A 56,729-nucleotide genomic window follows, 5' to 3' on the forward strand; every position below is an offset into this window, starting at 1 on the left:
TCGGGGGCGTCGGACTGCAGGTCATGTGCACGCCGGGCACCATCGCCGGCCTCCGCATCGGCACCGAGGTCCAGCTGGCCACCTCCATGGTCGTGCGCGAGGACTCGCTGACCGTCTTCGGCTTCGCCGACACCGACGAGCGCGACATGTTCGAGCTGCTGCAGACCGCCAGCGGCGTCGGTCCCAAGGTCGCCCAGGCCATGCTCGCCGTCCTCGACCCCGACCGCATCCGACAGGCCGTCGGACAGTCCGACTTCGCCACCCTCACCAGCGTGCCCGGCATCGGCCGCAAGGGAGCAGAACGCATCTGCATCGAGCTGCGCGACCGCATCGGCGTCACCACCACGGTGGCGGCAGGTGCCTCCGCCGGCGCCTGGCGCGCCCAGGTGCACGAGGCGATGGTCGGCCTGGGCATCTCAGCCCGCGACGCCGACGCCGCCGTCGACCAGGTGGCCGCCGGCATCGAGGCCGGCACCGAGCCCGACACCTCCACCGCCCTGCGTGACGCCCTGCGCACCCTGTCCAAGGCGCGCTCGTGAACGACGACCACGAGTACGACGGGGAGTTCGACGCCATCGTCGCGGCGGCAGCGCCCGAGGAGCGCGAGTACGAGGCGGCGCTGCGCCCCCGGTCGCTCGACGAGCTGATCGGTCAGGAGCGCGTTCGCGAGCAGCTCTCGCTCATGCTCGAGGCCGCCGTCGGTCGAGGGCGCACGCCCGACCACGTGCTGCTGTCCGGTCCGCCCGGGCTCGGCAAGACCACGATCGCCATGATCATCGCCCACCAGCTGAGCGCGCCGTTGCGCATCTCCAGCGGCCCGGCCATCCAGAACGCCGGCGACCTCGCCGCGATCCTCTCGGGCATCAACGAGGGCGACGTCCTGTTCATCGACGAGATCCACCGCATGTCGCGTCCCGCCGAAGAGCTCCTCTACATGGCGATGGAGGACTTCCGGGTCGACGTCATCGTCGGCAAGGGGCCCGGCGCCACCGCCATCCCGCTGGAGATCCCGCCCTTCACGGTGGTGGGTGCCACCACCCGTGCCGGCCTGCTGCCCGGACCGCTGCGCGACCGGTTCGGGTTCACCGCCCAGCTCGACTTCTACGGCACCGACGAGCTGCACCGCATCGTGGGCCGCTCGGCCGGGCTGCTCGGCCTGGCGCTCACCGACGAGGGCGGACTCGAGATCGCCTCGCGCTCGCGCGGAACTCCACGCATCGCCAACCGCCTCCTGCGCCGTGTCCGCGACTTCGCCGAGGTACGAGCCGGGGGAGTGGTCGACGCCGAGGTCGCTCGAGCCGCGCTCTCGCTGTACGAGGTCGACGACCTCGGGCTGGACCGGCTCGACCGGGCGGTGCTCGTGGCGCTGTGCAGCAGCTTCGGCGGCGGACCGGTGGGCGTCGCCACGTTGGCCGTGGCCGTCGGCGAGGAGCGAGAGACCGTCGAGGAGATCGCCGAGCCGTTCCTCGTGCGACTCGGGTTCCTCGCCCGCACCCCCCGAGGCCGCGTGGCCACGGCGGCCGCCTGGCAGCACCTGGGGCTGACGCCGCCACCCGGCACCGGTCAGCTGTCCTTCGGCGACGAACCCGATCCAGCCTGACAACTGGTCACGACACGCGGGGCGTTGCGCGGAGCGCTTTCCGCACCCGGCATGATGGGCAAGTTGCCGGGCTACACTGTGCGCGGCCTGTCGCTCCCGCGACCCGACGACCCACGATCCTGGAGTTTGCACCGTGTCCGAATGGGTTCAATTCCTGCCCTTGTTGCTGCTCGCGATCCTGTTCTGGATCCTCGTGCTGCGTCCGGCCAGACGTCGCCAGCGCGAGTTCGCGGGCCTGCAGAACCAGCTGGCCCCCGGCATGCGGGTCATGCTGGCCAGCGGCATCCACGGCGAGCTCGTCACGGTCGACGACGACACCATCGACCTGCGCATCGCGCCTGAGGTGGTCATCACGGTGGCCCGCCCCGCCGTCGGTCGGATCATCGAGCCGATCGACTCCGACATCTCCTCCGAAGAAAGCAGCTGATGGCCCAGAAGAGCAAGTCCGCACGCAACTCCCGCAGCGGACTCCCGCGCCCCGGGCGGACCTTGACGATCTTCATGATCCTCGTCGCCGCGCTGTACGCGCTGGTCGCCGGCATCGGCATGTCCAGCAACGACAAGAACGCCGACCCCACGTGGCAGCCGCGCCTCGGCCTCGACCTGCAGGGAGGCACCCGCATCACCCTGCAGGCCGTGGCCTCCTCCGGCGGCGTCACCGCCGCCAAGCTGGACCAGGCGCGCGACATCATCGACCAGCGCGTCAACGCGACGGGTGTGTCGGAGGCCGAGGTCACCACCCAGGGCGGCGACCAGATCATCATCGAGATCCCCGGCCAGCAGAAGGGCGACATCGTCGACCAGGTGGGTCGCACCGCTCAGCTCCGCTTTCGGCTGGTCTGGGCCGACCAGCTGACCGGTGCCGCCGCCGCGCCCGACGCCAAGGCGGTCACTGACGCCCAGGCCGTCATCGACAAGATCGACTGGACCAAGCTGACGCTCGACCAGATGATCCAGGCCGAGCTCGCCGGCGTGCAGACCCTGCCGTCCGACTACCAGGAGGGCATCACGGCGCTGCAGACCGAAGCCACCAACTTCGTCTGCGATCCCAACGGAAACGCGGTCGAGGACGCCACTGATCGCCCGGTCGTCACCTGCGACCCGGCCACCGGTGAGGTGTTCGTGCTCAGCCCGACCGTGATCGAGGGCTCACAGGTCAAGAGCGCCGACCAGGGCTACAACCCCCAGCAGGCGCAGTGGGTCGTGCAGATCGCGTTGAAGGGCGAAGGGTCCGACGTCTTCGACAAGGTCACCGACGCGCTCACGCCGCAGCAGCGCCGATTCGCCATCGTCCTCGACGGCGAGGTCCTGAGCGCGCCCACGAGCAACGCGCACATCACCAACGGCGAGTCGCAGATCAGCGGCAGCTTCACCTCCGAGACCTCCAAGGCCCTGGCCGATCAGCTCAAGTTCGGCGCACTCCCGCTGACGTTCAAGGTCAACGGCGTCTCCGAGGAGGGTCCGTCGCTGGCCGGCAGCCAGCTCAAGGCCGGTCTCATCGCAGGTCTGATCGGCCTGCTGGTCGTGGTGATCTACAGCCTGCTGTACTACCGCGGCCTCGGTCTGGTCATCGTCGGCTCGCTGCTCATCGCCGGTGCCATCACCTACGTCATGGTGCTGCTGCTGGGCAAGAGCGTCGGGTTCACCCTGACGCTTCCGGGCATCGCGGGGTTGATCGTGGCCATCGGCATCACGGCGGACTCGTTCATCGTGTTCTTCGAACGCATCCGTGACGAGGTGCGCGACGGCAAGTCGTTGCGCCTGGCGGTCGAGGCCGGCTGGGTCCGCGCGCGCACCACGATCCTGGCCGCCGACGCCGTCTCGATCATGGCGGCGGTCATCTTGTTCGTGTTCGCCATCGGCGTCGTGCGCGGTTTCGCGTTCGCGCTCGGCCTCACCACCTTCATCGACGTGTTCGTGGTGTTCTTGTTCACCAAGCCGCTGGTCACGTTGCTCGCACGCACGAAGTTCTTCGGCCAAGGGCACAAGCTCTCGGGCCTGGACCCGGCCCACCTGGGCATCACGGGTCGCAAGGTGTCCCAGATCGGGCGCAGCACGGGAGGGGATTCCTGATGGGTCGCATCAGCACGTTCGGTCAGCACCTGTACGAGGGCAAGATCTCGTTCGACTTCGTCGGACGTCGCAAGCTCTGGTACTCGATCTCGGCAGGCATCGTGATCCTGGCGGCCGTCGCGTTCGGTGTGCGCGGATTCAACCTCGGCATCGAGTTCAAGGGCGGTGTCGAGTTCACCGCACAGGTCCAGAAGAACGATGCTGCCACCGTCGACGCGCTCGCCACCGCGGTGAAGGATGCCGGCGTCCCGGAGGCCGGCGATCCGATCGCGGCCACCTCGGGCGCCTCGTCGGTGCGCATCCAGACCAAGCCGCTCACGCAGGACCAGGCCTCCACCATCCAGGACGCACTGCGCAAGGCCGGGGCCACCGAGGTGAGTCAGAACCTGATCGGGCCCAGCTGGGGCGCGCAGGTCGCCAAGAAGGCGTTGACCGGCCTGATCGTGTTCCTGGTGATCGTCGTGCTGTTCATCTGGGCCTACTTCCGCGAGTGGCGCATGTCGGTCGCGGCCATCGTCGCCCTTGCGCACGACCTGCTGATCACGGCGGGCGTCTACGCCTGGTCGGGGTTCGAGGTCACCCCCGCCACGGTCACCGGCCTGCTGACGATCCTCGGCTACTCGCTGTACGACACCGTCGTGGTGTTCGACAAGGTCCGCGAGAACACCAAGGGCATCCCCGAGTCCACGACCAACACGTACTCCGAGCAGGCCAACCTCGCCGTCAACCAGACGCTCGTGCGATCGATCAACACCTCCGTCACCGCGCTGCTTCCGGTGTTCGCGCTGCTGATCGTGGGTGCCGCCGTGCTCGGCACCGGACCCCTGAAGGACCTCGCCCTGGCGCTGTTCGTCGGCATGGCCGCAGGCACCTACTCCTCGATCTGCATCGCCACCCCGTTGGCCGCGCAGCTCAAGGAGAGCGACCCGATGATCATCGCCCACACCAAGAAGGTCCTCGCTCGTCGCGAGAAGCGTGAGACGGCGCCGGAGCCGGAGCCGGCGGCAGCCGGTCGCCCCGTGGCACCGTCCGGCTCGTCCAAGCGCAGTCAGCCGTCTCGTCAGCCACGTTCTCGCCGCTCCAAGGGCAGTTCCTGACCGAGCGACGACCATGGCATGCTGTGTGCCACGAAGCGCAGCAGGACGAGCCCTGCCGCCGCGAACGGAGGATTCACGATGAAGGCATCTCTTGCCCTGGCGGGCGCCATCTTGATCGGCACGTCGCTGTCGGCCTGCGGCGGCGGTGGCAGCGGCTCCGGCGGCGCCTACTGCACGGACCTGAAGTCAGCCTCCAAGACGTTCGACAACCTCAACAGCGGTGATGTCGGCGGACTCGAGGACGCGTTCACCACCTTCCACAAGCTCGCCGGCGAGGCTCCCGACGAGGTGAAGGCGGACTGGAAGGTCCTCGACGACGGCATCACCAGCGTCGAGAAGACCCTGAGCGACGCCGGCATCAAGTTCTCCGACTTCGCCAAGATCCAGGCGGGCGAGCTGCCCCCCGGCGTCGATCCGACCAAGCTGCAGGACGTCGCAGGCTCCTTCACCAAGCTGAGCGACGAGAAGTTCACCGCCGCGGGCAATGCGATCCAGAAGCACGCCAAGGACTCGTGCGACGTCGTTCTCAAGTGAGTGAAACCGGCGCCATCGGTGACCTGATCGACGCACGCACCCGCGTGGTGCCCGACTTCCCCGAGCCGGGGGTGATGTTCCGTGACATCACGCCGATGTTCGCGGACGTGGCCGCTTTCGAGCGGCTCGTCGAGGCACTGACTGACGCCGCCTCCGACCTGGGTCCGATCGACGTCGTGGCCGGCGTCGAGGCGCGCGGTTTCATCGTCGGTCCGCCGGTGGCCATGCGGCTGGGGGTCGGATTCGTGCCGGTCCGCAAGCAGGGCAAGCTGCCCGCCGAGGTGCACGCCGCCGAGTACTCGCTGGAGTACGGGACGGCGACGCTGGAGGTGCACGTCGACTCGATCGAGCCTGGACAACGGGTGCTGCTGGTCGACGACGTGCTCGCCACCGGTGGCACGCTGGCAGCGGTCGACCAGCTGGTGTCTCGATGTGGTGGCGTCACGGTGGGGGCCGTCCTGCCCATCGAGATCACCGAGCTCGGCGGGCGTGAACGCCTGGCCCCGATGCCCGTCTCGTGCCTGCGCTCGTACTGAGACGTTCCGCTGCGACCGATCCGACCGGGAGGTGATGGATGAGTCAGAACACGATGCGCATCACCGCGCTGGTGCTGGTGGGGCTGCTGGTGATCGGCACGGCTGCGACCCTGATCGGCCAGCTGGCCTGACCGCGACGGCTACGATGGAGGTCGAACCGAGGAGGGTGCGTGGCTGATCGCGTCGAGGCCCCGCCGGGGGAGTCCGCCAAGGCAGACTCTGCGCCGGCGTCGGCTCGCGTGCGCAACCGCATCGCGCGGCTCGGATCTCGACCCGACTCGGCCGACGCCGTGCTGGATCCGCTGATCAAGATCCACCGCGCCAACCACCCCAAGGCCGACGTCACCGCCATCCGCAAGGCGTACGACATCGCCGACCGCATGCATGCGGGCCAGACCCGCAAGAGCGGCGATCCGTACATCACGCACCCGCTGGCGGTGACCACGATCCTGGCCGAGCTCGGCATGACCGGGCCGACCCTGTGTGCTGCGCTGCTGCACGACACCGTCGAGGACACGCCGTACACGCTCGAGCAGCTCAAGGCGGACTTCGGCGAGGAGGTCGTGCGCCTCGTCGACGGTGTCACCAAGCTCGACAAGGTCAAGTACGGCGAGACGGCGCAGTCCGAGACGATCCGCAAGATGGTCGTGGCGATGAGCCGCGACATCCGGGTGCTCGTCATCAAGCTGGCCGACCGGCTGCACAACATGCGCACGCTGCGCTACCTGCGGCAGGACAAGCAGGAGCGCATCGCCCGCGAGACCATCGAGATCTTCGCGCCGTTGGCCCACCGCCTGGGCATGAACACGATCAAGTGGGAGCTCGAGGACCTCGCGTTCGCCACGCTGCACCCCAAGGTCTACGACGAGATCGTGCGGCTCGTCGCCGATCGTGCGCCGTCGCGCGAGGAGTTCCTCGAGCGTGTCGTGGGCGACGTCGAGTCCGATCTGCGGCACGCCAAGGTCAAGGCCACCGTCACCGGGCGGCCCAAGCACTACTACTCGATCTACCAGAAGATGCTGGTGGGCGGCCGCGACTTCACCGACATCTTCGACCTCGTGGGCGTCCGCATCCTGGTCGACTCGCTGGCCGACTGCTACGGCGTGCTCGGCGTGCTGCACGCCCGCTGGAACCCGATCCCGGGGCGTTTCAAGGACTACATCAGCGTCCCGAAGTTCAACATGTACCAGTCGCTGCACACCACGGTGATCGGCCCGCAGGGCAAGCCCGTCGAGCTGCAGATCCGCACCCGGGCGATGCACCGGCGTGCCGAGTACGGCGTGGCCGCGCACTGGAAGTACAAGGAGGACCAGGCCGGGTCCGCCGACGGCAGGAAGAACGGCGCCAAGGCCGACGTGGGGCACGACCCCGCCGACATGGTCTGGCTGCGCGAGCTGCTGGACTGGCAGTCAGAAACCTCCGACTCCGCCGACTTCCTCGACACCCTCCGGTTCGAGATGAACAGCGGGGGCGTCTACGCCTACACGCCGCGCGGCGACCTGATCCAGCTGCCGGAGAAGTCCACGCCGGTCGACTTCGCGTACGCGGTGCACACCGAGGTGGGCCATGCCTGCATCGGCGCGCGCGTCAACGGCCGACTCGTGTCGCTGGAGTCGCAGCTCGTCACCGGCGACGTCGTCGAGATCTTCACCTCCAAGACCGCCGACGCGGGCCCGAGCCGCGGCTGGCTGGACTTCGTGGCCAGTCCCCGCGCGCGCAACAAGATCCGCCAGTGGTTCACCAAGGAGCGGCGCGAGGAGGCCATCGAGCTCGGCAAGGACCTCATCGCCAAGCAGATGCGCAAGGAGGGTCTCCCGCTGCACCGCCTGTTCAAGCGCGAGACGCTCGAGACCGTGGCGCACGAGCTGCAGCTGGCCGACGTCTCGGCGCTGTACGCGGCAGTCGGCGAGAACAACGTCGGCCCGCAGAACGTCGTCGAGCGGGTCATCGACCTTGCCGGCGGTCGCGAGGGTGCCGCGGACGACCTCGCCGAGGCCACGTCACTCGTGCGCGACGGCCGCAAGAGTCGCGAGCGCCCGGTCACCGATGCCGGTGTGCTGGTCGACGGTGTCGACGGAGACGTCATGGTCAAGCTGGCGCGGTGCTGCACGCCGGTGCCGGGCGACGCGATCGAGGGCTTCGTCACGCGCACGGCCGGTGTCTCGGTGCACCGGTCCGACTGCGTCAACCTGGCGGCACTGCGATCGCAGACCGAACGGCTCGTGGGTGTCCGGTGGGCGCCCACCGGCAAGAGCACGTTCCTGGTCGCGGTCCAGGTCGAGGCGCTCGATCGTCCGCGGCTGCTGTCGGACATCACGCGGGTGATGTCGGACCAGCACGTCAACATCTTGTCGGCGTCGCTGTCGCTGGGCCGCGACCGCGTGGCCAAGACCAAGTTCACCTTCGAGATGGCCGACGCCAAGCACCTGGGCCACGTCCTCAGCGCCGTCCGCACCGTCGAGGGCGTGTTCGACGTCTACCGCCTCACCCAATGACCGAATTTTGCGGGGTCAAGCACCGTTTCGAGCAGTCGACATGGTGCTTGACCCCGCAAAATTCGGTGCTTCGGGTCAGCTGAAGTCGGCCTGGGCCTTCTTGGCCATGTCGAGGAAGGCCTGCTTGGACTCCAGGTCGGCGGTGAGGTCCTTGGCCTTCTTGGCGTCGCCGGCGGCCTCGGCCTTCGTCAGCTTCTCCTGGACCTCGTCGATGGCGCGCTGCAGCTTGCCGATCATGTCGTCGGCGCGCGCCGACTTCTCCGGGTCGGTGCTGTTCCACTTGCGCTCGCCGGCCTCACGAACGGCGGTCTCGATCTTGCGGATGCGCCCCTCGAGCTCGTTGATGCGATCGCGCGGCACCTTGCCGGCGGCCTCCCAGCGATCGGCGATGTCGTGCCACGCCTGGCGGGCTGCGTCGGGGTCGGTGATCGGCAGCAGCTTCTCGGCCTCGGCGAGGATCTCGACCTTCTTGTCCGCGTTGACGGCGTACTCGGCGTCGATCGCGGCGTTGGCCTCATCGCGGGCGGAGAAGAACACGTCCTGCGCGGCCCGGAACCGCTTCCAGAGCTTGTCCTCGACGTTGCGGGGTGCCGAACCGGCCTTCTTCCACTGCGCCATCAGATCGCGATACTTGCCGGCGGTGGGTCCCCACTCGGTCGAGGACGACAGCGCCTCGGCCTCCACGATCAGCTTCTCCTTGATCTTCTTGGCGCCCTCGCGCGCCTCGGCGACCTCGCCGAAGTGCGCCTTGCGGCGCCGCGTGTGCGTGGTGCGCGCGGAGCTGAAGCGGTGCCACAGGGCGTCGTCGGCGGACTTGCTGAGCCGGGGCAGCGCCTTCCACTCGTCCAACAGCTCGCGCAGGCGGTCGGCGCCGTTCTTCCAGTCGGTGGACTCGGCGAGCTTCTCGGCCTCGGCGACGATGCGGTTCTTGCTCGTCTCGGCCTCCGCGGTCTTGGCCGCGCGCTCGGCCTTGCGGTCCTCGCGCGCCTTGTCGATGGCGGGGGTGAGCGCGTCGAGCCGGGCTCCGAGCGCAGCGAGGTCGCCGAGCGCGTGGGCGTCGGTGATCTGCGCACGGACCTTGTCGACGGCCTTGCCGGCGTCGTCGGGACTGACCGATCCACCCTCGAGGCGCTTCTCCAGCAGGGTGACCTCGGTGGCGAGCCCGTCGTAGCGTCGGACGTACAGCGCCAAGCCCTCCTCGGGTGTGCCGGCCTGCCACTGGCCGATCTGTCGCTCGCCGTCGTCGGTGCGGACGAAGACGTTGCCGTCCTCGTCGATCCGACCCCACTCGTGTGTCGCCGCGTCAGCCATGGGCCACAGTCTAGGAGGCACACGCCGTCGAGGAGCCCGCCCGGCCTCGCGTACCCTGTCGGACGTGCTTCTCACGTCGTTCCCGGCCGGTCCGCTGCAGGCGAACTGCTATGTCGTGGCCCGTGGTCCCGGCACCGGCTGTCTGGTGGTCGATCCCGGCATGGACGCCATGGCCGGGCTGCGTCAGGTGGTGTCCGAGCAGAACCTCACGCCCCGGGCCATCCTCATCACGCACGGGCACTTCGACCACATGTGGAACGCCCAGGACGCCGCGGCCGAGTACGACTGCCCGGTGTGGATCCACCCGGCCGACCGCCACCTGCTCAGCGATCCGATGGCCGCGATCTCCGGTGAGTCGGCCGCGATGTTGCGCCAGCAGCTCGGCATGACCAGCGTCCCGGACTTCACCGAGCCTGCCGACGTGCGTGACGCCGCCGACGGCACCGAGATCGAGGTCGACGGACTGACCGTCCTGGTCGACCACGTGCCGGGCCACACTCCGGGCACCGTCTTCTACCGGATCGACTACGACGGACCGGAGGACGTCTCGCAGATCATGTTCAGCGGGGACTTCCTGTTCGCCGGGTCGATCGGACGCACCGACCTCACGGGCGGATCGCACGACCAGATGCAGCAGAGCCTGCGCGACCGCGTGCTCCCGCTCGCCGACGACGTCGTCGTGCTACCCGGACACGGTCCGCAGACGTCCGTGGGTCGCGAGCGCGTCACCAACCCGTTCCTGTCCGAGCTGACGGGCAGCTGAGATGGCCAAGCTGAGCGGATTCCCCGAGTTCCTCCCGGCCGAGCGCAACGTCGAGCTCGCCGTCCTGGACCACCTGCGACAGGTCTTCGAGCTGCACGGCTTCGCGTCGGTCGAGACCCGCGCCGTCGAGCCGGTCGAGCAGCTGCTGCGCAAGGGCGAGATCGACAAGGAGGTCTACACCGTCCGTCGCATCCACGCGACTGAAGCAGACAGCAAGGCCGCCGACGCTCTGGCGCTGCACTTCGACCTCACGGTGCCCTTCGCCCGGTACGTCGTCGAGAACGCCGGCCACCTGGAGTTCCCGTTCCGCCGCTACCAGATCCAGAAGGTCTGGCGCGGCGAGCGGCCCCAGCAGGGCCGGTTCCGCGAGTTCACCCAGGCCGACATCGACATCGTCGGTCGTGGCGAGCTGGCCTTCCACTTCGACGTCGAGATCGCCCAGGTGATGGCCGAGGCACTCGGCGGCCTCCCCGTGCCCGCGCTGACCCTGCAGGTCAGCAACCGCAAGGTCCTCGAGGGCTTCTACCTGGGGCTCGGCATCGCCGAGCCCACCACCGTGATGCCCATCGTCGACAAGCTCGACAAGCTGCCGGCCGAGAAGGTGCTCGAGCTGCTGCAGTCCGACGCCGGACTCACGGCCGACCAGGCCGCCCAGTGCCTCGCGCTGGCCGAGATCACCAGCACCGACGACTCCTTCGTCGCCGCGGTGCGCGCGCTGGGCGTGGAGCACCCGCTGCTCGACGACGGACTCGCCGAGCTGGCGCAGGTCGTCACCGGGGCCGCCGGCACCGACGGCGTCACCGTGACCGCAGACCTGCGCATCGCCCGCGGTCTGGACTACTACACCGGCACGGTGTTCGAGACCCGCATGGCCGGTCACGAGCACCTCGGCTCGATCTGCTCGGGTGGCCGCTACGACCAGCTGGCCACCGACGGCAAGAACACGTATCCCGGAGTCGGCATCTCACTGGGAGTCTCGCGCCTGCTCGTGCCGTTGATCGCCGGCGGGCTGACCGCTGATCGCGCGGTCCCCAGCGCCGTGCTGGTCGCCCTGTCCGACGAGGAGTCACGGAGCGAGAGCACCGCCATCGCCCAGACGCTGCGGTCGCGAGGCATTCCCACCGAGGTGGCGTCCGCCCCGCAGAAGTTCGGCAAGCAGATTCGCTACGCCGAGCGCCGCGGCATACCGTTCGTGTGGTTCCCGGCGGCTGACGACCAGGGTCACCAGGTCAAGGACATCCGCAGCGGCGACCAGGCCGACGCCGACCTCGACACCTGGTCTCCGCCCGCAGAGGACCTCAAGCCCCGCATCGCCACCACCACCAAGGAGCAGCACTCGTGATCCGCACGCATGACGCCGGAACCCTGACCGCCGCCAACGTCGGCGACCAGGTCACCCTCGCCGGCTGGGTGGCGCGACGCCGCGATCACGGCGGCGTGGCGTTCATCGACCTGCGCGAGGCCTCGGGCGTCGTGCAGGTGGTGGTGCGTGAGGAGGTCGCCCACCAGCTGCGGTCGGAGTTCTGCCTCAAGGTCGTCGGCACGGTCAGCGCCCGACCCGACGGCAACCAGAACCCCGCGATCCCCACCGGCGAGATCGAGGTCATCGCCGACGACGTCGAGATCCTCAGCACCGCGGCACCCCTGCCGTTCCCGATCGACGACCACGCGTCGTCGAGCGCCGGGGAGGTCGGCGAGGAAGCTCGTCTGAAGTACCGCTACCTGGATCTGCGTCGTGCCGGACCCGCCGCCGCCCTGCGCCTGCGCAGCAAGGTCAACGCCGCCGCTCGTCGCGTGCTGGAGTCGCAGGACTTCGTCGAGATCGAGACGCCCACCCTCACCCGCTCGACGCCCGAGGGTGCCCGCGACTTCCTGGTGCCGGCGCGACTGCGTCCCGGCAGCTGGTACGCCCTGCCGCAGAGCCCGCAGCTGTTCAAGCAGCTGCTGATGGTCGGTGGCATGGAGCGGTACTACCAGATCGCACGCTGCTATCGCGACGAGGACTTCCGGGCCGATCGTCAGCCCGAGTTCACCCAGCTCGACATCGAGATGAGCTTCGTGGAGCAGGCCGACGTCCTGGCCCTCATGGAGCAGATCATCACCGAGATGTGGGCGCTGATCGGTCACGAGGTCACCACGCCGATCCCGCACATGACGTACGCCGACGCCATGCGTCGGTTCGGCTCGGACAAGCCCGACCTGCGCATGGGCAACGAGCTGGTCGAGTGCACCGAGTACTTCGCCGACACCGACTTCCGGGTGTTCCAGGCCGAGTACGTCGGGGCGGTCGTCATGCCCGGTGGCGGTTCGCAGCCGCGCCGGCAGTTCGACGCCTGGCAGGAGTGGGCCAAGCAGCGCGGTGCCAAGGGCCTCGCCTACGTGACGATCTCCGAGGACGGCGAGCTCGGGGGACCGGTCGCCAAGAACCTGTCGGAGACCGAGCGCGCCGGGTTGGCCGCGCACGTGGGCGCCCAGCCTGGCGACTGCGTGTTCTTCGGCGCCGGCACCACCAAGTCCACCCGGGCACTCCTGGGCGCGGCGCGCCTGGAGATCGGCGCCCGCTGTGGCCTGATCGACGAGTCGGCCTGGGAGTTCGTGTGGGTCGTCGACGCGCCCCTGTTCGAGCCGTCCAGCGAGGCCGTGGCGTCCGGTGACGTCGCGGTGGGAGCCGGGGCATGGACCGCCGTGCACCACGCCTTCACCTCGCCGCAGGACGTCGACGGGTTCGACGCCGATCCCGGCACCGCGCTCGCGTGGGCCTACGACATCGTCTGCAACGGCGTCGAGCTCGGCGGTGGGTCCATCCGTATCCACCGCGGGGACGTGCAGAAGCGGGTCTTCAAGATCATGGGCATCGAGGAGGAGGAGGCCGACGAGAAGTTCGGCTTCCTGCTCGACGCCTTCACCTTCGGCGCCCCGCCCCACGGCGGCATCGCCGTCGGCATGGACCGCATCTGCGCCATGCTCGCCGGCGCCGACTCGATCCGCGAGGTCATCGCGTTCCCCAAGTCCGGAGGCGGCTACGACCCCCTCACCGCAGCCCCGGCGCCCATCACCGCCGAGCAGCGCAAGGACGCCGGCGTCGATGCTCGACCGAAGGCACCCGAGGCTCCGGAGCAGTCCGACAGCTGAAGCGCGGGCCGAGGCCGTCGCGGTTTACCAGCAGGCCCCGGTTCGTTGTCACACCTGTGGGCAAATTTCCCCACAGGAGTGATGGTTCTCCGGGGCCTGCTGGTAAACCGCACCCCCGGCACGACGACTAGGGTCGAGGCATGAGTTCTGACGGGTTGTTCGACATCCCGGACGCTCCGTTGCCGTCCTCGTCGGGCGGGGGATCGCTCGCGGGGAACGCGCATGCCTCGGCGCCCTTGGCGGTGCGCATGCGACCGCGTGCCCTGGACGAGCTCGTGGGCCAGCAGCACCTGCTCGCGCCCGGGTCGCCGCTGCGTCAGATGATCGACGGCGACCAGCCACTCACCATCTTGCTCTGGGGCCCGCCGGGCACGGGCAAGACCACGATCGCCAGCCTGCTCAGCGCCCACACGAACCGCCGATTCGTGGAGGTGTCGGCGGTCAGCGCCGGCGTCAAGGAGGTGCGCGACGTCATCGCCGGAGCCCGACGCGCGCTGTCCAACGGGGTCGAGACGGTGCTGTTCGTCGACGAGGTCCACCGGTTCAGCAAGTCGCAGCAGGACGCGTTGCTGCCCGGCGTCGAGAACCGTTGGGTGTCGTTGGTGGCCGCCACCACCGAGAACCCGCACTTCAGCGTGATCTCGCCGCTGCTCAGCCGTTCGCTGCTGTTGACGCTGCAGAGCCTGACCGACGACGACATCGGTGTGCTGGTCGACCGTGCCCTGATCGACGAACGGGGTCTGAACGGCGCCGTGACGCTCGACGACGAGGCCCGCGCCCACCTGGTCCGGCTCGCCGGCGGCGACGGACGGCGCGCGCTCACCTACCTCGAGGCCGCCGCCGGAGCCACGGCTGCCCAGGGCAAGCAGGTCATCGACGTCGAGGACGCCGCGCTCGCCGTCGACAAGGCGGCGGTCCGCTACGACCGCGACGGCGACCAGCACTACGACGTCATCAGCGCCTTCATCAAGTCGATCCGCGGATCCGACGTCGACGCAGCCCTGCACTACCTGGCACGCATGATCGAGGCGGGGGAGGACCCGCGGTTCATCGCTCGGCGGCTGATGATCCACGCCAGCGAGGACATCGGCATGGCCGACCCCTCCGCGCTGCCACTCGCCACCGCCACCGCGCAGGCCGTCGCCATGATCGGCTTCCCGGAAGCCCGCATCCCGCTGGCCCAGGCGGTGATCCACCTCGCCGCGGCCCCCAAGAGCAATGCCGTGGTCGTCGCCATCGACCGCGCACAGGCCGACGTGCGCGCCGGCAAGGTGGGCGCCGTGCCCCCCGCTCTGCGCGACGCGCACTACGCAGGAGCCAAGAAGCTGGGGCACGGCCACGACTACCGCTATCCGCACGACGACCCGCAGGGAGTCGTCGGCCAGCAGTACGCACCCGACGACGTCGACGGGGCGGTCTACTACGAACCCACCCAGCACGGGTTCGAGGCCCGCCTGAGCGAGCGGCTGGCCTCGATCCGCGCGATCCTGCGCAAGCGCTCGCGCTAGGCTCGACGTCATGTCGTTCGAGGTCGCGCTGCTGGTCGCGACGGCCGTGCTAGCCGTCGTGGCGGTGACGGCTGCCGTCGTGGCCGTGCGCGCCGTGCGGCGTCTGCCCGCCACCACCCCGGTGCCGACCGACCGCGCCGCCGAGCTCGCTGAGCCTGCTCACGTGCCGCTGCCGGAGCCTGTTGTCACCACGACACCGGTCCGCATGGTGCAGGGGCGGGTCGTCGCCACCCCGACCGAGGAGCAGGTGGTCGCCACCGCTCTGGGACGCCCCGGCGTGCGGCTGTCGATCTACGCGGCCGGGCTCGCTCACGCGCTGCGGCCCGAGAGCCGCGACCGCATCGTCGCCCTGATGCGCCGCGAGTACCGCCATCGACGCCGGGTGCGCCAGCGTGCCGCGCGTCGAGCCGCCCGCGCCGTGCCGCGCGAGGCCCTGCACCGCGACGCCACCTGGCTGGGCGCAGCTGACGCGCCCACGCCTCGTTCGTTGCCGCGGGCGGTGGGCGAGTGACGTCGCGACTCGTCTGGCTCGCCGCCGGAGCCGTCGCCGGCGCCTACGCCACCGTCAAGGGCCGCCGCGCGGCGTACCGACTGTCCGTCCCCGGCCTCGTCGACCAGGCCGCCGCCCTCGGCACCGGGTGGCGTGAGTTCAGCGGCGAGCTGGCCGACGGCATGGCGGCGCGCGAGCAGGACCTGAAGAACCAGCTGGGCTCGGCTACCCCGGGTGCCCGCCCCCTCCCCATCGAGCTCGACCACCCGAAGGACCACCGAACCCCATGAAGACCGCAGAGATCCGCCGCCGATTCCTCGAGCACTTCGAGAAGGCGGGCCACACGGTCGTGCCGTCGGCCCCGCTGCTGTTCGACGACCCCAACCTGCTGTTCGTCAACGCCGGCATGGTCCCGTTCAAGCCGTACTTCCTCGGCCAGGAGACGCCGCCGTGGGACACCGCCACCAGCGTGCAGAAGTGCGTGCGCACCCTCGACATCGAGGAGGTCGGCAAGACGACCCGCCACGGCACGTTCTTCCAGATGAACGGCAACTTCTCGTTCGGGCAGTACTTCAAGGAGGGCGCCATCGAGCACGCCTGGTCCCTGATCACCGGCAGCGTGGACGACGGTGGGCTGGGCATCGACCCGGCCACGGTCTGGGTCACGGTGCTGGAGTCGGACCAAGAGTCTCGCGAGCTGTGGAAGAAGGTCGCCGGACTGCCCGACGAGCGCATCCAGGACCGCGGTCTGCTCGACAACTACTGGCACATGGGCGTCGCCGGCCCCGGCGGCCCCTGCAGCGAGATCTACGTCGATCGCGGGCCCGAGTTCGGCCCGGACGGCGGGCCGGTGGTCGACGAGGACCGCTTCCTGGAGATCTGGAACCTGGTGTTCATGCAGGAGGAGATCACCAACGTCCGCGCCAAGGACCAGTTCGACGTCGTCAAGCCGCTGCCGCAGCCCAACATCGACACCGGCATGGGCCTCGAGCGCGTCGCCTACCTGCTGCAGGGCAAGGCCAACCTCTACGAGATCGACGAGGTGTTCCCCGTCATCGAGAAGGCCGCACAGCTGACCGGCCGCACCTACGGAGCCGACCACGAGGACGACGTCCGGTTCCGGGTCGTCGCCGACCACGTGCGCAGCGGGTTGATGCTGATGGGCGACGGCGTCACACCGGGCAACGAGGCGCGCGGCTACGTGCTGCGGCGTCTCCTGCGCCGGGCTGTCCGATCGATGCGCCTGCTGGGCTACGAGGACCGCGCGCTGCCCGAGCTGCTGCCGGTCAGCCTCGAGCAGATGAAGGCGTCCTATCCCGAGCTGGAGGCCGACTTCGCCCGCATCGCGCAGATCGCCTACGCCGAGGAGGACGCGTTCCGCCAGACCCTCGGCAAGGGCACGCAGATCTTCGAGACCGCTGCCACGAGCATCAAGGGCTCCGGTGGCACCTCGCTCAGCGGTGACCAGGCGTTCGCCCTGCACGACACGTACGGCTTCCCGATCGACCTCACGCTCGAGATGGCATCGGAGCAGGGGCTGTCCGTCGACGAGGACGGCTTCCGCGCCCTGATGGCCGAGCAACGCTCACGCGCCAAGGCCGACGCCAGGTCCAAGAAGGGCAGCCACGCCGACACCACCGTCTACCGCGGCGTGCTCGACGCCGGCGGTCCCACCGACTGGCAGGCGTACACGACGCTCACCACCGAGTCGCGCGTCCTGGCGCTGATCCAGGAGGGTCAGGGCGTCAGCGCACTCACGGCCGGGTCCGTCGGCGAGGTCGTGCTCGACCGCACGCCGTTCTACGCAGAGTCCGGCGGTCAGCACGCCGACGCGGGCCACCTGGTGTGGTCCACCTCCTCGGGCGGTGGATCGGCCGAGGTCCTCGACGTCCAGCGGCCCGTCAAGGGCCTGGTGGTGCACCAGGTGCGGGTCACCGAGGGTGAGCTGACCGTCGACGCGGCGCTGGAGGCCCGGGTCGACCCCGACTGGCGCCTCGGTGCCCGGCAGGCGCACTCGGGCACCCACGTGGTGCACGCGGCCCTGCGCGAGGTCCTCGGCCCCACGGCCCTGCAGTCCGGCTCGTTCAACCGTCCCGGGTACCTCCGTCTCGACTTCGGCTGGAACGGCGCGCTGTCGCCGGACCAGATGCACGGCGTCGAGGAGGCGTCCAACCGGGCCCTGCGCGAGGACCTCGCCGTCACGGCGCAGGTCATGTCCCTTCCCGAGGCCCGCGACTTCGGCGCCCTGGCACTGTTCGGCGAGACCTACGGCGAGGACGTGCGCGTCGTCGAGATCGGCGGTCCGTGGTCGCGCGAGCTCTGCGGTGGAACCCACGTGGAGCGGTCGTCGCAGATCGGCACCGTCGTCCTGACCTCCGACGGTTCGGTCGGTGCGGGCAACCGGCGCATCGAGGCGCTGGTCGGGCTGGAGGGCTTTGAGTACCTGGCCCGCGAGCGCGACGTGGTGCGTCAGCTCACCGAGATGCTCAAGGCGCAGCCGGGCGACGTGCCGGCGCGCGTGCAGGACCTCGTCGACCGGCTGAAGGCCGTCGAGAAGGAGTCCGAGAAGCTCAGGGCCGCTCAGCTGTCCGGCGCTGCCGGCGACATCGCGGCATCCGCCCGCGACATCGGTGGCATCGCGTACGTCGGGCATCACGCCGTCGGTGCCGGCGGGGGAGACGTCCGCGCACTGGCGCTCGACATCCGTGGCCGCCTGGCCGACCGGCCCGCCGTCGTGGTGGTGATCGGGGACGCCGGTGACAAGCCGGCCGCCGTCGTGGCGCTGAACCCGGCGGCCCAGGACCGTGGGCTGAGTGCCAACGACCTGATCGGCGTGCTCGGCCCGGTCATCGGCGGGCGCGGCGGAGGCAAGGCCGACGTCGCCCAGGGCGGCGGCACCGACGTGTCGGCCATCCCGGCCGCCCTCGACGCCGTCGCCGCGGCGCTCTGATCGTGCGGCGAGGGCGCAGGATCGGGATCGACCTCGGCGACGTCCGCATCGGCGTGGCCGTGTGCGATCCCGACGGCATCCTCGCCACCCCGTCCGAGACCGTCGCGGCCGGCAAGGGCGCTCTGGAGCGCATCGCGGCGATCGTCGAGGAGGTGCAGGCCATCGAGTGCGTCGTCGGCATGCCGGTGGGGCTCTCGGGGCGTGAGGGTCCTGCGGCGCTGAAGGTACGAGGCGTCTGCGACCGTCTGTCACCTCTGATCGCGCCCGTGCCCATCCGGCTGGTCGACGAACGGATGTCTACCATGACTGCAGATGGTCTCCTGCGTCAGCAGGGACGATCCGGCGTCGACCGTCGACAGGTCATCGACCAGGCCGCGGCCACGGTGATCCTCCAGACGGCCCTTGACGCAGAGCGGACCCGTGGGTCCGCACCGGGTGAGACGTACCGGACAACCACACCACAAGTGCCCCAGCCCCACAGCGATGACGGAGTTTCCGATGAGTGACGGTCTCGACCTGATGACCGGCGGTGATTCCGGCGACGGTGGGCGAGGCGAGTCGAGTGGCCGAGGCCGCCGCCGCGCCGAGAAGCCGCCGAGCTCGGGCTGGGGGCGCCGGGTGCTCATCGTCGTGGCGGTGATCGCCCTGCTGTTCGGTGGGTACGCCGCCTTCGGCAAGGCCAAGAGCTTCCTCAGCGGACCCGAGGACTACACCGGTCAGGGCACCGGCAGCGTGACCGTCGAGATCCCCGAGGGTGCCACCGGCCAGCAGATCGCCAACATCCTCAAGAAGGAGGGCGTGGTCAAGAGCGCCGAGGCGTTCTACCAGCTCAGCCTCACCGATTCTCGCTTCCAGGCCATCCAGGCCGGGTTCTACAAGCTCCGGCTGAAGATGTCGTCTGACTGGGCGATGCGCGAGCTGGCCGACCGAGGCAACCGGGTGGAGGGCAAGGTCACGATCCCCGAGGGCGCACGGGTCGACCAGGTGATCGACATCGTCAGCTCGAACTCGGAGATCCCGAAGGCCGACCTCGAGGCCGCGCTCAAGGACCCCAAGGACCTCGGCCTGCCCGCGGTCGCCAACGGCAACCCCGAGGGCTACCTGTTCCCCGCCACCTACACCGTCGAGCCGGGCGAGACCGCTGTCGAGCTGCTCAAGCAGATGGTCGCCAAGACTGTGTCGGTGGCCAAGGACCTCGACATCGGCACCCGGGCGAAGGCGCTCGGGTACACCGGTGAGGAGATCCTGACCGTCGCGAGCATCCTGGAGTACGAGGCCAAGAAGGACGACGACTACGCCAAGGTCGCGCGGGTGCTCTACAACCGGCTCGACCAGGGCATGCCGCTGCAGCTGGACTCCACCGTGTCCTACGTCAGCGGCCGCAAGGGCGACGTGTTCACCACCGAGGCGGAGCGCAACGCCGAGTCGGCGTACAACACGTACCAGAACGCCGGTCTGCCTCCCGGTCCGATCGGATCGCCGGGCGAGAAGACCATCGAGGCCGCACTGAACCCGGCGAAGGGCAACTGGTTGTTCTTCGTCGCGGTCAACCTGGAGACCGGTGAGACCGTCTTCTCCGACACCTTCGCCGAGCACAACAAGGCCGTCGCGCAGCTGCAGGCGTACTGCAAGACCGCTCCGGAGGGAATCTGCGGATGAGGTGTGCCGTCGTCGGTTCACCCGTCGCGCACTCGCTCTCGCCGGTCATGCACCGGGCGGCCTACACCGTCCTGGGGCTGGACTGGACCTACGAGCCGCTCGAGGTGGCGGCCGGAGAGCTGGCCGAGCTGCTCGGGGCGCTCGGTGACGACGTCCGCGGACTGTCGGTCACCGCGCCGCTGAAGCGCGAGGCTGCGGAAGCGGCGCACGAGCGGTCCGAGATCGTCGAGCTCCTGGGCATCGCCAACACGCTCGTGCGCGAGGACGACCGACTCCTCGCCGACAACACCGATGTTCCGGGTGCGGTCTCCGCACTGGCCGAGCGCGGCGTCACCGCCCTCGACTCGGCGCGCATCCTCGGTGCCGGCGCCACGGCGGCGTCGATGGCCCACGCGCTGTCGGGTCTGGGGCTGAGACACCTCGACCTGGTCGTGCGCGATCCTGATCGTGCGCTCGACGCGGCCACCATCGCACGCGGCAGTGGCGTCGAGGTCACGGTGTCCCGGCTCGCCGACGCTCCGGCGGGACCGGTGGACCTGCTGGTCTCGACCATCCCGGTCGACGCGGTGTCGCGGCTCGCCGGTGGATGGGTCGAGGGCGCTGCCGCCGTGTTCGACGTCGTCTACGATCCGTGGCCCACGGCGCTGGCCCAGGCCGCCCAGAGCGCCGGAGCCACGATCGTGTCCGGGCTGGACCTGCTCGCCCACCAGGCGGCGCTGCAGGTGCTGGCCATGACCGGCGATCACGTCGATCCACAGGTCTTGCGCGCCGCAGCGCTCCAGCACCTCGATCGACACTAGGGTCGTGGCGTGGATCCGGTCGTTCTCGCCCTGCTCGCCGCCCTCGCCGCCGCCGGGGTCGCCGCCGTGGGCCCGACCGCGATCGCGAGCCTGCCAGAACCCCCGGACCCTGATCCGGACAAGATTCCCTATGCCGAGCTCGCGACCCTTCGGGGCATCCGGTGGTGGCTCGTCGTCCCCGCAGCCCTGGCTGCCGGTCTGGTCGCCTGGCGCATCGACGTCCCCCAGCTCGTCCCGGTGTGGGTCGCCGTCGCCGGCATCGGATCCTGGCTGGCCTTCATCGACTGGCACACGCGCTACCTGCCGTTCGTCCTGAACGGGCTGCTCTACGTCGTGGTGCTGGTGCTGGTGCTCGTCGCCGCGGTCTGGGTCGGCGACCGCGACCTGCTGACCCACGCGCTGGTCGGAAACGCGGTGCTCTACGTGATCTACCGGGCCATGTACTGGTTCGCCGGACGGTTCTTCGGCGGCGCGTTCGGCTACGGCGACGTGCGGTTGTCGGCGTCGCTCGGGCTCGCGCTCGGAGCCCTCGGCTTCGCCGAGGCGACAGCCGGCGGGTACGGCGGATTCGTGCTCGGCGGCCTGCTCGCCCCGATCCTGGTCAAGCTCAGCTCGTCGATCGCGACGGATTCGCCTTCGGGCCGTTCATGCTGCTCGGTGCTGTGCTCGGCGCCGCGTTCGGCACCGCGCTCCAGACGTCCTGACGCCTGCGTCTGGCGGCGCGGCCGTCATGGGAGAATCACGGCATGCTTCGTTGGTTGACCGCAGGTGAGTCGCACGGCCCCGCACTCGTCGCCGTGCTGGAGGGCCTGCCCGCTGGGGTGCACGTCACCAGCAAGGACATCCAGGCTGCCCTCGCGCGGCGCCGTCTCGGCTACGGCCGGGGTGCGCGCATGTCGTTCGAGGCCGACGAGCTGGAGGTCATCGGTGGGCTGCGGCACGGTGTGTCCATGGGCAGCCCGGTGGCCCTGCGCATCGGCAACAGCGAGTGGCCCAAGTGGGACCAGGTCATGTCGGCCGATCCGGTCAACCCGGAGGTGCTCGACGGTCTCAAGCGCAACGCGCCGCTGACCCGCCCGCGTCCCGGACACGCGGACCTGGCCGGCATGCAGAAGTACGACTTCGAGGAGGCCCGCCCCGTCCTCGAGCGGGCCAGTGCGCGCGAGACCGCGGCGCGCGTCGCGCTCGGCGAGGTCGCGGCGCAGTTCATCGCCCAGACCACCGGTGCCACGGTGCTCTCGCACGTCGTCGAGCTCGGCACGGTGCGTGCGCCGGCGGGATCCATCCCGGCCCACACCGACGTCGAGGCGCTCGACGCCAACCCGGTGCGCTGCTTCGACGCCGACACGAGCGCCGCTATGGTCGCCGAGATCGACCAGGCCCACAAGGACGGCGACACCCTCGGCGGTGTCGTCGAGGTCGTCGTCGACGGTCTGCCGCCCGGCCTCGGTTCGTACACCCACTGGGACCGTCGACTCGACGGCCGGCTCGCCGCCGCGCTGATGGGCATCCAGGCCATCAAGGGAGTCGAGGTCGGCGACGGCTTCGAGCTGGCCCGCACGCGCGGCTCCCTGGCCCACGACGAGATCGTGCCCAGCGCAGAGGGCATCCGGCGCACGTCGGGCCGCTCCGGCGGCACCGAGGGCGGCATGTCCACCGGTGAGCAGCTGCGGGTCCGAGCGGCGATGAAGCCGATCGCCACGGTTCCGCGCGCGCTGCGGACGATCGACGTCGAGACCGGCCAGGAGGCCACGGCCCACCACCAGCGGTCCGACGTCTGCGCCGTGCCAGCCGCCGGCATCGTCGCCGAGGCCATGGTCGCGCTGGTCGTGGCCGACGCGATCTGCGAGAAGTTCGGCGGCGACTCGGTCGTCGAGACCCGACGCAACGTCGACAGCTACCGCGAGAACCTGAGGTTCGCGTGACCGCACGGCCCGTGGTCGTGCTGGTCGGAGCCCCGGGGGCGGGCAAGACCACCGTGGCCGACGAGCTGGGCAGACGGTGGGGCGTCGCGGTGCGCGACACCGACCATGACATCGAGGCTGCCGCCGGCTCCACGGTGCAGGAGATCTTCGTCGAGCACGGTGAACAGCACTTCCGGGCTCTGGAGGAGCGGGCCGTCTCGGCCGCGCTGGCCGAGCACGACGGCGTGCTGTCGCTCGGCGGCGGAGCCGTGCTCAGCGCTGCCACTCGCGCCACGCTCGCCCGTCACACGGTGGTGTTCCTCGACGTCGGGCTGGGTGCTGCCGCGTCGCGCGTGGGCCTGGGCGCCGGCCGTCCGCTGCTGCTGGGCAACGTCCGCTCGCAGCTCAAGTCCTTGATGGATGCGCGCCGGCCGCTGTACGCCGAGGTCGCGACCCACACGATCGCCACCGACGACCTCGACGCGACCCAGGTCGCGGACGCGATCGACGCGGTGGTCGGAGCACCCCGATGACCCGACGCATCACGATCGCCACGGACCACCCCTACGACGTCGTCGTCGGGAGAGGTGTCCACGCCGGGCTGCGTGACCTCCTCGGGGACCAGGCGGTGCGTGCCGCGATCGTCCATCCGCCGACGATGGCCGAGCGCGCCGCCACCCTGCAGCACGCACTGACCGGCGTGCAGGTGCTGCTCGTCGAGGTGCCCGACGGAGAGGCCGCCAAGTCCGCCGACGTGCTCGCCGGCTGCTGGACGGCGCTGGGCGACGCCGGTTTCACCCGCTCGGACGTGGTCATCGGGCTGGGCGGGGGCGCTTCCACCGATCTGGCCGGATTCGTCGCGGCCACCTGGCTGCGCGGCGTGCGCTTCGTCAACCTGCCCACCACGGTGCTCGGCATGGTCGATGCCGCCGTCGGCGGCAAGACCGGCATCAACACCACCCACGGCAAGAACCTCGTCGGTGCCTTCCACGAGCCGGCCGGCGTGCTGTGCGATCTCGACGTGCTGGTCGACCTGCCGCCGGCCGAGCTGCGCAGCGGCATGGCCGAGGTGCTCAAGTGTGGCTTCATCGCCGACCAGCCCGGAGCCCCGGGAATCCTGGACGTGTTCGAGGCCGATCCCGTCGCGGCCCTCGACCCGACGTCGTCGGTGCTCGCCGACCTCATCGTGCGGGGCATCGAGGTCAAGGCGGGCGCCGTGAGCGGCGACCTGCGGGAGACCGCGGGCAGCTCAGGTGCCGCGTCCGGCATCGGCCGCGAGGCGGTCAACTACGGTCACACCCTCGGACACGCGATCGAGCGGCTCGAGAGCTACTCGGTGCGACACGGCGAGGCGATCAGCATCGGCATGGTCTTCGTGGCCGAGCTGGCGCACCGCACGGGACGCATCGACGCCGCGCTGCTGCAGCGGCACCGATCGGTGCTGGCAGCGGCCGGCCTGCCGACGACCTACGCGGGTGCCGAGTGGGACGACGTGCTCGCCGCGATGCGGTTGGACAAGAAGTCGCGCGGGAACCAGCTGCGCTTCGTCGTGCTCGACTCCCTCGGACACCCCACGGTCCTCGCCGGCCCCGACGAGACGATGCTGCACGACTGCTTCCGTGCGGTGTCGTCCGAGGGCGGCGCCACGTGAGCGTCCAGCAGCGTCGCGAACGCCTCGTCGCCGATCTCGTCGCCAAGGACCTCGCCGGTCTCTTCGTGACCACGCTCGTCAACGTGCGGTACCTCAGCGGCTTCACCGGCTCCAACGCAGCACTGCTCGTGCCGGTCGACGGCGACGCGGTGCTGTTCACCGACGGGCGGTACCGCGATCAAGCTGCTGCCGAGGCTCCTGACCTGGAGGTCGTGGTCGGCCGCGACCTGCTCGGCGGCATGGCCTCGCGGGCGGCTGGCCACCGGTGGGGTGTGGAGACCCACACGCTGAGCGTCGACGATCACCGGCGCCTGGGCGACGCGGCATCGACCGAGCTCGTCGCGGCAGGCTCGCTGGTCGAGCGACTGCGCGAGGTCAAGGACGAGGTCGAGATCGAGGCCCTGCGCCGGGCCTGTCGCGTCTCCACCGATGCGTTGACCTGGCTGTGCACCCAACCCCTGGTGGGGCGCACGGAGCGAGACATCGCCCGCCGACTGGAGTTCCGGATGCTCGACACGGGAGCCGAGGCGATCGCCTTCCCCACCATCGTCGCGGGAGGAGAGAACTCCGCGATCCCGCACCACCAGCCGACCGACCGCGTGGTGGGACCCGGCGAGCTGCTCAAGATCGACTTCGGCGCCCGCGTCGACGGCTACCACGCGGACTGCACCCGCACCGTCGTCATGGGGGCCGCCGACGACTGGCAGCGCGAGATCCATGCCGCCGTGCGCGAGTCGCAGGCAGCAGGAGTCCGGGCCTGTGTCGAGGGTGCCGCGGTGGCCGAGGTCGACCGCGTGGCTCGGGCCTCGCTGGACGCAGCCGGCTGGCTGGACCACTTCACGACCGGCCTCGGGCACGGTGTCGGTCTGCAGATCCACGAGGACCCGTTCGTCGGCGCCGCGCACGCCGGTAGACTCGTCCCTCGCACCGCCCTGACGGTCGAACCCGGCATCTACGTCCCGGGACGTGGGGGAGTGCGTATCGAAGACACCCTCGTCGTCACGAGTGGCACCGGCCAGCCCGAGATCCTCACCCTGATGACCACTGAACTTTTGGAGATTGCCTGATGGCCACCACGAACGACCTGAAGAACGGCATGGTCCTGAACATCGAGAAGCAGCTGTGGGCTGTCATCGAGTTCCAGCACGTGAAGCCGGGCAAGGGCCCCGCCTTCGTCCGTACCAAGCTCAAGAACGTCGAGTCCGGCAAGGTCGTCGACAAGACGTTCAACGCCGGCACCAAGGTCGAGACGGCCACGGTCGACAAGCGCACCATGCAGTACCTGTACAACGACGGCACCAGCTACGTGTTCATGGACACCGCGACGTTCGAGCAGACCGAGGTCTCGCCCGACGTCATGGGTGACGCCGTCGGCTTCCTCCTGGAGAACCAGGAGGCGGTCGTGGCCACCAACGACGGTCGGGTCCTCTACGTCGAGCTGCCGCCCTCAGTCGAGCTGCTGGTCGAGTACACCGAGCCCGGGCTGCAGGGCGACCGCTCCAGCGGCGGCACCAAGCCGGCCACGCTGGAGACGGGCAAGGAGATCCAGGTTCCGCTGTTCATCGTCAACGGCGAGAAGATCAAGGTCGACACCCGAGACGCCAGCTACCAGGGCCGCGTACAGGGCTGATGTCGGCGCGCACCAAGTCGCGCAAGCGCGCGCTCGACGTCCTGTTCGAGTCCGAGCTGCAGGACCTTCCGCTGGGCGGCTCGCTGGCAGAACGCCGGTCGGCCGATCACGAGTACCCCGCCAACGACTATGCGGCGGCACTCGTCGAGGGCGTCGTCGCGCACCACGAGCGACTCGACGAGCTGATCTCCGAGCACGCGGTCGGCTGGACGCTCGACCGCATGCCCGGGGTGGACCGCAACCTGCTGCGCATCGGCGCGTTCGAGATCCTGTTCCGCGACGACGTCCCCGACGCCGTGGCGGTCAGCGAGGCGGTGGACCTGGCAGGCGAGCTGTCGACCGACGAGTCGCCGAAGTTCGTGGCCGGACTGCTCGGCCGGCTCGTCGAGCTCAAGCCGTCGCTGGCCCTGTAGGGCTCCCGCTGGGGTCGCTGCCGCGCGGCACGCCGGCCTCCGACGTGAGATGCGTCGCACGAACTCGCCCCTCGGCGGCGTCATAGTTCGTGCCGCCATCCCTCTCTCTGGATGAAGCCTTCACCCAAGGCGCAACTTTCCAGGGGACGGAAACATGATCACAGAAGAATTCATCGACATGATGGCTCAGAAGTGCCTCATGACCGATGCCGAGCTCGATGCCGCGCTGTACGACCCACAGCCCAAGCGCATCCAGACCGTGAACCTGCACCACCTCGCGCTGGCCGCCAACGACCCGGTCTTCGCCGCCACGATCGAGTCCGCCGACTACATCACGGCCGACGGCTGGCCGATCGTCACGCTCATGCGTTCGCGTGGCATCGCCCCTGATCGCGTCACCGGCTCCGAGCTGGTCGAGCGCATGGTCAGCAGCCGCACCTTCCACGGCATCAAGGTCGCGATCCTGGGCTCGGACCGCAAGGTCGGCGCGAACTTCCGCGGCATGCTGCACAACACCGGCATGCTGGTGGAGTTCCGTGACCATGGACATCGCGACGACTGGGACCCGCGCCGCATCGCGCGTCGTTTGGTGAGCGACGACGTCGAGATGCTGCTGATCGCCGTCACCCCGCCGTTCGGCGATCGCATCGGCGAAGCCATTCGCCGCTGCGGCTACCAGGGCGTGATCGTCAACGTCGGCGGGTCGGTCAACATGATCACCGGCACGGCCCAGATGGCGCCCACCTGGGTGCGCGCCACCAAGACCGAGTGGCTGTACCGACTCCTGCAGGAGCCGCGCCGTCTGTTCCGTCGCTACTTCGTCGAGTGCCTGCCGGTGTTCCTGCGGCACATCGTCCCCACCTACGTGCGTCGCACGAAGCGCACCCTGAAGCCTGTCGAGGCGCCCAGCTATCGCGCGGTGCACAGCCTCGACCACCATCGCGCGGCCTGACGAACCGCCGTTTCTCCCACTGATCGCCACCCCCATCTCCCGGGGGTGGCGATTCGTCGTTCCGGACGCCGAAGGGGGGTCCGATCCCGGCGCGTGCCGCTGCTAGTGTGTCGGTCGAACGACATCCTTTAACGGCCGTCCCGTGAGGCGGAGAAGGAGGTCACTCGTGACGACGCCCGATGGTGCCGACCCGAGTGCAGCGCCCGCCCGCACAGTCCTCGACGAGCAGGACATCTCGCGTGCGTTGACGCGCATCACCCACGAGATCCTCGAACGCAACCGCGACGCCGACGGCCTGGTGATCCTCGGGATCCCCACGCGCGGCGTGCACCTGGCCCGGCGCATCGCCGATCGCATGTCGGCCGTCGAGGGCCGCACGATCACCGCCGGCGCGCTCGACATCACGATGTACCGCGACGACCTGCGGATGAAGCCCGCCCGTGCGCTGGAGCACACCGAGATTCCGGACGACGTCGACGGCAAGGTCGTCGTGCTGGTCGACGACGTGCTGTTCTCGGGACGCACCATCCGCGCCGCCCTCGACGCGCTCAACGACATCGGTCGCCCGCAGGCCGTGCAGCTGGCCGTTCTGATCGACCGAGGCCACCGCCAGCTCCCGATCCGGGCGGACTTCGTGGGCAAGAACCTGCCCACCTCCCTGGCCGAGCTGGTCAAGGTGTCGGTGGCCGAGACCGACGGGTCCGACGCCGTGTCGATCGGGGTGGCGCCGTGATCACGCACCTGCTGAGCGCTGGCGACCTCAACCGGGCCGACGCCGTGCGCATCCTCGACACCGCCGAGGAGCTGCTGGGAGTCGCCAGCCGGCCGATCAAGAAGCTGCCCACGCTGCGTGGACGCACCGTCGTCAACCTGTTCTTCGAGGACTCCACCCGCACCCGCATCTCCTTCGAGGCGGCGGCCAAGCGACTGAGTGCCGACGTGATCAACTTCTCCGCCAAGGGCTCCAGCGTGTCCAAGGGCGAGAGCCTCAAGGACACGGCGCTGACGCTGCAGGCCATGGGTGCCGACGCCGTCATCGTCCGCCACCAGCACTCGGGGGCGCCCCACCGGTTGGCTCACATGCAGTGGACCAACGGAGCGGTCATCAACGCCGGCGACGGCACCCACGAGCACCCCACCCAGGCGCTCCTCGACGCGTTCACCATGCGGCGCCACCTCGCGGTCGACGGCGAGGACGGCCTCGAGGGCAAGCACGTCACGATCGTCGGTGACGTCCTGCACAGCCGTGTGGCCCGCTCCAACGCGCTGCTGCTGCACACCCTGGGTGCGCACGTCACGTTGGTGGCCCCGCCCACCCTGCTCCCGGTGGGTGTCGAGCACTGGCCGGTCGAGACGTCCTACGACCTCGACGCGTCGCTGGAGAAGGCCGACGCCGTCATGATGCTGCGGGTCCAGGCCGAGCGCATGAACGCGTCGTACTTTCCCAGCGCCCGTGAGTACAGCCGCCGGTACGGGCTGGACACTCGCAGGCTGAACCGCCTGCCGGAGCACGCCATCGTCATGCACCCCGGCCCGATGAACCGCGGCATGGAGATCACCGCCGACGTCGCCGACCACGTCCGGTCGGTCATCGTCGAGCAGGTGACCAACGGCGTCGCGGTGCGCATGGCCGTCCTCTACCTGCTCGTCGGTGGCCAGACCGCCGGCGAGCACACCAGCCTCGAAGGAACCGCATGACCGACCTGATCATCCGCCGCGCCTCGATCCTGGGCGCCGAGCCCGCCGACGTCCTGGTGCGTGACGGCGTCATCGCCCGGATCGGCACCGACCTGCCCGACGAGGGTGCGACGCCGATCGACGCCGACGGCCTGATCGCCCTGCCGGGTCTGGTGGACCTGCACACCCACCTGCGCGAGCCCGGTCGCGAGGATGCCGAGACGGTGCTCACCGGATCGCAGGCCGCGGCGCGTGGTGGCTTCACCTGCGTGCACGCCATGGCCAACACCGACCCGGTGGCCGACACCGCGGGTGTCGTCGAGCAGGTCTGGCGCCTCGGGCGAGAGGGCGGCTACTGCGACGTGCAGCCGATCGGCGCCGTGACCGTCGGGCTGGCCGGCGAACGGCTGGCCGAGCTGGGTGCCATGGCCGACTCCGCGGCAGGCGTCCGCGTCTTCTCCGACGACGGCAAGTGCGTCCACGACGCCGTGCTGATGCGTCGGGCCCTGGAGTACGTCAAGGCGTTCGACGGGGTCATCGCCCAGCACGCGCAGGAACCTCGCCTCACCGAGGGTGCCCAGATGAACGAGGGGGTGCTGTCCGGAGAAGCTCGGCCTGGTCGGGTGGCCGGCGGTCGCCGAGGAGGCGATCATCGCCCGCGACGTGCTGCTGGCCGAGCACGTCGGCTCACGCCTGCACGTGTGCCACCTGAGCACCCGCGGGTCGGTCGAGATCGTCCGGTGGGCCAAGAGCCGCGGCATCGACGTCACCGCCGAGGTGACACCGCACCACCTGCTGCTCACCGACGAGCTGGTCCGCAGCTACGACCCGATCTTCAAGGTCAACCCGCCGCTGCGCTCCGACGACGACGTCGCCGCCGTCCGCGAGGGCCTGGCCGACGGCACCATCGACATCGTCGCCACTGATCACGCGCCGCACCCCATGGAGGACAAGGAGTGCGAGTGGTCGGCTGCCGCGTTCGGCATGATCGGCCTCGAGACGGCCCTGTCGGTCGTGCAGCAGACGATGGTCGACACCGGCCTGATCGGCTGGGAGCGGGTTGCTGGGGCGATGTCGGCCATCCCGGCCCGCATCGGACGGGTCAGCGCACACGGTCGACCGATCCAGGTCGGCGAGCCCGCTCACCTGGTGCTGTACGACCCCTCGGCCACCCGCGTGGTGCAGCCCACCGACACCGCGTCGCTGTCGCGCAACACCCCGTACGCCGGTCGCGAGCTGCCCGGTCGCGTCGTCGCCACGATCCTGTCCGGTCGCCCCACGGTCCTCGACGGAGCGCTCGTCGAAGGCGCCCCCGCATGATCAGCGGGGCCCTCGCTGCACGCCGAGGAGGCACGAGCGACCGAGCCGACGCAGGACGCGTCGCTGGTGAACCGCATGCTCGCCAAGGAGGCCGTTTGCGGCCGACTGTGAGGGAGCGAGGCACGAGCGACCGAGGCGACAGCGGGTTGTTCGGGTGTGGTTCGCCTCGGCCTGCGGCCTCACGGTCGCTGCGCTCCCTGGCGAACGGGCCCGCCCGCCGTGGCGCGGAGCTTGTCGTTGGCGAACCGCCTGCTCGCCAAGGAGGCCGTTTGCGGCCGACTGTGAGGGAGCGAGGCACGAGCGACCGAGGCGACGGTGAGTTGTTCGGGTGTGGTTCGCCTCGGCCTGCGGCCTCACGGTCGCTGCGCTCCCTGGCGAACGGGCCTGCCCGCCGTGGCGCGGAGCTTGTCGTTGGCGAACCGCCTGCTCGCCAAGGAGGCCGTTTGCGGCCGACTGTGAGGGAGCGAGGCACGAGCGACCGAGGCGACAGTGAGTTGTTCGGGTGTGGTTCGCCTCGGCCTGCGGCCTCACGGTCGCTGCGCTCCCTGGCGAACGGGCCCGCTCGCCAAGGAGGCCGTTTGCGGCCGACTGTGAGGGAGCGAGGTACGAGCGACCGAGGCGACAGTGAGTTGTTCGGGTGTGGTTCGCCTCGGCCTGCGGCCTCACGGTCGCTGCGCTCCTTGGCGAACGGGCCTGCCCGCCACGGTGAGTTGTTCGGGTGTGGTTCGCCTCGGCCCTCGGGGCCTGCCCGCCGCACCGACACATTCCCTTCCCGGGCCACCGGACTTCAGGAGGTCCACGCATGAGCAACCGCAACTCCACGACCCTGCCTGCCGTCCTGGTGCTGGAGGACGGCCGCGTCTTCCACGGCGAGTCCTACGGCGCGGTCGGGGAGACGATCGCCGAGATCGTGTTCTCCACCGGAATGACCGGCTACCAGGAGACGCTGACCGACCCCTCGTACAAGGGTCAGATCGTCGCGATGACGGCTCCCCACATCGGCAACACCGGCGTCAACGACGAGGACTTCGAGTCCCGCCGCATCTGGGTCGACGGGTACGTCGTCCGCGACCCTGCCCGCGTCCACTCGAGCTGGCGGTCGACCGGCAGCCTCGACGACGCCCTCGAGGCGCAGGGCGTCGTGGGCATCTGCGGCGTCGACACCCGCGCTCTGACGCGCCACCTGCGTGAGCGCGGATCGATGCGGGCGGCAGTGGCGTCGGGCGACTGGCCGGGCGGACGACCCGACGGACACACCATCGACGAGATCCTCGGTCGGGTGCAGGCGGCACCGACCATGACCGGCTCCAGCTTCCTGGCCGACGTCACCACGCCCGAGACCTACGTCGTCCCGGCGGTCGGCGAGAAGCGGTTCACCGTTGCGGCGATCGACCTCGGCATCAAGGGCATGACCCCGCGCCGGATGGCCGAACGGGGCATCGAGGTGCACGTCATGCCGGCCACCGCCACCTTCGACGAGGTGCGAGCGCTGGCCCCCGACGGCGTGTTCATGTCCAACGGCCCGGGCGACCCGGCCACGGCCGACCACGCCGTCGCGGTCGTGCAGGACGTGCTCGAGGCCCGCATCCCGTACTTCGGCATCTGCCTGGGCAACCAGGTGTTCGGACGCGCCCTCGGCCGCGGCACCTACAAGCTGGTCTACGGCCACCGCGGCATCAACCAGCCGGTGCAGGACCTCACGACCGGCAAGGTCGAGGTCACGGCCCACAACCACGGGTTCGCCGTGGATGCCCCGATCGGTGAGGACTTCGAGACGCCGTTCGGTCCGGGCAGGGTCACGCACGTGTGCCTGAACGACCAGGTGGTGGAGGGGCTCGCGCTCCTGGAACGACCCGCCTTCAGCGTGCAGTACCACCCCGAGGCGGCCGCCGGCCCCCACGACGCCGCCTACCTGTTCGACCGATTCGTCCAGCTGATGCAGGACAACCCCGTCACGTCTGGAGCAGATGCCTGATGCCCAAGAGAACTGACATCCAGTCCGTCCTGGTGATCGGGTCCGGCCCGATCGTCATCGGCCAGGCGTGCGAGTTCGACTACTCGGGCACCCAGGCGTGCCGGGTGCTGCAGGAGGAGGGCCTGCGCGTCATCCTGGTCAACTCCAACCCCGCCACGATCATGACCGACCCGGAGTTCGCCGACGCCACCTACGTCGAGCCGATCACGCCGGAGTTCGTCGAGATGGTGATCGCCAAGGAGCGCCCTGACGCTCTGCTGGCCACGCTGGGCGGCCAGACCGCGCTCAACGCCGCCATCGCGCTCGACGAGGCCGGTGTGCTCGACAAGTACGGCGTCGAGCTGATCGGCGCCTCGATCGAGGCGATCCAGAAGGGCGAGAACCGCGAGACCTTCAAGCGGATCGTGGAGGACCTGCCGCCCGAGTGGGGCGCGGAGGTGGCCCGCTCGGTCATCTGCCACACGCTCGAGGAGTGCGTCGCCGGCGTCGAGGAGCTCGGTGGCTACCCGGTCGTGGTCCGGCCGTCCTTCACCATGGGCGGCAGCGGGTCGGGTCTGGCGTACGACCGGGCCGACCTCGACCGCATCGCCGGCTCCGGCCTGGCGCTCAGCCCCACCACCGAGGTGCTCCTCGAGGAGTCGATCCTGGGCTGGAAGGAGTACGAGCTCGAGGTCATGCGCGACACCGCCGACAACGTGGTGATCGTGTGCTCGATCGAGAACTTCGATCCCGTGGGCGTCCACACCGGCGACTCGATCACGGTGGCACCGGCCCTGACACTGACCGACGTCGAGTACCAGAAGCTGCGCAACATCTCGCTGGGCGTCATCCGCGAGGTCGGCGTCGACACCGGCGGCTGCAACATCCAGTTCGCGGTCGACCCGACGACGGGGCGCATCGTGGTGATCGAGATGAACCCGCGCGTCTCGCGCTCCAGCGCGCTGGCGTCGAAGGCCACGGGCTTCCCGATCGCCAAGATCGCGGCCAAGGTCGCGATCGGCTACACCCTCGACGAGATCCCCAACGACATCACGCTCAAGACGCCGGCGTCGTTCGAGCCCACGCTGGACTACGTCGTGGTCAAGGTGCCGCGGTTCGCGTTCGAGAAGTTCCCGGCCGCCGACCCCACGCTGACCACTCACATGAAGTCCGTCGGCGAGGCGATGGCGATCGGCCGCAACTTCACCGAGGCGCTGCAGAAGGCCCTCCGCTCGCTGGAGCGCCCCGAAGCGGTCTTCGACTGGAGCAAGAACTGGGTCGACCTGGACAAGGACGCCCTGCTGACCCAGGTGACCGTCCCGCACGACGGTCGTCTGCGCAAGATCATGGACGCGATCCGTGCCGGCGCCACGCCGGACGAGCTGTTCGAGTCCACCCGCATCGATCCGTGGTTCCTCGACCAGCTGGTGCTGATCAACGAGATCGCCGTCGAGCTGATCGAGGCGCCCCAGCTCTCACCGGCACTGCTGCGTCGCGCGAAGCGGCACGGGTTCTCCGACGTCCAGCTCGGACGCATCCGCGGTCTCACCGAGGAGGTCGTGCGCGGCGTGCGCCACGCGCTGGGGGTGCTGCCGGTGTACAAGACCGTCGACACCTGCGCCGCGGAGTTCGCCGCCACCACGCCGTACCACTACTCCACGTACGACGAGGAGACCGAGGTCGAGCCGCGTGAGCGGCCGGCGGTGATCGTGCTCGGCAGCGGACCCAACCGCATCGGTCAGGGCATCGAGTTCGACTACTCCTGCGTCCACGCCGTCATGGCGCTGTCGCAGGTCGGCTACGAGACGATCATGGTCAACTGCAACCCCGAGACCGTCTCCACGGACTACGACACCTCCGACCGCCTGTACTTCGAGCCGCTGACGCTCGAGGACGTGCTCGAGATCGTGCACGCCGAGCAGCAGGCCGGGCCGGTGGCGGGAGTCATCGTGCAGCTGGGCGGTCAGACCCCACTGGGACTGGCCGCGGGCCTGGAGGCCGCCGGCGTGCCGATCGTGGGCACCCAGCCGTCGGCGATCGATCTCGCCGAGGAGCGCGGCGCCTTCGGACAGGTGCTCGCCTCGGCAGGGCTGGTCGCACCCAAGAGCGGCATGGCCACGACGTTCGACCACGCCAAGCAGATCGCCGACGAGATCGGCTACCCGGTGCTGGTGCGCCCGTCGTACGTGCTCGGTGGCCGCGGCATGGAGATCGTGTACGACGAGGAGACCCTGGCCGACTACATCACCCGGGCCACCGAGATCACGCCCGAACGGCCGGTCCTGGTCGACCGGTTCCTCGACGACGCCATCGAGATCGACGTCGACGCGCTCTTCGACGGCGACGAGCTGTTCCTCGGCGGAGTCATGGAGCACATCGAGGAGGCCGGCGTGCACTCGGGCGACTCGGCCTGCGCGCTGCCGCCCATCACGCTCGGGGATCTGGAGATCGACCGCATCCGCGAGGCCACCGAGGCCATCGCCCGCGGCGTGGGCGTGCTGGGTCTGATCAACATCCAGTTCGCCCTGTCGTCCGACATCCTCTACGTCATCGAGGCCAACCCACGTGCCTCGCGCACCGTGCCGTTCGTGTCCAAGGCGACGGCCACGCCGCTGGCCAAGGCGGCCGCGCGGATCATGCTGGGGGAGTCCATCGCCGACCTCCGGACGGCAGGGTTGCTGCCGGCCACGGGCGACGGGGGCAAGATCGCTGACAACGCGCCCATCGCGGTCAAGGAGGCCGTGATGCCGTTCAACCGCTTCCGCACCTACGAGGGCACCTACGTCGACACTCTCCTCGGTCCGGAGATGCGGTCGACCGGAGAGGTCATGGGCTTCGACACCACGTTCGGCACGGCCTTCGCCAAGAGCCAGGCCGGCGCGCAGAACGGTCTGCCCACGGCGGGCAAGGTGTTCGTCTCGGTGGCCAACCGCGACAAGCGACACATGATCTTCCCGATCAAGCGACTGGCCGACCTCGGCTTCGAGATCCTCGCCACCAGCGGCACGGCGGTGGTGCTGGCGCGCAACGGCGTGAGGACCACCGTGCTGCGCAAGCTGCACGAGGAGCCGCTGGCCGGTCAGACCCGATCGACGATCGTGGACAAGATCAAGCAGCAGGACGTGCAGCTGATCATCAACACGCCGCACGGCATCTCGGCCGGCACCAACGCTCGCATCGACGGCTACGAGATCCGCACGGCCGCCGTCGCCGAGGGCATTCCGTGCATCACCACGGTGCAGGGGCTGGCGGCCGCCGTGCAGGGCATCGAGGCGCTGATCGACGGCAGCATCGGCGTCACCTCGCTGCAGGAGTGGGGATCGCTGGTGACGGCCGGCCGCGAACAGGTCGGGGGAGAGGTCGCGCGATGAGCTTCGGATCGCGGTTCGACGCCGCACGCCGCGCCTACGGCCCGTTGTGCGTCGGCATCGACCCCCACGCCCGGCTGCTGGAGGAGTGGGGTCTGCCCGACAGCGTCGAGGGCGTGGAGCGCTTCGCCGACGCCTGCCTCGAGGCGTTCGCCGGGCAGGTGGGCTTCGTCAAGCCCCAGTCGGCCTTCTTCGAGCGCTTCGGCGCGGCGGGCGTGGCCGTGCTCGAGCGCCTGCTGCAGGGATTTCGCCACACCGGAACGCTCACCGTGCTCGACGTCAAGCGCGGTGACATCGACAGCACCGCAGCGGCCTACGCCGACGCCTACCTCGACGAGGACGCGCCGATGGCTGCGGACGCGATCACCGTCAGCCCGTTCCTCGGGTTCGGGTCGCTCCAGCCGTTCTTCGACGTCGCCGCCAACAACGACGCAGGCGTGTTCGTGCTGGCTCTGACGTCCAACAAGGAGGGGCCGGAGTTCCAGCACGCGCGCACCGACGGCGGAGAGACCGTCGCGGGGTCGGTCCTCGCGCAGCTGCGCTCGATGAACGCCGGTGCGGAGCCGATCGGCTCGTTCGGTGCGGTCGTCGGCGCGACGATCGGCGACGCCGTCGAGGACCTCGACATCAACGGACCCCTGCTGGTGCCGGGGTTCGGGGCGCAGGGCGGCACGGTGCAGGACATCGACCGCCTGTTCGGCTCGGTCCGGCACCAGGTGATCGCCTCGAGCTCGCGCGGAGTCCTGGCCGTCGGACCCGACCCGGCGACACTGCGTGCAGAAGCCGCGCGCACCAACGTCGAACTTGTAGGCTCCTAGGACCCGCAAGGGCTCAGGAGGCCACACCGCATGACCGCACGCCGCCGGATCGTCGCGACCGTCGCGGTCGCGATGCTGCTCGGCTCCACCGCTGCCTGCGGCGGCGAGGAGGACCCCTACTGCGTCGCGGTCAAGGCGCAGCAGTCTGCGCTGGACTCCTTCGGCGCCAAGCGCACCGATGCGGCCTTCGCCGCGTACGCCAAGGCACTCGTGGCGATCAGCAAGGCCGCGCCCTCACCGATCAACGAGCAGTGGGCCAGCCTGGGTCGCGCGACCCAGGGCGTGGTCACGGCGCACGAGGACGTCGGGTTCGCCCTCGAGGACATGGGCGACGAGAAGAAGCGCACGGCGCTCAGCGCCGGCGACGTCGAGATCCTCAACAAGGCCTACAAGCGGTTCAACGGCACCACGTCGCAGCGCAAGGCCGTGGTGGCCGACGTCAAGAAGACCTGCGACATCGAGCTGAAGTGAGAACGAGGTGAGGACATGGCACTCCCGAAGCTGACTCCTGAGCAGCGTGAAGCGGCTCTGGCCAAGGCAGCCGCGGCCCGTCAGGTGCGCGCAGAGGTCAAGAACCGGCTCAAGCACTCCGGTGCCACGCTGGGCGAGGTGATCGCGGAGGCGCGGGCCAACGAGATCGTCGCCAAGCTCAAGGTCGTCGACCTGCTGCGCTCCATGCCCGGCGTGGGCGCGGTCAAGGCCCAGGAGATCATGGACCGCATCGGCATCGCCGACAGTCGACGGCTGCGCGGGCTGGGCGCCAACCAGGTCAAGGCGCTGCTCGACGAGTTCAACAAGCCGCGTGGCTGAGGGCCACCAGGCCCGTTCGCGTCTGGTGGTGCTGGCCGGTCCCACTGCCGTGGGCAAGGGGACCGTCGCCGCCTGCGTGCGGCGTGACCACCCGGAGATCTGGATCTCGGTGTCGGTCACCACCCGGCGCCCACGGCCCGGCGAGGTCGACGGGGTGCACTACCACTTCATCGACGACGCCGAGTTCGACCGGCTGGTCGCCACCGGTGGCCTGCTCGAGTGGGCCGTCGTCCACGGCCGTGCGCGCTACGGCACGCCACGCGCCGCCGTCGAGGAGCAGCTGGAGGCGGGACGGCCGGCTCTGCTGGAGATCGACCTGCAGGGCGCCCGGCAGGTGCGCGAGACCATGCCCGACGCCCTGATGTGCTTCCTCGCTCCGCCCAGCTGGGACGAGCTGACCCGTCGTCTGGTCGGCCGCGGCACCGAGACGGCCGAGGAGCGCGAGCGCCGGCTGGAGACGGCGCGGGTCGAGATGGAGGCGGCGTCGGAGTTCGACGTGACCATCGTGAACACAGATGTCGAGACCGCCTGTGCGGAGTTGGTAGACTTGTTCGGTGCTGGCCGCGACCCGGCCGGTTCCTGAACTGTCCTGAAGCACCCGAAATCCCCAGAAAACTGCGAGGCTCCCTTGTCAACCACGCGCTCAGTCGCCGAAGGCATCACCAACCCGCCGCTCGACGACCTGCTCGAGAAGGCCGACAGCAAGTACAAGCTGGTGCTCTACAGCGCTCAGCGCGCTCGTCAGATCAACGCGTACTACTCCCAGCTCGGCGAGGGCCTGCTGGAGTACGTCGGCCCGCTGCTCGAGACCGGCGTGCAGGAGAAGCCCCTGTCCATCGCGCTGCGCGAGATCAACGCCGACCTGCTGACGGTCGAGGACATCGACCCGACGGCCACCACCGAGGCCTGACCCACTCCCGCTCCGGGAGGCGCTCATGAGCCAGATCGTCCTGGGCGTGTCCGGAGGCATCGCCTCCTACAAGGCCGCCGAGCTGCTGCGGCTGTTCACCGAGAACGGGCACGACGTCCGGGTGGTTCCGACCCGTTCGTCGCTGAACTTCGTCGGCGCTGCCACGTGGGAGGCACTGTCCGGCCACCCCGCGCAGTCCGAGGTGTTCGAGCACGTCGACGAGGTCGCCCACGTCCGCATCGGCCGTGAGGCAGACCTGGTGCTGGTGGTCCCCGCCACGGCCAACCTGCTCGCCAAGGCGGCAGCCGGCATCGCCGACGACCTGCTCACCTCCACGCTGCTCACGGCGCACTGTCCGGTGGTGTTCGCACCGGCCATGCACACCGAGATGTGGGAGCACGCCGCCACGTCGCAGAACGTCCGCACGCTGCGCGAACGCGGCTGCGTGGTCATCGAACCGGCCGTCGGTCGGCTCACGGGCGTCGACACCGGCAAGGGTCGGCTGCCCGATCCCGAACAGATCTACGCGGCTGCGCTGCGGGTGCTCGACCCACGACCCGGTGATCTCGCGGGCCGACGCGTCGTGGTGTCGGCCGGTGGCACCCGCGAGTACCTCGATCCGGTGCGATTCCTCGGCAACCGGTCGTCGGGTCGCCAGGGCTACGCGCTGGCCGAGGCCGCCGTGGCCCGTGGCGCAGACGTCACCCTCGTGTCGGCGAACGTGTCGCTCCAGGCGCCCGCCGGGGTGGAGGTCGTGCCCGTGGTGAGCACCGAGGACCTGCGCCAGGCCGTGCTGGCGGCGTCGGCCGACGCCGACGCGGTCGTCATGGCTGCGGCACCCGCCGACTTCCGCCCGGCCGAGTTCGTCGACGCCAAGATCAAGAAGTCCCCAGACGGCATCGCGCCGCAGATCTCGTTGGTCGAGAACCCCGACGTCCTCGCCGAGCTGGTGCGCCATCGGGGCTCGGCTGCCGGCCCGGTCATCGCCGGGTTCGCGGCCGAGACCGGCGATGCGACCGCGTCCGTGCTCGACCACGCCCGCGCCAAGCTGCAGCGCAAGGGCTGCGACCTGCTGGTCGTCAACGACGTCAGTGGAGGACAGGTGTTCGGGAGCCCCGACAACCAGGCGGTGATCCTCTCGTCGGACGGGTCGGCGTCGGAGGTTCCGCTCGGTCCCAAGCTCGACCTCGCCCACGCCATCTGGGATGCGGTGGTCCAACGGATGGACTCCGGAACCGACCTGCCTCCCGGTCGTTAGACTCCCCAGAGCCCATCAACACAGGAGAACAAGTGAGCCGTCTCTTCACGTCCGAGTCCGTCACCGAGGGACACCCGGACAAGATCGCCGACCAGATCAGCGACAGCGTCCTCGACGCGCTGCTGGCCCAGGACCCCAAGAGCCGTGTCGCGTGCGAGACGTTCGTGACCACCGGCATGGTGCTCGTCGGCGGTGAGGTCACCACCGAGGCCTACGTCGACATCGCCCGCATCGCACGTGACCGGGTGCTGGAGATCGGTTACGACTCCTCCACCAAGGGGTTCGACGGTGAGTCCTGCGCCGTGCAGGTCACCCTCGATGCGCAGAGCCCGGACATCGCGCAGGGCGTCGACTCGGCGTTCGAGAACCGCGCCTCCGGCTCGGCCGACCCGCTGGACCTGCAGGGTGCCGGCGACCAGGGCCTGATGTTCGGCTACGCGTGCGACGAGACGCCCGAGCTCATGCCGCTGCCGATCACCATCGCGCACCGCCTCGCCCAGCAGCTGACCAAGGTCCGCAAGGACGGCACGCTGCCGTACCTGCGTCCTGACGGCAAGACCCAGGTCACGGTGGAGTACGACGACGAGGGCAAGCCCGTGCGGGTCGAGGCCATCGTCATCTCCACCCAGCACGAGGAGGGCATCGACCTGGAGAACCAGCTGCCCCAGGACCTGAAGAAGCACGTCATCGACGCGGTCCTGTCGCAGTACGACATCGACGCCTCGGGTGCCAAGCTGCACATCAACCCCACGGGCAAGTTCGTCATCGGCGGGCCCATGGGCGATGCCGGCCTCACCGGCCGCAAGATCATCGTCGACACCTACGGCGGCTACGCCCGCCACGGTGGCGGTGCCTTCTCCGGCAAGGACCCGAGCAAGGTCGACCGCTCGGCCGCCTACGCCATGCGATGGGTCGCCAAGACCATCGTCGCGGCCGGTCTGGCCACCCAGGCCGAGGTGCAGGTGGCGTACGCCATCGGCGTCGCGCACCCGGTGGGCTTCTACGTGGACACGTTCGGCACCAGCACCGTGCCCAACGAGAAGATCCGCGAGGCCGTGCTGGAGGTCTTCGACCTGCGCCCCGGCGCCATCGTCCGTGACCTGGACCTGCTGCGTCCCATCTACGCGCAGACCGCCGCGTACGGCCACTTCGGCCGCGACGGCCTGCCGTGGGAGGACACCAGCCGCGCCGACGCGCTCAAGGCTGCCGCCGGCGCCTGAGAGATCACGCCAGAACGCCCTCACCCGAACCGGGTGGGGGCGTTCTGCGTGGATGGGGAGCGCTCAGCCCTCCGCGAGCACGCCGTCGATCTGGCCCATGGCCTCGCGCAGACCCTCCTCCATGCCCATCGAGAGCACCTGCTCCAGCGCCTCGGTGGAGGCATAGGACGACACGGTGGTCATCGTCGTGCGCCCGCCCGTCTCGGCGAAGGTGAACACGAAGTGCGAGGCCGGCATGTCCTCCAGCGGCTCGCCGTCAGCGTCGGCGAAGTAGTCGTCGGCCGCGAACGAACGTCCCGGATCGACCGCCGTGACACGCCACAGGCCGTGGAACTTCTCGCCCTCGGGGGAGGTCATGTAGTAGCGCACGACGCCACCGGGCCTCAGGTCGTGCTCGACGACGGTGGCGGGGTGCGACGGCGGTCCCCAGATGCGCTCGAGCTTGCGGGGGTCGGCGTACAGGTCCCACACCCGGTCCTGCGGGTGGTCGAACGTCGCGGTGACGGTCAGGGTGCGGTTCTCGAGGTCCTTGTCGATCTTCAGGTCCATCTCATGCTCCTTCGGTGGTGGGTGTGTCGTTCGGTGTGGCGTCCAGCAGGTCCGACATGCGCTGGACGCGGCCCTCCCAGGCCTCGGCCAGCTGGTCGAGCGCTCGGCGGGCGCGCTGGACCGTCTCGGGCTCGGAGCGCACGAGCAGCTCCCTTCCTCGGCGGTGCTTGGTCACGAGGCCGACCTTCTCCAGCACGGCGACGTGCTTCTGCACGGCAGCGAAGCTCATGGGGTAGGCCTCCGCGATGCGGCTCACCGACAGCTCGCCCTCGACGGTGCGGCGCACGATGTCACGGCGCGTCGCATCGGCCAGGGCGTGGAACAACCGGTCCACCTCGGCATCGCCGATCTGCTGTAATACAACCATAAGGTTGTAGGTTAGTGATCGGGGGATCTGTTGGCAAGCGGCACGCGGCACGTCGCTGGCGACTGGTAGAAACACCCACGTGAGCGACGCGAGCGATGCCGGGGGGACCGACGAGCAGCTGGAGCTGATCCCGTCGCCGGCTCCGCGTCGGACCCGTCGGCCCAAGCCGGTTCCGGAGACTGCCACGGACCTGCCCGTGGCCCGCGTGGCCGTCGACACCGGACTGGCTCATCTCGACCGGTACTTCGACTACCTCGTCCCGGCCGACCTGCACGACCAGGCGGTGGTCGGGTGCCGGGTCAAGGTGCGATTCGCCGGTCAGCTCGTCGACGGGTTCCTCGTCGACCGGGTCGCCGAGTCCGACCACGAGGGGCGGCTCGCACTCCTGGCCAAGGTCGTCTCGCCCGAGCCCGTGCTCAGCCCGGACGTGCTCGCTCTGGCCCGCGAGGTCGCCGACCGCTACGCCGGCACGCTCGGCGACGTCCTGCGGCTCGCCGTTCCCCCGCGCCACGCCCGGGCCGAGCGGAGCACGCGTGAGCCGGCCCGCGTCCCGGGGAAGGCCGATCCCTCGGTGTGGTCCGACCTGGCAGGCGGTCCCGAGCTGGTCGCGTCGCTGGCGGCAGGGGAGAGTCCGCGCCGCTGGTGGAACGCGCTGCCGGGCACCGATCCCGCTGCGCTGGTGGCGCAGGCCGTGCTCGCCACCGTCTCCAGCGGACGCGGCGCCATCGTGTGCGTGCCCGACCAGCGCGACGTCGAACGGTGGCGCACCGTGTTCGCGACGGTGCTCGGCGACGACGGGTTCGTCGTGCTCACCGCCGGGCAGGAACCGGCCGAGCGGTGGCGATCGTTCCTGGCGGCGTCGCGTGGCGCGGTCACTGTGGTGCTCGGAACCCGCGCAGCCGCCTACGCGCCCGTCGCCGATCTCGGCCTGCTCGCGCTGTGGGACGACGGCGACGACCTGTTCGAGGAGCCGCGTGCGCCCTATCCGCACACGCGTGAGGTCATGCTCCTGCGCGCCTCGCGCGAGGGTTCGGGCCTGCTGGTGGGCGGGTATGCGCGCACGGCCGAGGGCCAGTCGTTGGTGTCGTCGGGCTGGTGCGGGGAGATCGTCGCCGAGCAGGCCGTCCGTCGTGCTCGCTGGCCTCGCGTCACGCTCACCGACGGCAGCATCGACGGCGCGGCTCCCGTGCGGCTGCCCGGGCCGGTGTTCGCCGAGGTCAGAGCAGCCGACGGCCCCGTGCTCGTCCAGGTGCCGCGCCGCGGCTACCGCACCTCACTGTCGTGCCAGCGGTGTCGTGCCTCGGCTCGGTGCTCGGCCTGCGAGGGTGCGCTGGTGCAGACGTCCGCCGGCGCCGCCCCGGTGTGTCGCTGGTGCGGAACGGTGGCCGACCCGTGGTCGTGCCGCGAGTGCGGCGGCACCGTGCTGCGGGCACCCACCGTGGGGCAGCTGCGCACCGCCGAGGAGTTCGGGCGCGCCTTCGGTGACCACCAGGTCGTCACCAGCGGCGGCTCGCACGTGCTCGACGAGGCACCCGAGGGCCGCACGATCGTGCTCTCCACCCCGGGTGCCGAACCACCGGTGCCCGGTGGCTATCGACTGGTCGTGCTGCTCGACACCTGGCTGATGCTGGGTCGCGACGACGTCCGCGTGGTCGAGGAGTCGCACCGGCGGTGGTTCAACGCGCTGGCGCTCGCCCGGCCCGGAGCCCACGCGGTGGTCATCGGCGATCCCTCCCATCTGCAGGCGCTCGTGCGTGCCGACCCGGTCGGTCTGGCCGAGCGGGAGCTCGCCGATCGCGCCGAGACCCACCTGCCTCCGGTCGCCCGGCTGGCCGCAGTGGAGGCCGACGCCGACGTGCTGGCCGCCCTGGTCGACCGTCCGTGGCCCGACCCCACCGAGGTCCTCGGGCCCGTGCCGCTCGACCCCCGCGATCCCCGGTCCGCCGAGCGACTGATCCTGCGCACCCCCCGCCGCCACGGCGCCGCACTCTCCGCTGCGCTGCAGCAGGTCGCCGCCGAGCGCAGCGCGGCCAAGCTCCCGGGACTTCGCATCCAGGTCGACCCCACGCGTCTGTGAGGGGTCGGTTTACCAGGAGACCCAGGTAAACCGTCACTCCTCCCGGGAAATTCACCCGGAGGAGTGACGGGTTGCCCGGGGGAGTCGGGGCGGTCGTCGCCGACACCTAGACTCGGGCGAGTGAAACTCGTCTTCGCCGGTACTCCTGACGTGGCGGTCCCGAGCCTCGAGGCACTGGTCGCGAGTCGTCACGAGGTGGCAGCCGTCATCACGCGCCCGGACGCAGCTGCCGGCCGTGGTCGCACCCTGCGACCCTCTCCGGTGGCCGAAGCGGCGAGGGCGCACGGCATCGAGGTGCTCACGCCCGCCAAGGCATCGGACCCCGACTTCCTGGCCCGACTCCGTGAGATCGGTCCCGCCTGCATCCCGATCGTCGCCTACGGCGCCCTGATCCGACGCGAGGCACTCGACATCCCCGAGCTCGGGTGGGTCAACCTGCACTTCTCGGTCCTGCCGTCCTGGCGCGGCGCCGCCCCGGTGCAGCGCGCCATCATGGCCGGCGACGAGATCACCGGCGCCACCGTGTTCTCGCTGGTCGAGGCGCTGGATGCCGGTCCCGTGCTGGGCACGATCACCGAGCGCATCCGCACCGAGGACACCGCCGCGACCCTGCTGGAACGTCTTGCCGACCTCGGCAGCCACCTGCTCACCGACGTGATCGACCACATCGAGGACGGCGACATCGGGGCCGTCCCGCAGCCGGAGGAGAACATCTCCTACGCCCACAAGCTCACCACCGACGACGGTCGCATCGACTGGAGTCGTCCGGCCTTCGCGATCGACCGCCAGATCCGCGGGTGCACGCCCGCACCCGGTGCCTGGACGACCCTCGACGGCGAGCGTCTCAAGATCGGTCCGGCGACGATCGCAGATGACTCCACGCTGGACGCCGGGCACGTCAGCATCGGCAAGCGCGAGGTGCGGGTCGGCACCGCCACCACCGATCTCGTGCTCGGCCAGGTGCAGGCCACGGGAAAGAAGCAGATGGCGGCCGCCGACTGGGGTCGCGGGCTCGGCGGCACCACTGCCGCGGTGTTCGCATGACCGATCCGGTCAGATCGATCGCGTTCGCGGTGCTGCGTGCGGTCGACGAGCGCGACGCCTACGTCAACCTCGTGCTCCCGACGATGTTGGCCGAGCACCACGTCGACGGTCGCGACGCCGCGTTCGCCACCGAGCTCGTGCACGGCAGCATCCGCCGCCGCGGCACCTACGACGCGATCATCGACCGCGTCGCCAGCAAGGGCATCGGCTCCATCAACGCGCCGGTGCTCGATGCCCTGCGCCTCGGAACCCACCAGCTGCTGAGCATGCGGGTGCCACCGCACGCTGCGGTCTCCACGTCGGTCGACGTCGTGCGCCGCGAGATCGGCCACAAGCCGGTCGCCTTCGCCAACGCGCTGCTGCGCAAGATCGGTCAGAAGGACCTGGAGGGCTGGATCGAGGCGGTCACCGAGGGTGCCGACGCCGACGACGCGCGAGCCGTCCGGCACTCCCATCCTCGGTGGATCGTCGAGGCGCTGCGCGAGGCGCTCGGCGGTCACGCCACGCAGATCGACAAGCTGCTCGTCGCCAACAACGAACCCCCCAAGGTCACGCTCGTCGCACGCCCCGGCTTGATCGATCCGGCCGATCTTCCCGGCGTACCGGGCTTGCTGTCGCCCTACGCCCGCATCCTCGACGCAGGGCTGCCGGGCGACATCGAGGCGGTGCGTGATGCGCGCGCGGGCGTGCAGGACGAAGGGTCGCAGCTGGTGGCCATCGCTGCTGCCGACGCTGTCGTCGACGGCTCCGACGCTCGCTGGCTCGACCTGTGCGCCGGGCCGGGAGGCAAGGCGGCGTTGTGGGGTGCGATCGCCGCGCAGCGCGGTGCCACGCTGGTCGCCAACGAGGTGCAGCAGCATCGGGCCGTGCTGGTCAGCAAGGGAGTCCGACGACTCGACAATGTCGAGGTGACCGTGCACGACGGCCGGGAGGGGCCGTGGGAACCCGCGTCGTTCGATCGTGTGCTCGTCGACGCGCCGTGCACGGGCCTGGGTGCGTTGCGGCGACGTCCGGAGTCGCGCTGGCGCCGCCAGCCGTCCGACCTCGACCAGCTGGTCCCGCTGCAGGAGGCGCTGCTGACGCGTGCCCTCGAGCTGGTGCGCCCCGGGGGAGTCGTGGCGTACGCCACCTGCTCGCCGCACCTGCGTGAGACCACGGGCGTCGTGGCAGCCGTCACCGCCGGTCGCGACGACGTGACGGTCGAGTCGACCCAGCAGTGGTGGCCCCACGTCGACGGCACCGACGCCATGTTCGTCGCGGTGCTCCGGAGGACCCCCGCCTAGGCTGGATCCATGCAGAAGCGGCGTCACGACGGACCACCTCGGGGGTACACGTGGCACCCGCTGGTCGCTGAGGTCGAGCGTGAGCTGTCCTCGGTGGCGTCCGAAACCGCATGGCCTCCGCCGGTTCTCGGTCTCGTTGCGGGCCACGCGGTGTGGTTCTGCCCCTGCTCCGGCGACGGCAACGGCGATGACGACGCAGCGACGTGGGAGCCGACATGGTTGGTGTTCACCGATGGGGCCGATGGCGCCGGGTGGTGTCGCGTGCCTGACCACGAGGATGTGGCTGATCATCTGCAGGGTTGGCGGGTGGCGGGAGATCACGTGGCCCTCACCCAGGTCCTCGGCTGGGTCCGGGGCGAGGTCGAGGCCTTCGATGCCGGCACCTTCGACGGGCTGCGGAGTCAGGACGCGGAAGCGGCGGCGAACGAAGTGCGCCGGCGCCTGAGTCTGCCCGGGTGATCCGAAGCGATAGCACTACGATCGTCGCGTGGGCATCCAGATCTCGCCGAGCATGTTGTCGTCGGACTTCGCGAACCTCGAGGCCGAGGCGGCCCGCATCGCGAGTGCCGACTGGTTGCACATGGACGTCATGGACAACCACTTCGTCCCCAACCTCACTCTCGGCGCACCCGTGATCGAGGCGCTGTCCAGGCTGGCGAAGCAGCCGATCGACGCGCACCTGATGATCGAGGACCCCGACCGCTGGGCGCCTGCGTTCGTCGAGGCCGGCGCCGGCAGCATCACGTTCCACGTCGAGGCGGCCGCCGCACCGGTCCGACTGGCCCGCGAGATCCGCGCCCAGGGCGCCCGCGCGTCCATGGCGCTCAAGCCGGCCACGCCCATCGAGCCCTACGAGGACCTGCTGCCCGAGCTCGACATGGTGCTGATCATGACGGTCGAGCCCGGGTTCGGCGGTCAGAAGTTCCTCGACATCTGTCTGCCCAAGATCGAGCGCGCGCGCCGCCTGATCGACCGCCACGGCGGTGACATCTGGCTGCAGGTCGACGGCGGCGTGTCCGCCGACACCATCGAACGCTGCGCTGCCGCCGGGGCCGACGTCTTCGTGGCCGGCTCCGCGGTCTTCGGCGCGGACGATCCCGACGCGATGATCGCCACCCTGCGCGAACTTGCCGAAGGTCACACCACCCGCGCCGTGTGACGCGGGTACACTCGGGGTATACGAGCTAGTGCTCGCGTGCTCCGGGGTCGGTGCAATTCCGAACCGGCGGTGACAGTCCGCGACCCGCGGTCCCACTTCGGTGAGGCCCGGTTGAGCCGGTGGAATTCCGGCGCCGACGGTGAAAGTCCGGATGAGAGGCGCACGCAGGTGACGCGGTGGACGTGTCACCTGTCCCCGGGTCGCGCGTGCCGCGACACCGGGAGGACAGATGGCCAGCGACATCGAGATCGACGCGATGCGCCGTGCCCTCGATGCCGCCCGCGCCCAGGGCAACGCCCTGCCGAATCCCACGGTCGGCTGCGTGCTGCTGGCACCCGACGGTCGTGAGATCGCCCGCGGGGCGACCGTGCGCCGTGGCCCCCACGCCGAGATCGTCGCCCTGCGCCAGGCAGGCGCCGGTGCCAGGGGTGCCACCGCCGTCGTCACCCTCGAGCCGTGCGACCACACAGGCCGCACCGGCCCGTGCTCGCGCGCGCTGATCGACGCAGGTGTTGCCCGGGTGGTGTTCTCCCAGAGCGACCCGAATCCGGTGGCGTCCGGGGGAGGGGCGACGCTGGCGGCCGCAGGAGTCTCCGTCGAGTCCGGCGTGCTGATCGACGAGACCGCGGGGCTCAACGCCGCGTGGATGTTCGCGATGATCCATGGCCGCCCCTTCGTCACGTGGAAGTACGCCGCCACCCTCGACGGCCTCAGCGCCGCACCCGACGGCACGAGCCAGTGGATCACCGGGGTCGAGGCGCGGCGTGACGTGCACCGGCTCCGCGCGAGCACCGACGCGATCGTGGTCGGCACGGGCACCGTGCTCGCCGACGACCCCCGCCTCACCGTCCGCGACGACCAGGATCAGCCGTACCCGCCCGACGAGCAGCCCCTGCGCGTCGTGGTCGGGGACTCACCGATCCCGACCGCCTCGCGCGTGCTCGACGGTGACGCGCCGTCGGTCGTCATCCCGTCCCACGATCCGGCAGCCGTTCTCGCCGAGCTCGCCGAGCGAGAGATCCGGCACGTGTGGCTGGAGGGAGGGCCCCGTCTGGCCGGAGCCTTCTGGGACGCCGGTCTGATCGACCGGGTCATCGGCTACCTCGCACCGACGATGCTCGGCGCCGGCCGGCCAGCCCTCGCGGGTGCGGCCACCACCCTGGCGGACCGCCGCGACATCGACATCACCGAGCTGACCTTCGTCGGCCCTGACATCCGCATCATCGGCGCGCCGGCTCCGGTTGCGGCCACACGAGAGGATTCCGCCTGATGTTCACCGGACTGGTCGAGGAGAAGGGAGTCGTGACGGCGATCGAGCCGCTCGGCGATGCTGTGCGGCTCACGATCCGCGGCCCCGTCGTCACCTCTGACGCCGAGCACGGCTCCTCGATCGCGGTCAACGGCTGCTGCCTGACCGTGATGGCGCAGGGCGACGACGCGTTCAGTGCCGACGTGATGGCCGAGTCGCTCGACAAGACGTCACTCGGCGACCTGTCGGTCGGCGACGAGGTCAACCTGGAGCGCGCCATGGCGGTCGGCCAGCGCCTCGGCGGCCACATCGTGCAGGGACACGTCGACGGCACCGGCCGGCTCATCGACATCGCGCCCAGCGAGCACTGGACCGTCCTGCGCTTCGAGCTGCCCGACGACCTGGCCCGGTACCTGGCCGCCAAGGGCTCCATCACCGTCGACGGAACGTCGCTGACCGTCGTCGAGATCCACGACCGCACCACCGAGAGCCCGTCGTGGTTCTCGGTGTCCCTGATCCCCACCACCCTCGCCGACACCACGCTGGGCGCTCTCGCCCCGGGAGACCGGGTCAACCTCGAGGTCGACATCCTCGCCAAGCATCTCGAGCGCCTCATCGCCCGCCAAGGAGACACCCATGAGTGACCACGAGCCGACCCACGCAGGCGTTCGCCTCGACAGCATCGAGCAGGCCATCGCCGACATCAGAGACGGCAAGGCGATCGTGGTCGTCGACGACGAGGGCCGCGAGAACGAGGGCGACATCATCTTCGCCGCGAGCAAGGCCACGCCTGCGCTGATGGCGTTCCTGGTGCGGTACTCCAGCGGGCTGGTGTGCGCGCCGACCACGGGCGAGATCCTCGATCGGCTCGCGATCCCGCTGATGACACCGCACAACCGCGAGATGATGCGCACCGCGTACACGGTCTCGATCGACGCCCGTGACGGCATCACCACCGGCATCTCGGCCTCCGACCGCGCCAAGACCTGCCGGGTGCTGGCCGACTCGGCCACCGAGCCGTTCGAGCTGAACCAGCCGGGCCACATCATCCCGCTGCGCGCGAAGCCCGGGGGAGTGCTGGAGCGTGCCGGCCACACCGAGGCGGCCGTCGACTTCACCCGTCTGGCCGGACTGACGCCGGCCGGCGTGATCGGCGAGGTCCTGCACGACGACGGCACCCTGATGCGCGCTCCTGCGCTGCGCGAGTTCTGCGACGAGCACGGTCTGTCGCTGGTCTCGATCGAGGACCTGCAGATCTACCTGCGCCTCCACGAGTCGCAGACCGAGCTGCTCGCCACCACCCGACTGCCCACGGAGTTCGGCGAGTTCACGGCGCACGGCTTCCGCGACCGCATCGACGGTGCGGAGCACATCGCGCTCGTGTACGGCGACGGCATCGGAGCGGACGGGGGCACCGAGGACGTGCTGACCCGCATCCACTCCGAGTGCCTGACCGGTGACGTGTTCGGATCGCGCCGGTGCGACTGCGGACCGCAGCTCGAGCTGTCGATGACCGAGATCACCCAGCACGGGTCGGGTGTGGTGGTCTACCTCCGCGGTCACGAGGGCCGTGGCATCGGGCTGCTGCACAAGCTGCAGGCCTACGCGCTGCAGGACTCCGGCACCGACACCGTCGATGCCAACCTCGAGCTTCGGCTTCGGCGAGGACGAGCGTGACTACGCCGCCGGCGCGCAGATCCTGCGTGCCCTCGGCATCACGTCCGTGCGCCTGCTCACCAACAACCCGGACAAGACCACCGCGCTGGAGGCCTATGGCGTCAAGGTGAGTGAGCGTCTGCCGCTGCTGATCGAGCCCAACCCCGACAGCCTGCGCTACCTGCAGACCAAGGCCGAGCGCATGGGTCACGACCTGCCCGGGCTCGACCTGTCACACCCCGCATCCGAAGGAGATCCCGCATGAGCGGCGCCGGAGCACCCGACCTGCACGTGGACGCCAGCGGAGCGACCGTCGTCATCGTCGCGTCGTCGTGGCACACCGAGGTGATGGACGGCCTGATCGCCGGTGCGCAGGCGGCGCTGGCCGACGCAGGCGTCACCGACGCCGAGCTGGTGCGTGCGCCGGGCTCGTTCGAGCTGCCGATCCTGTGCCAGGCGGCGGCCCGTGGCGGAGCCGACGCCGTCATCGCGCTCGGCGTCATCATCCGCGGGGGGACGCCGCACTTCGAGTACGTGTCGGCCGCGGCCACCGACGGCCTGACCCGGGTCGCGCTCGACACCGGTGTCCCGGTCGGATTCGGCCTGCTCACCTGCGACACCGACGAGCAGGCGCTCGACCGGGCCGGTCTGCCGGGCTCTCGCGAGGACAAGGGCCGCGAAGCCGTCGAAGCCGCCCTAGCCACCTGGTCCCTGCTGGCCTCGAGTTCGCGCTGAGCCTGACGTTCTGACCTCGACACGCTGGCGTGTCTGGTCCAAACGTCAGGCTCACGGTGTCCCGCGGGCCACCGCGGCCGCACAGTCCGGGGGCCGCCGATAGACTGCGGCACGATGAAGACCTTCGACGACCTGTTCGCGGAGCTCGCCGAGAAGGCGAGCAGCCGCCCCGAGGGCTCGCGCACCGTCGCCGAGCTCGAACGCCGGTGTGCACGCCATCGGCAAGAAGCTGGTCGAGGAGGCCGCCGAGTCGTGGATGGCCGCCGAGCACGAGGGCCCCGAGCGCACCGCCGAAGAGCTCAGCCAGCTGCTGTACCACGCGCAGGTCATGATGATCGCGGCCGGAATCTCCCTGGACGACGTCTACGCCCATCTGTGACGAGTCGGCTGCTGCCTGAACGCCCCATGCGCCCAGCACCCGCCGACTCGTGCCCCGATCTCGTCACACAGACTCGCCAGCCACAGATCCACGAGGACCCACCATGTTGAAGATCGCCGTTCCGAACAAGGGCGCGCTCGCCGACGCCGCCGCTCTCATGCTCAGCGAGGCCGGCTACCGGCAGCGCCGCAACCCCAAGGACCTGGTCACCCTCGACCCCGACAACGAGGTCGAGTTCTTCTACCTGCGTCCTCGTGACATCGCGATCTACGTCGGCGAGGGCACGCTCGACGTCGGCGTCACCGGCCGTGACCTGCTGCTGGACTCCGGGGCGCACGCCGCCGAGAACATCGCGCTGGGATTCGGCGCGTCGACGTTCCGGTTCGCGGCGCCCACGGGCTCGATGACGCAGGTCGCCGACCTCGCCGGTCGCCGTATCGCCACGTCCTACCCCGGCATCGTGCGCGCCTTCCTGGCCGAGCGCGGCATCGAGGCCGACGTCGTGCGGCTCGACGGAGCGGTCGAGTCATCGGTGCGGCTCGGCGTGGCCGACGCCATCGCCGACGTGGTCGAGACCGGCAGCACGCTGCGTCAGGCCGACCTCGAGGTCTTCGGCGACCCGTTGCTGTCGTCCGAGGCGGTCCTCATCACGCGGAAGGACTCGGCGCTGCCGGCCGGTTTCGACGTGTTCAAGCGGCGCCTGGACAGCGTCATCGTGGCGCGCACCTACGTGATGATGGACTACGACATCCGTGAGGACGCCGTCGAGCAGGCCATCGAGCTGACGCCCGGCATCGAGTCGCCCACCGTCTCGCCGCTGCATCGCGACGGCTGGGTCGCGGTGCGGTCGATGGTGCCGCGCGACTCCGCCCAGAAGATCATGGACGGCCTGTACGGCCTCGGCGCCCGCGGCATCCTGGTCACCGACATCCTCGCGTGCCGGATCTGACGGGCAGGTCCTGACGATGTCCGCACACCTCTGGCGCCCCGGTGGCGCTCGCTACGTGGCCTACGGCGTCGCGGTGATCCTCGTCGTGCTCACGGTCGCCATCGGCGTGGCGCTGCCGCGCGAGATCACCTTCACCGTCGCCGAGCTGATCACCCTCGTCCTGATCCTGGTGGCCGCCCTGGCGCTGCTGCATGGCGTCGGCCGCAGCACCGTTGCCGTCGACGAGCACGGGGTGCGGGTCCGCAACGGGTACCGCACCCACAGCGTCGCGTGGGCCGACGTCAAGGGCTTCGCGATGAACGACGGCGAGCCGTGGCCCACGCTGGTGACCACCGACGACGACCGCGTCATGCTCTTTGCCATCCAGGGCACCGACGGACCGCGGGCGCGCGCGGCGCTGGACGACCTGCGCCGGCGACTCGACGAGGCCCGATGACCATCGGTGCCCGATGAGCCACGACCGCACCCTGGCCGAGCCGCAGTTCCCGGGCGACGACGGCACGGTCGACCCGCGTCTGGCCGAGGCGCTCGGTGACGACGCGGCCGTCTTCGAGGTGCTGCCCGACGTGCGGGTGTTCGTGCCGATCGTGCCGATCCTGGGCGAGAGCACACCATCCGGCGGTGACAAGAACGCCGACATGGCAGCGGTGCTGATGACGGGAGCCGACGGTCGCACCGCGCTGCTGGCCTTCAGCAGCACGGCCACCATGGCTGCGTGGGACCCCACGGCGCGCCCCGTGCCCGTGCTCGGGTCCGGCGCGGCCCGCGCAGCCCTCGACGAAGGTGCCAGCGCGATCCTGCTGGATCTCGGCAGCCCCGCGTTCACCGTGGTCGAGCTGCACCCGGCGTGAGCAGCTCAGACGGCGATCGCACGCACGGCTGACAGTGGCACGGTGATGTGCACGTTGCCGTCGTGACGCTCGACCCGGGCCACGAACCCGGCGTTGCCGACCGCGCGCAGCAGCTGGTCGTTGGATCCGGCGGTCACGAAGGTCAGCCGCTCGGCGCCCAACGACTTGGCCCGGCCGGCCGACTGCTTGACCAGCAACGAGCCGAGGCCGTGGCCCTGCCAGGCGTCCTCGATCAGCAGCTGGAACGTCCAGACCGAGTCCACCTGCTGCAGCACGCCGTGCCCGACGATGTCGAGTCCGACCTGCACGACGAGGGCGAGACCGTTCTCGGGACTGATCAGCCGCCGGACCATCCGCGTGGTCATCGGCAGCTTCAGCGGCACCTGGTAGCGGTGGTACAGCGTCTCGATGCTGCAGCGCTCGTGCAGGGCCGACACGGCGTCGATGTCGGACAGCGAGGCGGTACGCACCAGCGGCAGGGGCTGGTGGGTGGAGGGTGCGATCAGCGGTACGTCGGCGCCCGCGTCGCCGACCAGGGACAACAGTGCCTGGGCACGTGCCCGTTCCACCGGCGTGAACGGCACGGCCCGACTGATCCGCAGCACGGTGCCGTTGCGCCGCGTCAGGTCCAGGACGTCGTGGCCGGCGTAGTCCGCGACGTCCGGCGGCGCGACGGCGAGCAGCTCCTTGAGCACGTCCTCGACGTCGCGGCCGTCCTCGATCACCTGGTGCACGCCCGCCAGGTAGCGAGTGGTCGCGTCCGCGGCGGCGTCGTGCTCGACCCGCGTGACCGACACGTCGTCGCCCCCCGCCTCGGTGAACAGGTCGGCGACCTCGACGTCGGTGGTGCCTTCGGGAGCCTGGACGACGAACTCGTCGATCACCTGGGGGCTGGTCACGAAGACCTGCATCGAGACGATGTTGACGCCGTGCCGGCCGCAGGCGGCCGCGACCTCGGCCAGAATGCCCGGCCGGTCCGCCAAGGTCGTGCGCACGCGCCACATCATGGGTCCAGTGTGGGCGCGGAAGTTTGCCAGATCGCATCGCCGACGTTTCGTGCGTGTGACAGATGTGGCGCGATTTCGTCTGCGAGGCCGCGGACTGGTAGTCTTGACCCTGAAGTGGAGGCCACCTCCCACCTGCATGGTTGAGAAACCGTGGGGTCCTTGCCGCTCGACGGCGTCGGTTCGCCGACCTATCGGACGGTGATCGGTCGACGGACACGCTCCGAACGCCGTGGAATCGTGGCCTCCGTTTCGACGGAGGCCATTTTTCTTTGCCGCCATGCACATCGGTGCCGGCCAAGACCTCCACCCACGAACCCCAGGAGGATCCATCACCACAGAGCTGCGCGTCAACGACCGAATCCGCGTTCCCGAAGTACGTCTCGTTGGTCCTGGCGGTGAACAGGTGGGCATCGTCCGCATCGAGGATGCCCTGCGACTGGCGGCGGAAGCCGATCTCGATCTCGTCGAGGTGGCGCCCACTGCTCGTCCGCCCGTCTGCCGCCTCATGGACTACGGCAAGTTCAAGTACGAGACGGCGCAGAAGGCTCGTGAGTCACGGCGTAACCAGACGAACACCATCATCAAGGAAATGAAGCTCCGCCCCAAGATCGACCAGCACGACTACGACACCAAGAAGGGTCACGTCGTTCGGTTCCTCAAGGGTGGCGACAAGGTCAAGATCACGATCATGTTCCGTGGTCGCGAGCAGCACCGTCCCGAGCTCGGGTACCGGTTGCTGCAGCGTCTGGCCGGCGACGTGGAGGATCTCGGATTCATCGAGTCCAATGCCCGCCAGGACGGTCGCAACATGACGATGGTGCTCGGACCGCACAAGAAGAAGTCCGAGGCGCAGGCCGAGGTGAAGGCCGAGAAGGTCAAGTCCACCGCAGAGCGCGAGGCCGAGAAGGAAGCCGACGAGGCAGCCGACAAGGCGCACCGCGAAGCCCACCAGAAGACCGCAACACCCAAGAAGCCCCGTCGTCGTTCAGAGAACCTCGACCCGGACATGGAGGCATAGATGCCCAAGTTCAAGCCCCACTCGGGGATGAAGAAGCGAGTCAAGCGCACCGGCAGCGGCAAGCTGCGTCGTGAGCAGGCCAACCGTCGCCACCTCGCGGAGTACAAGACGTCGACCCGCAAGCGTCGTCTCGAGGGCACGGTTGACGTGGCCAAGTCCGACACCGCCCGCGTCAAGAAGATGCTGGGCCTCTAGCCCCGCCTGACCCACCGTCTGAAGGAGTACCGACATGGCACGCGTCAAGCGTTCAGTCAACGCCCAGAAGAAGCGCCGCGAGACACTCGAGCGCGCTTCCGGGTACCGCGGGCAGCGTTCGCGCCTGTACCGCAAGGCCAAGGAGCAGGTCACCCACTCGCTGGTCTACAACTACCGTGACCGCAAGGCCAAGAAGGGCGACTTCCGTCGTCTGTGGATCCAGCGCATCAACGCTGCGGTCCGCCTCGAGGGCATGACCTACAACCGCTTCATCCAGGGTCTTCGCCTGGCCGGCGTCGAGGTCGATCGCAAGGTCCTCGCCGACCTCGCGGTGCACGAGCCCGCAGCATTCTCCGCGCTGGTCGCCACGGCCAAGGCTGCTCTGCCGGCCGACGTCAACGCCCCCGCGGCCTCCGCCTGACCGCGGAACGCCCCACACCCGTGGCGAGCTCGCCCGCTGCCCTCACCGTCCGATCCGGACGTGTGAGGCACGCGCGGCGGCTCGCCACTCGTGCGTTCCGGGCCGAGACCGGGGAGTTCCTCGCCGAGGGACCGCAGGCCGTGCGCGAGGCCTTGGCGGTGTCGGGCGTCGTCCTGGAGGTGTTCGCGTCCGCTGACGCGACGGCACGCCATGGCGACCTGGTGGACGCGGCCGCCGATCGGTGGACGGAGGTCGCCGACGACGTCGTCGCCGAGATCGCCGATGCCGTGCATCCCCAGGGAGTCGTGGCGCGGTGCCGCAGCGTGGTGACGACCCTCGACGCGCTGCCGGTCTCCGCGAGGTTCGTCGTGGTGTGTGCCGACGTGCGCGATCCGGGCAACGCCGGAGCGGTGATCCGGTGTGCCGACGCCGCTGGCGCCGATGCCGTGATCCTGACCGGCGACAGCGTCGACCCGCTCAACCCCAAGGCGGTCAGGTCCACCGCCGGCAGCCTGTTCCACCTCCCGGTCGTCACGCACCGCGACATCGCCGAGGTCATCGACCGGCTCCGCTCGGACGGCCTCCAGGTGCTGGGCGCCGACGGCTCCGCCACGGTCGGGCTCTACGACGACACCCTCGACCTCACCGTGCCGACCGCGTGGCTGATGGGCAACGAGGCGTGGGGGCTGCCGGCGCACGTCAGTGCCATGGCCGATCACGTGGTGAGCGTGCCGATCTACGGTCGGGCCGAGAGCCTGAACCTCGCGACGGCCGCTGCCGTGTGCCTGTACGCCAGTGCCCGGGCCCAGCATCCCGCGCTAGATTGATCGATCATGGACCTCGACGACCACCCGGACGGCGTCATCATCGCCGGTCCTGACGGGATGGTCGAGTACGTGAACGACCGCGTGAAGGTGATGGCGCACGCCACGGGCGACGAGATGATCGGGATGCACC

General features: G+C 70.0%; 59 protein-coding genes, 2 pseudogenes and 1 riboswitch (2 of these 62 cut by a window edge). Of the genes and pseudogenes, 57 read left to right on the forward strand and 4 right to left on the reverse strand.

Going from position 1 to position 56,729, the window contains the following annotated elements:
- The 8 genes from ruvA to AC0L5F_RS00815 form a co-directional block, all read left to right on the forward strand.
- On the forward strand, nt 1-539 hold the 3' portion of the coding sequence (gene ruvA / locus AC0L5F_RS00780; protein ID WP_473314698.1) for a Holliday junction branch migration protein RuvA. The gene continues 61 nt to the left of window position 1, outside the view; 539 of the gene's 600 nt are visible here — the last part of the coding sequence; its start codon lies beyond the left edge, outside the window; it ends in the stop codon at nt 537-539.
- Nucleotides 540-574: 35 nt separating this feature from the next.
- Entirely contained in the window at nt 575-1,600 is a 1,026-nt protein-coding gene (ruvB, locus tag AC0L5F_RS00785; protein ID WP_473316228.1) for a Holliday junction branch migration DNA helicase RuvB, read from the forward strand.
- Nucleotides 1,601-1,733: 133 nt separating this feature from the next.
- Complete coding sequence (gene yajC / locus AC0L5F_RS00790) at nt 1,734-2,027, forward strand: preprotein translocase subunit YajC (protein ID WP_473314699.1); 294 nt, start codon at nt 1,734-1,736, stop codon at nt 2,025-2,027.
- Entirely contained in the window at nt 2,027-3,673 is a 1,647-nt protein-coding gene (secD, locus tag AC0L5F_RS00795) for a protein translocase subunit SecD (RefSeq protein WP_473314700.1), read from the forward strand. The genes yajC and secD overlap by 1 nt, the downstream gene beginning before the upstream one ends.
- Nucleotides 3,673-4,770: a protein translocase subunit SecF gene (gene secF, locus AC0L5F_RS00800; RefSeq protein WP_473314701.1), complete on the forward strand. Its 1,098-nt coding sequence runs from the start codon at nt 3,673-3,675 to the stop codon at nt 4,768-4,770. Before secD ends, secF begins: the two co-directional genes overlap by 1 nt.
- Nucleotides 4,771-4,848: 78 nt before the next feature.
- Complete coding sequence (locus tag AC0L5F_RS00805; RefSeq protein ID WP_473314702.1) at nt 4,849-5,304, forward strand: hypothetical protein; 456 nt, start codon at nt 4,849-4,851, stop codon at nt 5,302-5,304.
- Nucleotides 5,305-5,378: 74 nt separating this feature from the next.
- Nucleotides 5,379-5,840 (forward strand): adenine phosphoribosyltransferase, encoded by a 462-nt coding sequence (locus AC0L5F_RS00810; RefSeq protein WP_473316229.1) that lies wholly within the window; start codon nt 5,379-5,381, stop codon nt 5,838-5,840.
- A gap of 170 nt (nt 5,841-6,010) precedes the next feature.
- Entirely contained in the window at nt 6,011-8,335 is a 2,325-nt protein-coding gene (locus AC0L5F_RS00815) for a RelA/SpoT family protein (RefSeq protein WP_473314703.1), read from the forward strand.
- A gap of 75 nt (nt 8,336-8,410) precedes the next feature.
- Here the strand turns inward: AC0L5F_RS00815 and AC0L5F_RS00820 are convergent, their stop codons facing one another.
- The gene (locus tag AC0L5F_RS00820; RefSeq protein WP_473314704.1) at nt 8,411-9,646 is read right to left on the reverse strand and encodes a DUF349 domain-containing protein; all 1,236 of its coding nucleotides are present in this window, start codon (nt 9,644-9,646) and stop codon (nt 8,411-8,413) included.
- Nucleotides 9,647-9,710: 64 nt separating this feature from the next.
- On the opposite strand from AC0L5F_RS00820, the gene AC0L5F_RS00825 reads away from it, so the two are divergent.
- The 30 genes and pseudogenes from AC0L5F_RS00825 to metK all read left to right on the forward strand — a co-directional run bounded on the left by AC0L5F_RS00825 (nt 9,711) and on the right by metK (nt 40,833).
- Nucleotides 9,711-10,409, forward strand: coding sequence for an MBL fold metallo-hydrolase (locus AC0L5F_RS00825; protein ID WP_473314705.1), 699 nt, complete (start codon nt 9,711-9,713; stop codon nt 10,407-10,409).
- 1 nt (nt 10,410) lies between these two features.
- Entirely contained in the window at nt 10,411-11,751 is a 1,341-nt protein-coding gene (gene hisS, locus AC0L5F_RS00830; protein ID WP_473314706.1) for a histidine--tRNA ligase, read from the forward strand.
- On the forward strand, nt 11,748-13,541 hold the full coding sequence (gene aspS, locus AC0L5F_RS00835) for an aspartate--tRNA ligase (RefSeq protein WP_473314707.1): 1,794 nt from the start codon (nt 11,748-11,750) through the stop codon (nt 13,539-13,541). The genes hisS and aspS overlap by 4 nt, the downstream gene beginning before the upstream one ends.
- Before the next feature lie 140 nt (nt 13,542-13,681).
- Entirely contained in the window at nt 13,682-15,049 is a 1,368-nt protein-coding gene (locus AC0L5F_RS00840) for a replication-associated recombination protein A (protein ID WP_473314708.1), read from the forward strand.
- Between the two features lie 10 nt (nt 15,050-15,059).
- Nucleotides 15,060-15,560, forward strand: a complete 501-nt coding sequence (locus tag AC0L5F_RS00845; RefSeq protein ID WP_473314709.1) for a hypothetical protein — start codon at nt 15,060-15,062, stop codon at nt 15,558-15,560.
- Nucleotides 15,557-15,829 (forward strand): DUF6167 family protein, encoded by a 273-nt coding sequence (locus AC0L5F_RS00850; RefSeq protein WP_473314710.1) that lies wholly within the window; start codon nt 15,557-15,559, stop codon nt 15,827-15,829. The genes AC0L5F_RS00845 and AC0L5F_RS00850 overlap by 4 nt, the downstream gene beginning before the upstream one ends.
- Entirely contained in the window at nt 15,826-18,489 is a 2,664-nt protein-coding gene (gene alaS, locus AC0L5F_RS00855) for an alanine--tRNA ligase (RefSeq protein WP_473314711.1), read from the forward strand. Before AC0L5F_RS00850 ends, alaS begins: the two co-directional genes overlap by 4 nt.
- 2 nt (nt 18,490-18,491) lie before the next feature.
- Nucleotides 18,492-18,995, forward strand: coding sequence for a Holliday junction resolvase RuvX (gene ruvX, locus AC0L5F_RS00860; protein ID WP_473314712.1), 504 nt, complete (start codon nt 18,492-18,494; stop codon nt 18,993-18,995).
- Nucleotides 18,988-20,148 (forward strand): endolytic transglycosylase MltG, encoded by a 1,161-nt coding sequence (mltG, locus tag AC0L5F_RS00865; protein WP_473314713.1) that lies wholly within the window; start codon nt 18,988-18,990, stop codon nt 20,146-20,148. The genes ruvX and mltG overlap by 8 nt, the downstream gene beginning before the upstream one ends.
- Complete coding sequence (locus AC0L5F_RS00870) at nt 20,145-20,948, forward strand: shikimate dehydrogenase (protein ID WP_473314714.1); 804 nt, start codon at nt 20,145-20,147, stop codon at nt 20,946-20,948. The genes mltG and AC0L5F_RS00870 overlap by 4 nt, the downstream gene beginning before the upstream one ends.
- 9 nt (nt 20,949-20,957) lie before the next feature.
- Entirely contained in the window at nt 20,958-21,710 is a 753-nt protein-coding gene (locus tag AC0L5F_RS00875) for a prepilin peptidase (protein WP_473314715.1), read from the forward strand.
- Complete coding sequence (aroC, locus tag AC0L5F_RS00880) at nt 21,695-22,873, forward strand: chorismate synthase (RefSeq protein WP_473314716.1); 1,179 nt, start codon at nt 21,695-21,697, stop codon at nt 22,871-22,873. Before AC0L5F_RS00875 ends, aroC begins: the two co-directional genes overlap by 16 nt.
- Entirely contained in the window at nt 22,870-23,385 is a 516-nt protein-coding gene (locus tag AC0L5F_RS00885; protein WP_473314717.1) for a shikimate kinase, read from the forward strand. Before aroC ends, AC0L5F_RS00885 begins: the two co-directional genes overlap by 4 nt.
- Nucleotides 23,382-24,503, forward strand: coding sequence for a 3-dehydroquinate synthase (aroB, locus tag AC0L5F_RS00890; protein ID WP_473314718.1), 1,122 nt, complete (start codon nt 23,382-23,384; stop codon nt 24,501-24,503). The genes AC0L5F_RS00885 and aroB overlap by 4 nt, the downstream gene beginning before the upstream one ends.
- On the forward strand, nt 24,500-25,570 hold the full coding sequence (locus tag AC0L5F_RS00895; protein WP_473314719.1) for a M24 family metallopeptidase: 1,071 nt from the start codon (nt 24,500-24,502) through the stop codon (nt 25,568-25,570). The genes aroB and AC0L5F_RS00895 overlap by 4 nt, the downstream gene beginning before the upstream one ends.
- On the forward strand, nt 25,570-26,133 hold the full coding sequence (efp, locus tag AC0L5F_RS00900) for an elongation factor P (protein ID WP_473314720.1): 564 nt from the start codon (nt 25,570-25,572) through the stop codon (nt 26,131-26,133). Before AC0L5F_RS00895 ends, efp begins: the two co-directional genes overlap by 1 nt.
- A complete protein-coding gene (gene nusB, locus AC0L5F_RS00905) occupies nt 26,133-26,546 on the forward strand; it encodes a transcription antitermination factor NusB (RefSeq protein WP_473314722.1) in 414 nt (137 codons plus the stop codon). The genes efp and nusB overlap by 1 nt, the downstream gene beginning before the upstream one ends.
- Before the next feature lie 154 nt (nt 26,547-26,700).
- Nucleotides 26,701-27,498: a WecB/TagA/CpsF family glycosyltransferase gene (locus AC0L5F_RS00910; RefSeq protein ID WP_473314723.1), complete on the forward strand. Its 798-nt coding sequence runs from the start codon at nt 26,701-26,703 to the stop codon at nt 27,496-27,498.
- A 166-nt stretch (nt 27,499-27,664) separates the two neighbouring features.
- Nucleotides 27,665-28,231: a bifunctional pyr operon transcriptional regulator/uracil phosphoribosyltransferase PyrR gene (gene pyrR, locus AC0L5F_RS00915; protein ID WP_473314724.1), complete on the forward strand. Its 567-nt coding sequence runs from the start codon at nt 27,665-27,667 to the stop codon at nt 28,229-28,231.
- Entirely contained in the window at nt 28,231-29,196 is a 966-nt protein-coding gene (locus AC0L5F_RS00920; protein ID WP_473316230.1) for an aspartate carbamoyltransferase catalytic subunit, read from the forward strand. The genes pyrR and AC0L5F_RS00920 overlap by 1 nt, the downstream gene beginning before the upstream one ends.
- A pseudogene (locus tag AC0L5F_RS00925) lies at nt 29,193-30,495 on the forward strand (dihydroorotase). The gene AC0L5F_RS00920 and the pseudogene AC0L5F_RS00925 overlap by 4 nt, the downstream one beginning before the upstream one ends.
- 802 nt (nt 30,496-31,297) lie before the next feature.
- The gene (gene carA, locus AC0L5F_RS00930) at nt 31,298-32,470 is read left to right on the forward strand and encodes a glutamine-hydrolyzing carbamoyl-phosphate synthase small subunit (RefSeq protein WP_473314725.1); all 1,173 of its coding nucleotides are present in this window, start codon (nt 31,298-31,300) and stop codon (nt 32,468-32,470) included.
- Nucleotides 32,470-35,820 (forward strand): carbamoyl-phosphate synthase large subunit, encoded by a 3,351-nt coding sequence (gene carB, locus AC0L5F_RS00935; protein WP_473314727.1) that lies wholly within the window; start codon nt 32,470-32,472, stop codon nt 35,818-35,820. The genes carA and carB overlap by 1 nt, the downstream gene beginning before the upstream one ends.
- A complete protein-coding gene (gene pyrF / locus AC0L5F_RS00940) occupies nt 35,817-36,635 on the forward strand; it encodes an orotidine-5'-phosphate decarboxylase (protein ID WP_473314728.1) in 819 nt (272 codons plus the stop codon). Before carB ends, pyrF begins: the two co-directional genes overlap by 4 nt.
- Before the next feature lie 30 nt (nt 36,636-36,665).
- A complete protein-coding gene (locus tag AC0L5F_RS00945) occupies nt 36,666-37,106 on the forward strand; it encodes a hypothetical protein (protein ID WP_473314729.1) in 441 nt (146 codons plus the stop codon).
- Nucleotides 37,107-37,121: 15 nt separating this feature from the next.
- Nucleotides 37,122-37,445 carry an integration host factor, actinobacterial type gene (gene mihF / locus AC0L5F_RS00950; protein WP_473314730.1) on the forward strand — a complete coding sequence of 108 codons (324 nt, stop codon included), beginning with the start codon at nt 37,122-37,124 and terminating at the stop codon, nt 37,443-37,445.
- On the forward strand, nt 37,438-38,028 hold the full coding sequence (gmk, locus tag AC0L5F_RS00955; protein WP_473314731.1) for a guanylate kinase: 591 nt from the start codon (nt 37,438-37,440) through the stop codon (nt 38,026-38,028). Before mihF ends, gmk begins: the two co-directional genes overlap by 8 nt.
- Before the next feature lie 45 nt (nt 38,029-38,073).
- A complete protein-coding gene (gene rpoZ / locus AC0L5F_RS00960) occupies nt 38,074-38,355 on the forward strand; it encodes a DNA-directed RNA polymerase subunit omega (RefSeq protein ID WP_473314732.1) in 282 nt (93 codons plus the stop codon).
- Between the two features lie 25 nt (nt 38,356-38,380).
- On the forward strand, nt 38,381-39,613 hold the full coding sequence (gene coaBC / locus AC0L5F_RS00965; protein WP_473314733.1) for a bifunctional phosphopantothenoylcysteine decarboxylase/phosphopantothenate--cysteine ligase CoaBC: 1,233 nt from the start codon (nt 38,381-38,383) through the stop codon (nt 39,611-39,613).
- 32 nt (nt 39,614-39,645) lie between these two features.
- The gene (gene metK / locus AC0L5F_RS00970) at nt 39,646-40,833 is read left to right on the forward strand and encodes a methionine adenosyltransferase (RefSeq protein ID WP_473314734.1); all 1,188 of its coding nucleotides are present in this window, start codon (nt 39,646-39,648) and stop codon (nt 40,831-40,833) included.
- A gap of 63 nt (nt 40,834-40,896) precedes the next feature.
- Here the strand turns inward: metK and AC0L5F_RS00975 are convergent, their stop codons facing one another.
- Both AC0L5F_RS00975 and AC0L5F_RS00980 read right to left on the reverse strand, forming a co-directional pair.
- Entirely contained in the window at nt 40,897-41,382 is a 486-nt protein-coding gene (locus AC0L5F_RS00975; RefSeq protein ID WP_473314735.1) for an SRPBCC family protein, read from the reverse strand.
- Nucleotide 41,383: 1 nt separating this feature from the next.
- The gene (locus tag AC0L5F_RS00980) at nt 41,384-41,749 is read right to left on the reverse strand and encodes an ArsR/SmtB family transcription factor (protein ID WP_473314736.1); all 366 of its coding nucleotides are present in this window, start codon (nt 41,747-41,749) and stop codon (nt 41,384-41,386) included.
- Between the two features lie 79 nt (nt 41,750-41,828).
- Between AC0L5F_RS00980 and AC0L5F_RS00985 the strand changes: the two genes are divergently transcribed.
- From AC0L5F_RS00985 to AC0L5F_RS01050, 14 genes and pseudogenes are all read left to right on the forward strand, one after another.
- On the forward strand, nt 41,829-43,826 hold the full coding sequence (locus AC0L5F_RS00985; protein WP_473314737.1) for a primosomal protein N': 1,998 nt from the start codon (nt 41,829-41,831) through the stop codon (nt 43,824-43,826).
- Nucleotides 43,827-43,946: 120 nt separating this feature from the next.
- Nucleotides 43,947-44,870 carry a methionyl-tRNA formyltransferase gene (fmt, locus tag AC0L5F_RS00990; RefSeq protein WP_473314738.1) on the forward strand — a complete coding sequence of 308 codons (924 nt, stop codon included), beginning with the start codon at nt 43,947-43,949 and terminating at the stop codon, nt 44,868-44,870.
- Nucleotides 44,867-46,153 (forward strand): RsmB/NOP family class I SAM-dependent RNA methyltransferase, encoded by a 1,287-nt coding sequence (locus AC0L5F_RS00995; RefSeq protein WP_473314739.1) that lies wholly within the window; start codon nt 44,867-44,869, stop codon nt 46,151-46,153. Before fmt ends, AC0L5F_RS00995 begins: the two co-directional genes overlap by 4 nt.
- 93 nt (nt 46,154-46,246) lie before the next feature.
- The gene (locus AC0L5F_RS01000; protein WP_473314740.1) at nt 46,247-46,612 is read left to right on the forward strand and encodes a hypothetical protein; all 366 of its coding nucleotides are present in this window, start codon (nt 46,247-46,249) and stop codon (nt 46,610-46,612) included.
- Between the two features lie 28 nt (nt 46,613-46,640).
- Nucleotides 46,641-47,312, forward strand: coding sequence for a ribulose-phosphate 3-epimerase (rpe, locus tag AC0L5F_RS01005; protein ID WP_473314741.1), 672 nt, complete (start codon nt 46,641-46,643; stop codon nt 47,310-47,312).
- Nucleotides 47,313-47,345: 33 nt separating this feature from the next.
- A riboswitch (FMN riboswitch) is annotated at nt 47,346-47,479 on the forward strand.
- A 62-nt stretch (nt 47,480-47,541) separates the two neighbouring features.
- Nucleotides 47,542-48,582, forward strand: coding sequence for a bifunctional diaminohydroxyphosphoribosylaminopyrimidine deaminase/5-amino-6-(5-phosphoribosylamino)uracil reductase RibD (gene ribD, locus AC0L5F_RS01010; RefSeq protein WP_473314742.1), 1,041 nt, complete (start codon nt 47,542-47,544; stop codon nt 48,580-48,582).
- The gene (locus AC0L5F_RS01015; protein ID WP_473314744.1) at nt 48,582-49,205 is read left to right on the forward strand and encodes a riboflavin synthase; all 624 of its coding nucleotides are present in this window, start codon (nt 48,582-48,584) and stop codon (nt 49,203-49,205) included. The genes ribD and AC0L5F_RS01015 overlap by 1 nt, the downstream gene beginning before the upstream one ends.
- On the forward strand, nt 49,198-50,238 hold the full coding sequence (gene ribB, locus AC0L5F_RS01020) for a 3,4-dihydroxy-2-butanone-4-phosphate synthase (protein ID WP_473314745.1): 1,041 nt from the start codon (nt 49,198-49,200) through the stop codon (nt 50,236-50,238). The genes AC0L5F_RS01015 and ribB overlap by 8 nt, the downstream gene beginning before the upstream one ends.
- The gene (locus AC0L5F_RS01025; RefSeq protein ID WP_473314746.1) at nt 50,198-50,482 is read left to right on the forward strand and encodes a GTP cyclohydrolase II; all 285 of its coding nucleotides are present in this window, start codon (nt 50,198-50,200) and stop codon (nt 50,480-50,482) included. Before ribB ends, AC0L5F_RS01025 begins: the two co-directional genes overlap by 41 nt.
- On the forward strand, nt 50,479-50,952 hold the full coding sequence (gene ribH, locus AC0L5F_RS01030) for a 6,7-dimethyl-8-ribityllumazine synthase (protein ID WP_473314747.1): 474 nt from the start codon (nt 50,479-50,481) through the stop codon (nt 50,950-50,952). The genes AC0L5F_RS01025 and ribH overlap by 4 nt, the downstream gene beginning before the upstream one ends.
- Nucleotides 50,953-51,066: 114 nt before the next feature.
- A pseudogene (locus AC0L5F_RS01035) lies at nt 51,067-51,331 on the forward strand (phosphoribosyl-ATP diphosphatase).
- A 103-nt stretch (nt 51,332-51,434) separates the two neighbouring features.
- On the forward strand, nt 51,435-52,280 hold the full coding sequence (hisG, locus tag AC0L5F_RS01040) for an ATP phosphoribosyltransferase (RefSeq protein WP_473314748.1): 846 nt from the start codon (nt 51,435-51,437) through the stop codon (nt 52,278-52,280).
- 16 nt (nt 52,281-52,296) lie between these two features.
- On the forward strand, nt 52,297-52,716 hold the full coding sequence (locus tag AC0L5F_RS01045; RefSeq protein WP_473314749.1) for a PH domain-containing protein: 420 nt from the start codon (nt 52,297-52,299) through the stop codon (nt 52,714-52,716).
- Between the two features lie 13 nt (nt 52,717-52,729).
- On the forward strand, nt 52,730-53,131 hold the full coding sequence (locus AC0L5F_RS01050; protein ID WP_473314750.1) for an SseB family protein: 402 nt from the start codon (nt 52,730-52,732) through the stop codon (nt 53,129-53,131).
- 5 nt (nt 53,132-53,136) lie between these two features.
- Here the strand turns inward: AC0L5F_RS01050 and AC0L5F_RS01055 are convergent, their stop codons facing one another.
- Nucleotides 53,137-54,138 carry a GNAT family N-acetyltransferase gene (locus tag AC0L5F_RS01055; protein ID WP_473314751.1) on the reverse strand — a complete coding sequence of 334 codons (1,002 nt, stop codon included), beginning with the start codon at nt 54,136-54,138 and terminating at the stop codon, nt 53,137-53,139.
- A gap of 277 nt (nt 54,139-54,415) precedes the next feature.
- Here AC0L5F_RS01055 and infC point away from each other — a divergent pair, with 277 nt between their 5' ends.
- The 5 genes from infC to AC0L5F_RS01080 all read left to right on the forward strand — a co-directional run.
- Entirely contained in the window at nt 54,416-55,156 is a 741-nt protein-coding gene (gene infC, locus AC0L5F_RS01060) for a translation initiation factor IF-3 (RefSeq protein ID WP_473314752.1), read from the forward strand.
- Nucleotides 55,157-55,351: a 50S ribosomal protein L35 gene (rpmI, locus tag AC0L5F_RS01065; RefSeq protein ID WP_473314753.1), complete on the forward strand. Its 195-nt coding sequence runs from the start codon at nt 55,157-55,159 to the stop codon at nt 55,349-55,351. It begins immediately after the preceding gene.
- A gap of 34 nt (nt 55,352-55,385) precedes the next feature.
- Complete coding sequence (gene rplT, locus AC0L5F_RS01070) at nt 55,386-55,772, forward strand: 50S ribosomal protein L20 (protein ID WP_473314754.1); 387 nt, start codon at nt 55,386-55,388, stop codon at nt 55,770-55,772.
- Between the two features lie 62 nt (nt 55,773-55,834).
- The gene (locus tag AC0L5F_RS01075) at nt 55,835-56,599 is read left to right on the forward strand and encodes a TrmH family RNA methyltransferase (protein ID WP_473314755.1); all 765 of its coding nucleotides are present in this window, start codon (nt 55,835-55,837) and stop codon (nt 56,597-56,599) included.
- A 6-nt stretch (nt 56,600-56,605) separates the two neighbouring features.
- A protein-coding gene (locus AC0L5F_RS01080; protein ID WP_473314756.1) for a sensor histidine kinase crosses the window boundary here: on the forward strand, nt 56,606-56,729 show its start. The gene runs 917 nt beyond the window's last position; only the first 124 of its 1,041 coding nucleotides appear in the window; its start codon is at nt 56,606-56,608; the stop codon falls past the right edge of the window.

This window comes from Aeromicrobium sp. 10G20-16, assembly GCF_055809665.1.

Coding starts and splice junctions, on each gene's coding strand:
- secD (WP_473314700.1), top strand. CDS start 2,027: ATGGCCCAGAAGAGCAAGTCCGCACGCAACTCCCGCAGCGGACTCCCG.
- secF (WP_473314701.1), top strand. CDS start 3,673: ATGGGTCGCATCAGCACGTTCGGTCAGCACCTGTACGAGGGCAAGATC.
- AC0L5F_RS00805 (WP_473314702.1), top strand. CDS start 4,849: ATGAAGGCATCTCTTGCCCTGGCGGGCGCCATCTTGATCGGCACGTCG.
- AC0L5F_RS00810 (WP_473316229.1), top strand. CDS start 5,379: ATGTTCCGTGACATCACGCCGATGTTCGCGGACGTGGCCGCTTTCGAG.
- AC0L5F_RS00820 (WP_473314704.1), bottom strand. CDS start 9,646: ATGGCTGACGCGGCGACACACGAGTGGGGTCGGATCGACGAGGACGGC.
- hisS (WP_473314706.1), top strand. CDS start 10,411: ATGGCCAAGCTGAGCGGATTCCCCGAGTTCCTCCCGGCCGAGCGCAAC.
- AC0L5F_RS00840 (WP_473314708.1), top strand. CDS start 13,682: ATGAGTTCTGACGGGTTGTTCGACATCCCGGACGCTCCGTTGCCGTCC.
- AC0L5F_RS00845 (WP_473314709.1), top strand. CDS start 15,060: ATGTCGTTCGAGGTCGCGCTGCTGGTCGCGACGGCCGTGCTAGCCGTC.
- alaS (WP_473314711.1), top strand. CDS start 15,826: ATGAAGACCGCAGAGATCCGCCGCCGATTCCTCGAGCACTTCGAGAAG.
- mltG (WP_473314713.1), top strand. CDS start 18,988: ATGAGTGACGGTCTCGACCTGATGACCGGCGGTGATTCCGGCGACGGT.
- AC0L5F_RS00870 (WP_473314714.1), top strand. CDS start 20,145: ATGAGGTGTGCCGTCGTCGGTTCACCCGTCGCGCACTCGCTCTCGCCG.
- aroC (WP_473314716.1), top strand. CDS start 21,695: ATGCTTCGTTGGTTGACCGCAGGTGAGTCGCACGGCCCCGCACTCGTC.
- aroB (WP_473314718.1), top strand. CDS start 23,382: ATGACCCGACGCATCACGATCGCCACGGACCACCCCTACGACGTCGTC.
- efp (WP_473314720.1), top strand. CDS start 25,570: ATGGCCACCACGAACGACCTGAAGAACGGCATGGTCCTGAACATCGAG.
- nusB (WP_473314722.1), top strand. CDS start 26,133: ATGTCGGCGCGCACCAAGTCGCGCAAGCGCGCGCTCGACGTCCTGTTC.
- AC0L5F_RS00910 (WP_473314723.1), top strand. CDS start 26,701: ATGATCACAGAAGAATTCATCGACATGATGGCTCAGAAGTGCCTCATG.
- carA (WP_473314725.1), top strand. CDS start 31,298: ATGAGCAACCGCAACTCCACGACCCTGCCTGCCGTCCTGGTGCTGGAG.
- carB (WP_473314727.1), top strand. CDS start 32,470: ATGCCCAAGAGAACTGACATCCAGTCCGTCCTGGTGATCGGGTCCGGC.
- pyrF (WP_473314728.1), top strand. CDS start 35,817: ATGAGCTTCGGATCGCGGTTCGACGCCGCACGCCGCGCCTACGGCCCG.
- AC0L5F_RS00945 (WP_473314729.1), top strand. CDS start 36,666: ATGACCGCACGCCGCCGGATCGTCGCGACCGTCGCGGTCGCGATGCTG.
- mihF (WP_473314730.1), top strand. CDS start 37,122: ATGGCACTCCCGAAGCTGACTCCTGAGCAGCGTGAAGCGGCTCTGGCC.
- coaBC (WP_473314733.1), top strand. CDS start 38,381: ATGAGCCAGATCGTCCTGGGCGTGTCCGGAGGCATCGCCTCCTACAAG.
- AC0L5F_RS00975 (WP_473314735.1), bottom strand. CDS start 41,382: ATGGACCTGAAGATCGACAAGGACCTCGAGAACCGCACCCTGACCGTC.
- AC0L5F_RS00980 (WP_473314736.1), bottom strand. CDS start 41,749: ATGGTTGTATTACAGCAGATCGGCGATGCCGAGGTGGACCGGTTGTTC.
- AC0L5F_RS00995 (WP_473314739.1), top strand. CDS start 44,867: ATGACCGATCCGGTCAGATCGATCGCGTTCGCGGTGCTGCGTGCGGTC.
- ribD (WP_473314742.1), top strand. CDS start 47,542: ATGGCCAGCGACATCGAGATCGACGCGATGCGCCGTGCCCTCGATGCC.
- AC0L5F_RS01015 (WP_473314744.1), top strand. CDS start 48,582: ATGTTCACCGGACTGGTCGAGGAGAAGGGAGTCGTGACGGCGATCGAG.
- ribB (WP_473314745.1), top strand. CDS start 49,198: ATGAGTGACCACGAGCCGACCCACGCAGGCGTTCGCCTCGACAGCATC.
- AC0L5F_RS01025 (WP_473314746.1), top strand. CDS start 50,198: ATGCCAACCTCGAGCTTCGGCTTCGGCGAGGACGAGCGTGACTACGCC.
- ribH (WP_473314747.1), top strand. CDS start 50,479: ATGAGCGGCGCCGGAGCACCCGACCTGCACGTGGACGCCAGCGGAGCG.
- hisG (WP_473314748.1), top strand. CDS start 51,435: ATGTTGAAGATCGCCGTTCCGAACAAGGGCGCGCTCGCCGACGCCGCC.
- AC0L5F_RS01045 (WP_473314749.1), top strand. CDS start 52,297: ATGTCCGCACACCTCTGGCGCCCCGGTGGCGCTCGCTACGTGGCCTAC.
- AC0L5F_RS01050 (WP_473314750.1), top strand. CDS start 52,730: ATGAGCCACGACCGCACCCTGGCCGAGCCGCAGTTCCCGGGCGACGAC.
- AC0L5F_RS01055 (WP_473314751.1), bottom strand. CDS start 54,138: ATGATGTGGCGCGTGCGCACGACCTTGGCGGACCGGCCGGGCATTCTG.
- infC (WP_473314752.1), top strand. CDS start 54,416: ATGCACATCGGTGCCGGCCAAGACCTCCACCCACGAACCCCAGGAGGA.
- rpmI (WP_473314753.1), top strand. CDS start 55,157: ATGCCCAAGTTCAAGCCCCACTCGGGGATGAAGAAGCGAGTCAAGCGC.
- rplT (WP_473314754.1), top strand. CDS start 55,386: ATGGCACGCGTCAAGCGTTCAGTCAACGCCCAGAAGAAGCGCCGCGAG.